Genomic DNA, 57,671 nt, shown 5'->3' with positions numbered 1-57,671 from the left:
TTGTTTTGATGGGGAAACCTTGGAAGCGACGATTGTTGCGCCAAATGTAGGGCCATTTTTTGAAGAACTTGTTCAAGAACTCGAAAAGCAAGCAGCTTTGTGGGGAATGAAAGAAGTCTTTCTCGTGATGGACGACAAGCAATCTGTTGGCCTGAATTATTTTAATAGACAAGGAATTATGCCAGCTTTTTCAGAACAGTATCTGGTTTTTCAAGGAAAAACTTACTCACAGGAGTTGGCGAAGCTGACACTTCTCCGACCGCAAGTGGCTGATTTGGATTCCTTGGCTAGGTTACTCGAAGGTACGCCTTTGCCGGAGGACCTTCAACGAACACTTATTTATAAAGAAAACAATCAACTTTTAGCCACGCTACGTTTGGATCATTTTGAAAACGAATGGGGGATTTATGGCTTTGTTGTGACAAAAACGCAACGAGGTCGCGGTCTTGGCCGTCAAGTGTTACAGTCTGCGCTCCGAATGATTTTAGAAAAGTCAGCCTCAGCGACTATTTTTTTAGAAGTTGAAACAGAAAATCAAGCAGCGCTTCATCTCTATCAAACAGAAGGCTTTCAAGTGAGAAACCAGTACAACTATTATCAAATTTTGTAAAAATTCTTCATTATTTCGTTTGTTTTCCTGCAAATTGGCTAAAAAAATTGAAAAAAAGTAAAGGTGTCAAGAAAAAACTCTTTACAGGTTGTTGTTAATCTGTTAAACTAACTCTTGTGATTAAGTTAATGGAGGTGTATTTAATAATGGCAGTTAAAATTCGTTTAAAACGTATGGGTTCTAAAAAGAGTCCTTTTTACCGTATTGTAGTAGCTGATTCTCGTTCTCCTCGTGATGGACGTTTCATCGAAACTGTAGGTACTTACAACCCTTTGAAAGACCCTGCAGAAGTAGTTTTAAAAGAAGATTTAGTTTTAGATTGGTTATCTAAAGGTGCGCAACCTTCTGATACAGTTCGTAACATCCTTTCAAAAGAAGGCGTTATGAAAAAACATCATGAAGCTAAAAACGTTAAGAAATAAGGTGATTGAATATGGCAGATGTGAAAGAGTTAATTTTAACTATTGTCCGTCCGTTAGTCAGTCAACCTGAAGCAGTCTCATTAGAAATTGAGGAATCAACTGATTTCCTCGAGTATAATTTGACTGTGGCCAAAGAAGATATTGGACGTATCATTGGTAAACAAGGGCGTGTTGCAAAAGCAATTCGGACAATTGTTTATAGTGTACGTATCGATGGTCCGAAAAAGGTCCGTTTAAATATTCTTGATGGTAAATAAGCATTAACAAGGAGGTAGCCTAGCTATCTTCTTTTTTTATACATAACCAAAAAGTTTTCATTGCTAGAGACAGGCCTTTCTTGCTAAAATAGATGTATCCAGAATAAAGGAGCGATTTGTATGGCAAAACGAATTATCATTATGAACTTTGATATTGAAAGTAAATCGTACCAAGCATTTTCCGAAATAAAAAAGATGCAGGCAGAAAGACAGCTTAAAGGTGAGCAAATGGCGGTTGTTACGCATGTTAATGATGGCCAGCATCAATTTAAAATCAATGATTTTATCGATTTTACAGGCAACAATCATACATCAAAAGATAGCATGATTGGAATGCTAGTAGGCATATTAGGTGGTCCTCTGGGCATTCTTTTTGGCTGGTTTGCTGGAAGTATGTATGGTGCAAGCAAAGACGCCAAAGAAATTCAAGAAGCACAAACGGTTTTTGAACATGTGATTCAAAAGATTGATGAAGGACAAACGGGATTGTTATTAATTGCAGAAGAAGAAGACAACCGTCCACTCAACCAGTTGGTTATGTTTGACTTAGGTGGCGAAATCACGCGGCTTGATTTAGAGGAAGTCCAACAAGAAATTAACGATGCGAACGAAGTTGCAAATGAAGCGAAACAATCGTGGCAAGCAAAAAAAGAACAACATAAAGAAGCGACATCGAAAGAAGAATAAGGATCAAAGACTGTTTTCTGAATAAAGGGAAACAGTCTTTTAAAATACTAAGAAATCACGGTTTTTTATGGTAGTTTGCTAATTTTTTGTTATTTTATCGTAAAATACGGTAAAATAAGAAGAAAACTTTGAGAAAATAGATAAATTATTATTTGCTAAAGGAGCAAACTTCTTCTAAAATAAAAAGGAAGTTTAAAAGAAAGTATGGTAGCAGATGGAAATACAATTTTTAGGAACAGGCGCTGGTGTGCCAGCAAAACATCGCAATGTCACAGGAATTGCGTTGAAATTATTAGATGAACGAAATGCAGTTTGGCTCTTCGATTGTGGGGAAGGGACTCAATTGCAAATTTTAAAAAGTAGTATTCGCCCAAGAAAAATTGAAAAGATTTTTATTACACATTTACATGGCGATCATATTTTTGGTTTACCTGGTTTGTTAAGTAGTCGTTCTTTTCAGGGCGGGACAGAACCTTTAGAAATCTATGGACCAGTTGGGATTGCTGACTTTGTCAAGACTTCTTTACGGGTCTCGCAATCGCGGTTGTCCTATCCACTGAAATTTATTGAATTAACGAAAGAGAATGACGTTATTTTTAAAGATAAACAATTCACTGTTCGCTGTAATATCTTGGACCATGGCATCACGAGCTTTGGCTATCGAATTGAGGAAGCAGCGCATGAAGGAGAATTACAAGTAGAGAAACTTCAAGCTTTAGGGATTCCTTCTGGGCCGTTGTATGGCAAACTCAAACGTGGTGAAACGATTGTTTTTGATGGACAGGAAATTAATGGACAAGCGTTTGTGGGAGAGCGTAAACCTGGACGAATCGTGACGATTTTAGGAGACACTCGCAAAACTAAAAATAGTGTAACCTTAGCACGACGAGCGGATGTTTTAGTCCATGAAAGTACGTTTAATAAACACGAAGCAAAAATGGCAAAAGCCTACTTCCACTCAACCAGTCAACAAGCAGCTGAAGTTGCAAAAGAAGCGCAAGTAAAACAACTTATCTTAACGCATATTAGTGCTCGTTATTTAACCAAAGAGGCCTATCAGCTTCAAGAAGAAGCCCAAGAAATTTTCCCCAATACAAAAATCGTGAAAGATATGGATATCATTGAGATTCCATTTGCCAATGAAGGAGGAGCTTAGATGGATTTAACAAATAAAGTCGTTGTCGTAACTGGAGGTTCAGCTGGTTTAGGTGAACAAATTTGTTATGAAGCAGCTAAACAAGGAGCGGTCGTCGTTGTCTGCGCCCGCAGAATTAATTTGATTGGTAAAGTTCGCGAGCAGTGTGCCACTTTAAGCGGACGAGAAGCATTTTCTTATCAATTAGATATTGCCGATCCAGAAAGTGTTGAACGTGTGGTTGAAGCTATTTCAGCAGAAGTTGGTCCTATAGATGTTTTAGTCAACAATGCTGGTTTTGGCTTGTTTGAAAATTTTGTTGAAATTGACTTGGCTGTTGCACGCCAAATGTTTGATGTCAACGTTCTAGGAATGATGACGTTTACTCAAAAAGTAGCTATTAAAATGATTGAAGCTGGGCAAGGACATATTATCAACGTTGCTTCAATGGCTGGGAAGATGGCTACAGCTAAATCAACCGTTTATTCTGCAACGAAATTTGCTGTGTTAGGTTTTTCAAATGCTTTACGTTTAGAATTGAAACCGTTGGGTGTAGCAGTAACGACTGTCAATCCAGGACCAATCCAAACAGAATTCTTTGATAAAGCGGACCCGACAGGCACTTATCTAGCTGCGGTGGATAAAATTGTTTTGGACCCTACGAAATTAGCGAAAGAAGTGGTTGGGAGTATGGGGACTTCTCGACGTGAGATTAATCGTCCGTTTGTCATGGAAGCAGCTGCCCGCTTTTATACATTGTTTCCACATTTAGGAGATTTCATAGCGGGAAATATTTTAAATAAAAAATAAAGGAGTCGATCAAGTCATGAAAAATCAATGGCGTGTTATTTTGGGCCTTGTGTTGGTCTTAATTGTTGTTATTTTTGCTGTTTTAAATAATCAAGCTGTTCCAGTAAACTTTGGTTTTACTAAAATTAGTGGACCGTTAATCTTAATTATTTTAGGTTCTGCAATTATTGGCGCACTAGTTGGATTACTAACCTCCACAACCACCATTTGGAACCAACGTAAGGAATTAAAAGCTGTACAAAAAGAGTTGGATATTTATAAAAATGATATGGATAAATTAGTCAAAGAAGAAACGGAAAAAGTTCAACGTTCTTTTGATAATCAATTGGCTGATTTGCAAGCCAAACAAGCGGCAGCACCACAAGTCTCAGAACCAGTGGTCAACGAACAAACATCAAACACAGAAGTAGACGCAACGCCTGTGTCAGGTAGTCGTATTGATCGTTATGTGAAACCTCGTGTGAATGAAGAGGAACAAAAATAAGGAAGAGACTTTATCGCTAAGTTTCTTTTAAAATAAAACTGTGATATCTGCTATTTATCTAACAGATATCACAGTTTTTTTCTCAGATTTAAAAAAATGCTTTCTTTAGTTTTTGGAAAAATTTTGCTATAATTACTTGGTTAGGAGTGACGTCGTGAAAAAATCAAACTATCAATGGCAGTTACAGACAAAGACAGAATTACCTGTAGAATTTATAGAACAATTAAAAAAAGAAGAAATTAATCCATTAATTGGCCAACTTTTATGGCACCGCAATATCCGGACAGAAGAAGCATTACGTAAGTTTCTACATCCGACTATCGAAGATATTTATGATCCGTTCTTAATGCATGATATGGAGAAAGCGGTAGCCCGTATCCAGCAAGCCGTCGAAGCGGGTGAACAAATCCTTGTCTATGGGGATTATGATGCAGATGGCATCACTAGTACCACGGTTATGAAAGAAGCAATCGAATTAGTCGGTGGCATGGTTCAGTACTTTCTACCGAATCGTTTTGTTCATGGATATGGACCTAATAAAGACGTATTTGCTGAACAAATTGAACAAGGAGTCCAATTAATTGTAACCGTTGATAATGGTGTAGCCGGACATGAAGCAATTAGCTACGCTATGGCTCAAGGGGTAGATGTAATCGTTACTGACCATCATGAATTGCCTGAACAATTACCAGAAGCCTTTGCGATTGTCCACCCTAGACATCCGCAAGGTGACTATCCTTTTGGAGATTTAGCTGGTGTTGGTGTGGCTTTCAAAGTCGCTACTGCGTTACTTGGTGAATTGCCAATTGAGTTATTAGATTTGGTAGCAATTGGGACAATTGCTGACTTGGTTTCATTAACCGATGAAAATAGAACGTTTGTCAAAATGGGCCTTCAAATGATTCAAACTGGTGATCGAATTGGTTTAGACGTTTTATTACAAGAAGCGGGTGTGAAAAAGGAAGCTGTTTCAGAAGAATCAATTGGCTTTACCATTGGACCTCGTTTAAACGCATTAGGTCGATTAGGGGAAGCCGCACCAGGTGTTGAATTGATGACTACATTTGATGAAGAACAAGCGCTGGAAATCGCTAAATATATCGATCAACAAAACAATGAACGAAAAGACATTGTAACGACGATTGCCAAAGAAGCGCTGGATTTAATCGACCCGAATGCGCCGGTCCATATTTTAGCGAAACAAGGCTGGCATGAAGGCGTCTTAGGGATTGTCGCGGGCCGCATTATGCAAGAAACGGGGAAACCAACCATTATTTTAGCAATAGATGAATCTGGTACGACCGCTAAAGGCTCTGGACGTAGCATTAGCGCATTGAATCTCTATGAGGCGTTGAACGAAGTGCGTGAGCAATTCACTCATTTTGGTGGGCATCATATGGCAGCGGGAATGACTTTACCTGTTGAAAATATTCCTTTTGTTCAAGAACATTTGGCACACTTTATTGAAAAAAATCAAATTGATATGGCTAATGGACAAGAGTTACTTATTAGTGAGAGCTTAGCGGTTTCGCAGGCAACGACTGCTTTTATTGATCAATTGCGTATTTTGGCGCCTTTTGGGACCGATAATACTGTGCCAACTTTTGTATTTAAGGAAATCACGCCTACGCAAATTCGGCAAATTGGTGCAGATAATACACATCTGAAATTTCAAATGAATCAAGAAGGGGCACAATTGGATGCAATTGCTTTTCAAATGGGGCCTCAAGCGGATGAACTAGCACAAGGAACCGCCGATGTGGCAGGCCAACTTTCCATCAATGAATGGAATGGTCGTAAGAAACCACAATTAATGGTGACTGATTTTGCTGTATCTGGAAGACAATTATTTGATTTTCGTGGCAAAAATAATCAAACGAAACCAATTCCTTCAGAAGCAACAGCTTATCTTTTGTTTGATGAAAAAAATCAAAAATTCATTTCAGATCCAACCGCTAATATTATTGTTTGGTCAAACCAAGAAGAATTGGTGGAAGCTGTTTCTCAAAATCAAATCGAACAACTGGTTTTTGTCGACTGTCCTGTGGAATCAATCACGGTTAAAGAAATTGTTGAAGCAACTGAGATACAACGTATATACATGATGTTTATTTCACCAGAAGAAGCTTATTTAAACGGTATGGCTTCACGTGAACAATTTGCAACATTGTATAAATTTATTTTGCAGCAAAAAGAAGTAAATCTACGTTCTCAGCTATCGAAGGTGGCAAATTACTTAAATATCCAAGAAAAATTATTAATTTTCATGATACAGGTGTTTTTTGACTTAGGATTTGTTACAATAGAAAGCGGTGTTTTAAACAGTATTGAGAAACCCGACAATCGACCATTGACTGAAAGTCAAGTGTACCAACAACGATTGAAAAAAATAAAAACAGAAGAATTTCTACTTTACAGTGATTGTCAAACAATACAACAATGGCTGTGGAATGAGGAGGACAAATAAAAATGGATTTAAGAGATTACATTGCAAGCATTCCAGATTATCCTGAGAAAGGGATCGTGTTCCGTGACATTTCTCCATTAATGGCTAATGGGGATGCCTATCGTGAAGCAACGAAACAAATCGTGGATTACGCGAAAGAAAAAAGAATTGATATGGTTGTAGGACCGGAAGCTCGTGGCTTTATTGTCGGCTGTCCAGTGGCTTATGAATTAGGGGTTGGCTTTGCTCCGGTTCGCAAAAAAGGAAAACTTCCTCGTGAAACCATCGAAGTGACTTATGACTTAGAATATGGTTCAGATACATTAACGTTGCACAAAGATGCCATCACACCAGGTCAACGTGTTTTGATTTGTGATGACTTGCTAGCAACTGGTGGTACAATTAAAGCAACCATCGAATTAGTCGAACAATTAGGTGGTATTGTGGTTGGTTGTGCGTTCCTAATTGAATTAATGGATTTACATGGCCGCGATAAAATTGATGGCTACGATATTGTTACCTTAATGGAATACTAATCTAATTTAATTAGAAAGAGCGAAGGAATTTAATCCTTCGCTCTTTCTTTGACATATTTATAAAAACGGAGCATAGCTTGGGGGGAACACACCGTTTTATTATTTATTAAGGGAACTTACGATAAACGTATCTTGCTTGCTGTTGTTTACGTGTACGTGTATAACGCTTCTCATCCCATGACATAAACCAAAGAATAAATAACGGCGTCACGATCATAAAAGCAAGACGTAATCCTAATGTTCCCAAAAAAATACCTATAACCAATACAAAAAATAAAAATCCAACACGACGAATTGCTTCCATGTGTATCACCTCTTCATTTGATTCGAACGAGTGTTCGTATTGTTATTATACGAATGTATGTTCGTTTTGTAAAGTCTTTTCTACTAATTTATGTTAAAATAATTCGAAAAGAAGAATAATCCTTTATAATAAAGAGATTTAGGGCAATAAAAGAACACGATGCTTTGAGCATCGTGTTCTTATTGTGCTGTGATTACGTATAAAAGAGAACAGAAAAATACATGAGAATCGCTGCAAGCATGACGAACAAGTGCCAAACCACATGCATAAACCGCACATTTTTCAATGAATAGAAGGCGGCACCTAATGTGTAAGACACACCCCCTGCGACCAATAACGCTGTTCCTGTAAATCCAAGAGATTCATATAACGGACGAGCAGCGATGATACAGAGCCAACCTAAAACAATATAAATAATCGTTGAAATGTTTTTCACTGTTTCTTGTTTATGCAACGTGAGGGATTTATAGACAATACCGACAATGGCGATTAACCAGACTAAACTGAACAAGGTCCAACCTAACCAACCGCCAATACTAATTAAGCAAAACGGCGTATAGCTGCCAGCAATCAATAAGAAAATAGAACTATGATCGAAGACCTGAAAGACCTTTTTGGCTCTAGTAAAAATTAAACTATGAAATAACGTTGAAGATAAAAAAAGTAGAATCAACATGGAGCCATAAATAGCATAAGATACCACGTGAATTGGTGAGCCTAAACGAGCCCCTTTAACAAGTAAAATGACTAAACCAGCAATACTTAAACCTGCGCCTATGCCATGTGTAACTGCATTCAAGACTTCGTTCACGATTAGGTATTTTTTTGAGAAATGCGTTTTTTCCAATAAATTCACTTCCTTTATTTTAATTTGATGAAAAATTCGGCAGTGTCTGTTATACTATAACTAGATAATTAACCGTTTAATGGTATTCTACCATGAAAACAGGTTCCTTTTAAAGAAAGAGTGATAAATTTATGACAAACGTTAAAATCGTAACGGATTCTTCATGTACGATGGAAAAAAGTCTTAGAGATGAATTAAATATCCATATGATGCCTTTATCAATTATGGTTGATGGCGTTGTTTATCCAGATGATGATCATTTGCCAGGCGAAAAATTTATGGACATGATGGCTAATGCGAAGGCCTTACCCAAAACGAGTCAACCACCAATTGGTGAATTTGTAGAATTATATGATCGCTTAGGTGAAGATGGCAGTGAAGTAATTTCGATTCACATGACAAAAGGCTTAAGTGGAACGGTTGAAGCGGCCCGTCAAGCTAGCAACTTATCATCAAGTAAAGTAACGGTGATTGATAGCGATTTTACAGACCAAGGTTTGTCTTTCCAAGTCATTCAAGCAGCAAAATTGGCACAAGCGGGAGCGGGTGTTCCAGAAATTTTAGCTGAAATTGAACGCGTCAAACAAAATACCAAATTATACATTGGCATTTCAACATTGGATAATTTGGTTAAAGGTGGACGAATCAGCCGTACAACAGGATTATTATCAAACATTTTTAATATGAAAGTTGTCATGGACTTTGAAAATACGGAATTGATTCCTGTAGCGAAAGGCCGAGGCGTTAAAACGTTTAATAAATGGTTTGACGAATTGAAATCAGAATTAAGTAAGATTCCAAATGTTCGACAAATTGGCATTTCTCATGCGGATGGGCTAGAACTAGCAAATGGATTCAAAGAAGGATTACAAGCAATCTTTAAAGACATGGATATTCCCGTATTACATACGAATCCAGTCATTGCAACACATACAGGAAAAAATGCCTTTGCTATTATGTACTATACAGACTAAGAAATAACGAGGTTGGGTCTCGCTCTTAAATGAGTAGACGCAACCTCTTTCTAACAAGAAAAGGAAAATTTCTTGTTGGTTTATTTAAAAGGAAGTGACGAAGATGAAAAAACAAACACAGCATATTTTGCTGACCGTCTTAACACCTATCCTCATTGCGCTAGGTGTTTTTACATTGTTAAGTGTGGCCATCCCCAAAGCAAAGCCACTATTAAAGCAAGAGAAAGTGGCCACAACTGCTCAAAAAAATCAAAAAGAAGTCATTCATTATACAGCTATCGGTGATTCTTTAACTGAAGGAATTGGCGATTTGACGAATAGTGGAGGTTTTGTTCCTATTGTGGCAGATGATTTAAAAGAACACTACAACTTGAACGGTGTTCAAACAGACAATTTTGGGAAAAATGGGGATCGTAGTGATCAAATTTTAAAACGAATCAAAGAGAAACCTGAAATTCAAAAGGGCCTTGCCTCTGCGGACGTGATTACGCTAACGGTTGGTGGAAATGACTTAATGAAAGTAATTAGTAGTAATATTTTCGACTTGAAAGTCAGCTCGTTCAATCGTCCACAAAAAGCCTATCAACGCCGAGTAAGACGACTACTTGAAGAAATCCGAGAGTACAACGAGAAGGCCCCTATTTATGTCTTAGGAATTTACAATCCCTTCTACTTAAACTTTTCCGAAATTACAGAAATGCAAGAAATCGTTGATAACTGGAATCAAGCAACCGAAGAAATGGTTCAAGAGCAAAAACGAGCCTATTTCATTCCTATCAATGATTTACTCTATAAAGGTCGTGGCGATGAAGTTGGCGTAACTGGTGGTGACTCAGAAACTACAGGAAGTAGTGCTAGCAAAGAGGATTTAAACAATTTGTTATATGAAGAAGATCGCTTCCATCCGAATAATCTTGGCTACCAAATTATGGCCGGAGCTGTCCGGGATGAAATGGTCAAGACAGAAAAAGAATGGATAACCAAATCAGAAGGTAGTGAATAAAATGAATGAAGAAAAGCCAAAAACAAGTAAATCAATTAAAAAGACACAACCAACCAATCCTAAACGAAATCCCTGGAAAATCGCTTTTCTTGTTCTAGTGGGTTTAGTCATTGGTAGTGTAGCTTTCGTGACATTTCGAGCAACACAAGTTCGCGAACCAGATTTAAAGAAAATACCAGCAATTGTTGAAAAAGAAGGCGAGCCAGTCGTCACCATTCAGTCAAAAAAACAACAGGTGAACAAACTGATTGACTTTTATTTAGCCGACTTTCAAAAAGGTTCGGAGATCAAATATAAATTTTATTTAGAAAATGATGCTTTATTAAATGGAACATTTCAGGTGTTAGGGCATGACATTCCTTTTTACTTATATTTTGATCCTTACGTGATGGCGAATGGTAATGTACAATTAAAAGCAAAAAGTTTATCTATAGGAACGTTAGGCTTGCCAATTAAAGAAGTATTGAAATTTGCTAAACGTTCTTACAAACTACCTAAATGGGTTGAAATCAATCCAGATGATCAAACTGTTTTATTACGTTTAGATCAGTTTAGAATGCAAAATGGTCTATTTGTTCGAGCAGAAAAGATTAATTTAGTTGACGATGACATTCGGATGAATATATACTTGCCAAAAGAGAAATAAAAAAGGAGTGTTAGAGATGGAAGAAAAAGCAATTTTTGCAGGCGGCTGTTTCTGGTGTATGGTGCAGCCTTTTGATACACAACCAGGGATTATCTCAGTTGTTTCGGGTTATACAGGTGGGCACGTGCCTAATCCAACATATGAACAGGTTCTAACACACACAACAGGCCATACGGAAGCAGTAGAAATCACCTTTGATCCAGCGATTATTTCTTACGAACAATTAGTGGACATTTATTGGCAACAAACGGATCCTACTGATGCTTTCGGTCAGTTTCAAGACCGCGGCGATAATTATCGGCCAGTTATTTTTTATCGTTCTCAAGAACAAAAAGAAATTGCTGAGAAAAGTAAAGAACGTCTAGCTAATAGCGGCCGTTTTACAGAACCAATTGTTACCACCATCGAACCAGCAGCACCATTTTATCCTGCTGAAGAATACCATCAAGACTTTTATAAAAAAGACGCTTTGCGTTATGGATTGTCCCATCAACGTAGAAGTGAATTTATCGAAGAAAAATGGAGTGATTAATTTACATGAGACGAAGCTTTTACCATTACTTAATGACATTAAAAGGTCCGGCTAAAGATTCTGAAACTGATTTTGCCAATGAAGCGGCCAAAGATATTCAGTTTCCAAAACAAACCGAGGATTATCATGAACTTTCTTCTTATTTAGAAATGAATGCTGACTATTTAAGCAACATGGACATCTTTGATGAGTTATGGGAAAAGTACCTTGAAAACAATAAATAAATCCAGAGGAAAAGCAAACAAAGCTTTTCCTCTTTTTTCATTCATGTTATAGTAAACAAAAGTAGTGACGAATTTGTTAGAAATGAGATGAAATATATGAAGAACAAACGAACTGTTCCTTTTTATCAATATATTATTTCGCTCCTCTGTGTCGCATTTTTAGCTGGAGGAAGTAGTTATATTTATTTTGATCATCGTGTTAAAAAGATGAGTCAAGAAGGGGCAATTACCAATGCTGATTTAAGCAAAGTGCAGGATTTATATAATGAAATTAGTACCAATTATGTAGGTGAAGTAGATAAAAATGAATTAGTTGAAGGCGCCTTAAAAGGCATGTCTGAAGCCATTGGAGACCCATACTCAACTTATCTAAATGAATCTGCTGCCAATGATTTAAACGAAAGCTTATCTGGCGATTTTGAAGGAATTGGTGCCACTATGACAATGAAAGATGGCGAACCAGTTGTAGCAGAGGCACCTGTAGCAGATTCCCCAGCTGAAAAAGCGGGAATCAAAGAAGGCGATATTATTGAAAAAGTTGATGGTACAGCTACAAAAGGGATGAAACTAGCAGAAGTCGTGTCAAAAGTCCGAGGTAAAAAAGGAACTTCCGTTGAATTGACTATCCAAAGAGAGGGAGAAACTAAAAATATCTCAATCAAACGTGGGAAAATTCCCGTTAAAACAGTGACAGGTGAGTTAGACAAAAAAGATGCACAAATTGGCTCGATTAAAATTACGTCCTTTGGTAAAAAAACATATCAGGAATTGAAAGAAACAATCACGAATTTACGAGACAAAGGAGCTAAATCCTTTGTAATTGATGTACGCCAAAATCCTGGTGGACTGCTAGATCAAGCAGAGCGAATGGCCAGTATGTTTTTAAAAAATGGCGAAACAATTGTTCAATTTGAAGACAAAAAAGGACGTACGATGAAAGAAGTTGCTTCCAAAGAATTAGACGACGGCTTTAAAGTAAAAGAACCTGTTGCAGTTATCATTGATGGCAATAGTGCCAGTGCATCCGAAATTTTTGCTGCAGCACTGCATGAATCTGCGAATGTCCCATTAATTGGAACGAAAACATTTGGCAAAGGAACGGTCCAAACGGTGAAGGATTTAAATGACCAAACCGAAATAAAATTGACTGTTTTAAAATGGTTAACACCAAAAGGCGAATGGATCAACGAAAAAGGAATTGAACCAACCATCAAAGCTGATTACCCCGAGTATGCCTATTTAAAATTGATTCCTCGCGATAAAACGCTAAAAGAAGGAGATCAATCTGAAGATATTCAGAACTTAAATGCTATTTTAGCTGTATTAGCGTATCCTGTTGATGAAAACAATGCAAACTACACCGCAGAAACAAAAGCAGCGGTTAGCGATCTTCAACAGAAAAATGGCTTGCCTGTAACTGGAGAAATCGACAATGAAACAGCCACAAAAATTGAAGCCACTTTAGGTAAATTAATTCTTGAAAATGACGCTGCCTACGATACAGCAGTCAAAGAAATTCAAAAAAACTAGAAAAAAGGTGGCACGAAGTTGAAGAAGAAACGTGATTATGTTGGGTATTTAATGTACTTTCTGAAAATTTTAGTACCAGCAATCGTAGCCGTGTTTATTTTAAGAGGATTTTTCCTGATTCCTGTTCGGGTGGATGGCCATTCCATGCAAAAAACCTTGAATCAAGGAGATATGATTGTGATGGAAAAATTCTCCGCCATTAAACGGTTTGATGTGGTGGTCTTTAAAACAGACACAGGATCGATTCTGATTAAACGTGTGATTGGTTTACCAGGAGAAGCTGTGCGTTACGAAAACGATCAATTATATGTCAATAATCAGCCAATCGCTGAATCATATTTAACTAAAAACAGAAAAAAAGATCATGAAACGATGCCTTACACTACGAATTTTGATTCAAAAGAATTGTTAATGCAAGAAAAATTACCTAAAGATAGCTATTTTGTACTTGGTGATAATCGCCGTATGTCCAAAGACAGCCGTTCTTTTGGTGCAATACATGCAGATCAAATCTTAGGGAAAGCACAATTTGTTTATTACCCACTCACTCATATGAAGATCATTCCTAAATAAGTAAGACCACTAGTTCGTTTATTTAAATAACGACTAGTGGTCTTTTCTAATCTGAAAAATTGTTCTCTTAGCTGAAAAATGTTAAGGTTAAAGTAATGATAGATGTAGGAGGTCATGCAAATGATTAGAAAAACTATTTTAGCAAGTTCTATCTTAGGTGTTGGGTTACTGATTGGTGCATGTGGAAACCAAACCCAAATGAATTCAACTAATACCAGTGAATCATCACAGCCTAAAGTAACCGAATCAAGTCGCAAGTCATCTGAAAGTGCGTCTAATAACGAAGGTGTATCAAGCGATTCTAATAAACCCACAAGTTCCACTACAGAATCAGAAATCTTAAAAGGTCTGGCGGAAGAAAAAACGCTAAAAGAAAAAATCCCGTCCTTAAATCAAACAACGATTAAGAAAGTCACTGATAATGAGTATAAACGCATTCTTGTGATGGAAGAAAAGACTACAGGAACGACCTATAAAAGTATTTTGATAAAAAAACAAAATCGCTTAAAAATTGTCAACGAAACAACCGATGAATTGTTATACAATGGAACCCTATAAGAACGAAACCATTCAATAAACTCAAAAGTATAGCCATTGTTTTCAAAGAAAAATTTCTTTGGAAACAATGGTTTTTTGTTGACAAAAGAATTTCTAAGATATATAGTTAGTTGCATAAGTAGTTAACCATTTAAGCGAGGTGTAAAAATGGAATTTAATTTTTCGGGGGAAAAGCCTTTATTTCAGCAAGTAGCCGATCAGATTGCCGAAGGAATTTTTAATGGCGCTTACTTAGAAGGCGAACAAATTCCCTCAACCACAGAAATATCAAAAAGTTACCAAATCAATCCAGCCACCGTTTTAAAAGGAATGAATTTATTAGTAGAACGACAGCTGATTGAAAAGAAACGGGGGATTGGCATGTTTGTTTTACCAGGCGCTCAAGAGAGAGTAAGAAGTGCTCGGAAAGAAGAATTTTTAAATAAAGAAGTCTTAGAAGTTGTCGCAGAAGCTAAAAAATTAGGGATTACAGCTGAACAATTAAAACAACTAATTGAAAGAGGGTATGAAGCATGAGTTTGCGGGTGGAATCAGTAAGTAAAAAATATCATCAAAAAAAAGCACTAGATAATATTTCAATTACTTTTGAAAAAGAAACGATTTATGGGCTCTTAGGCAGAAACGGGGCTGGTAAAAGTACGTTATTAAATATCATAAATAATCGAAGTTTTGCCACTTCAGGTTCCGTTCAATTGGCGGGAGAAACAGTGACCGATAATGAGACTGCTTTGAATCATATTTACTTAATGAGTGAAGATAATTTGTTTCCTCCTCAGTTAAAAATTAAAGATATTTTTAAAACGACTGAAGGTTTTTATGGATCCTTTGACTGGTCTTTAGCCGAACAAATGTTAAGCGATTTTGATTTAGATGGTAAAAAGACATTCAAAAAATTATCAACTGGTTATCGGAGTATTGCTAAACTAATAGTGGCGCTATCCGTCCCCTGTGAGTATATTTTTTTAGATGAGCCAGTCTTAGGTTTAGACGCCAATCATCGGGAATTATTTTATACTTATTTAATTGAGACATACCAAGAACGTCCCCGTACGTTTGTGATTTCTACCCATTTGATTGAAGAAATTGCGAATTTATTAGAAGATATTATCATCATTGATCAAGGAAAATTGATTCGCGCAGAATCTATTGAAACAATTTTGAAAAACGGTCGCATTGTTTCTGGGCCGAAAGAACAAGTAGAGCGCTATACTCAGTCATTGGAAATCTTAGGCATGGACACTTTAGGTGGAGCAGTTACGGCTTACGTGTACGGCGACTTGCCGACTGAAAAAGCAGAGGTTCAAATTGCGCCGCTAAATTTACAAACATATTTTGTGCAATTAACCAATAGAAAGAAGGAAAAGTAAAATGAAATTTAAAACAGCTTTGCGGTATCGTGTTATTTATCAAGTCCGTTCCTTAGCAATTTATTTTGGCTTTTATGCTTTGTTCGGCATTCTTTTTCCTCTTATTGGGTTGCTCTTTTCTAACGACGTGAATACTGTCAGCTCTGATGCAGTAATTCCTTGTCTGGTTTTTATGGGGATACTATCATTTTTGGGGGTGAACACAGATTTTAAACTGTTTATTCAAAACGGGCTTTCCCGCTGGACGATTTTTTTGGTGAATTTTGTAAGTAATGCTATTTTATCTTTGGTTGGATCCTTGGCTGTACTTGTACTGATTAAAGTATTTAGCGGCAATTTCATTTCTCATTTTCAATTATCAATGAAATTAATTGATGTCTATGCGCAAGGAAACTTTTTCATGTCGTGGTTGCTCTTTTTTATCTTACTAATGCTTAGCGGCTCACTTGGCTTGTTAGCAGGTGTCTTTAATGATCGGATAGATGGCGTAAAAAAACTCATTGTTTTATTGCTGTTATTAATGATTCCTATTTTACTGGGCACGATTGCACAATTAGGTGGGACACCAATGCGCCTGAGAATGCTCCACGTCTTGCAAGCAATGGTTGGTTATCAATCCACTGGTTTTACTGTCCTACCACTTCTTCTGACAATCAGTTGCTTTGTTGGCATTAATCTTGGTTTGGCCTATTTATTGAATAAACATCGTGAAATTAAACGCGTAAATGCATAACTAATTAAATTAAAACAGATCGAGATTAATAATGAATACACTTTCTCTCAATTTAACTAAAGCATATTCTTATATAAAAAGAAGGCAATAGGCGTATACTAAAAGTGTGAAAAATGAAACAAATGAGAGGAAGTTGGTTTATGAAAGCTGTTGTGATTAATCAGTACGGAAGTAAAGAGGTACTTGAAGAAGCAGAAGTAACACTGCCAGAATTATCGGAACATCAAGTGTTGGTAAAAGAATACGCGACATCAATTAATCCGATTGATTGGAAATTGCGTGAAGGATATTTAAAACAGATGTTTGATTGGTCCTTTCCGATTATTCTTGGTTGGGATGTCGCTGGTGTGATTACAGAGGTGGGGAGTCAAGTAACGGATTGGCAAGTTGGCGATAAAGTTTTTGCTCGTCCTGAAACTACTCGTTTTGGCACCTATGCAGAAGTAACGATTGTGGATGATCATTTATTAGCAAAAATCCCTGAAACAATTAGCTTTGAAGAAGCTGCTGCCGTTCCGTTGGCTGGTTTAACCGCTTGGCAAGCATTGTTTGATCATGGTCACCTTAAAGAAGGAGAAACTGTTTTAATTCATGCTGGTGCAGGTGGGGTCGGTACTTATGCGATTCAACTAGCAAAAGAAGCGGGCGCACATGTCATCACGACCGCTAGCGCAAAAAATCATGCCTTACTGAAAAAAATTGGTGCAGATGAAGTGATTGATTATCATACAACGAATTTTGCAGAGGTATTAGCTGATGTTGATTTGGTCTTTGATACAATGGGTGGTGAGGTTCAAAAAAATAGTTTTGACGTCTTAAAACCAAACACCGGTCGTCTTGTTTCAATTGTGGGCATTGAAGATAAACAATTGGCAGCCGAAAAAAATATTTCTGCTGAAAGTATTTGGCTTCAACCAAATGGAGAACAATTACAAAAAATTGCTGATTTGATGGCAGCTGGAAAAGTGAAATCAATTATTGGTGAAGTTTTCCCTTTTTCTAGACAAGGGATTTATGATGCACATGCACTCAGTGAAACGCACCATGCAGTTGGCAAAATAGTTGTTCAAATGGCAAAATAAAAGAAGCTCAGACAGTGAATTATCTTAAAATAGAAAAAGTGAGCCTGGGACAAAAATCCAAAAAGATTTTTGTCCCAGGCTCAAAACCTGATAAACGGCGGGAACAGAACCAACTCCTTCGGAAATAAGCCGAAATTCTCCAAAAATTAAAGAGCAATTTTCGGAAATTTCTTCTTATTTCTCGGAGCTAAACGGTTCTGTCCCGACCTCACTTTTTTGTTAAGAGGACAGATGTGCCAACCAAGTTTGTGTTTCCTTAATTTCTTGATAAGTTAATTGATGACTTTGTGTCCAAACCTCTTGTACGGTTGCTCCATGATTCTGAAATAGTTGAATCACACGCATACTCTCAGGAAGTGGAACAATCGGGTCATGCTCTCCTAGAGATAATAAAACAGAAGTGTCGGTCAAGTCTGGTTGATTGGTCAATTCAACAGGAAACATGGGATGATAGAGGACAGCTTGATGGTAACTATCGGGATGAGTAAGCAATAATTGAATAGCGATATTGGCCCCATTTGAATAGCCAATAAAAATAATTTTATCCAATGAAAATTGATGCTCGTTAGCGGCTTGTTGAATAAACTTATGAAGCGCCTCGCCGCGTTTTTCTAGATCTTCTAAGTCATAATGACCTTCCGCTAGGCGCTTAAAATAACGATTCATTCCATTTTCTGAAACATCACCACGAATACTTAGCACAGTAGCTTGTTTATTTAGTTCTTGGGCAATTGGTAGGAGAGATGTTTCATCACCACCTGTACCGTGAAGTAGCACAAAGACAGGTGCTTCAGGATGTCCTTTTTTAAAAATTGAATGCATGTTTTTTCCTCCTTAGGCTCGTTTTGTATTGAAAGGCTTGATAACACTCTCAATATACTCACGACGGTTTTCTAAAAATGGCGCAAGAGATAACTTTTCTCCTAATGTTTCGTAAGGTTCATCCCCCATAAATCCTGGTTCATCGGTGGCTAATTCGACTAAAATATGCCCAATACGAACATACAATGATTCAAAGTAATAACGATCGACATAGCCAGAGTTTTGTAAGCCTAAATGATCAAAGAGCGCTTGCCAAGTCCCAAGTGATTTACGATCCGCTAGGCGGAATGCAACGTGATGTACTTCACCATATCCTTGTTGCGCTTGTGAGCTAGTATCATCGTCTACCAAAATGACTTGGGCACCATTGCCACCTTGGCCAACTTCTAGTAAATAGCGATTGCCTTCTTGTGCCACTACGTGAAAGCCTAGAATTTCTTCAAAGACTTCTTTGAATTCATGAAAATAGGAAATAGCTATTTCGACAGGTCCTAAGCCATAAATCGCAAATTCTGTAGGGACAGGTCCTTTTTTCCAAGGGGTGCCCGCTGCAACGCCCTGATTTAATTCATCAGAGATTAATTGATACGCTTGATCATCAAAATCCCAGAAGCGAAGGACTTTTTTGCCAAATTCTTCAGAAATACCTGTGTGTTTGACAGCAAATTCATTGAAGCGATTTTCATAATAAGTCAAAGCTGCATCTGAAGGAACCCGGAACCCTGTTCTTGAAATTGTATTGGTTCCTTTTAATCCTTTAGGGTTATTGGGAAAATCGAAAAAGGTCATGGTTGTACCTGGTGTACCCAAATCATCGGCAAAATAGGTGTGGTAAGTATAGATATCATCTTGATTCACTGTTTTTTTGACTAAACGCATCCCTAAAACGTCTGTAAAGAAGTGATAGTTTTTTTCTGCATCACTTGTCATAGCTGTAACGTGGTGGATTCCTAATAATTGATCTTCTTTTTTCATCATTATTTCCTCATTTCGTTTCATTTGTTATTTTTCGTAAAGTTTTTTGAAGAAGTGTTAATTCTTCGGAAGAGAGTTGTTCAAATGCTTCTGCAATTCGCTTTGCATGCATCGGAAAAATTTCTTCAATTAATGTTTTTCCAGCTTCTGTTAATTCGACGTAAGTAATGCGTCGGTCTTTTTCACTGGGGGTGCGCGTTACATAGCCTTTTTTATGTAATTGGTCAATAACATAAGTGGTGCTACTGCTAGCAATTAAAATTTTCTCCTTAATTTTTTGGATGGTCTGAGGACCTTTATGGAGTAACAGCTCTAACACTGAAAATTCTGTAATGTTTAAGTCATAACAAGTGACATCTTGCTTGGCAAGTTGCTCTAGTTGATGGCTGGTTCTTAATAAACCGATATAGGCTTTTAAAGCTTCTTGCTGTTGGGTCATTGTTTCACCTCTTTTTATTTCGAATTCGAGATAAATATAACTTACTTTTGGTAAGTAATCAATTAATATGCTTAAAAAGACAGCCAGCAAAAAATGTGAATTTTTGCTGGCTGTCTTTTTTGTTTATTTTAGAAGATTGTTGGAACTAAGCCGCCATCGATTCTTAAGGCTTCTCCTGAGAAAGAAGAAGAATCTGGGCTGGCCACAAAGGTAACAAAACGACCAATTTCTTCTGGTCGAATGAGCCGTTGGATTTGTGAACGAGAACGATGATTTTTCATGAAATCTTTTTCCCAATCCTCTTTGGGAATGTCTGAATCAGCGTACATATCTTCCAACATTTTTTCTACACCTTCGGTAAGGGTTGAGCCAGGCATAACCGTGTTAACGGTGACATGTGTGCCAACAGTTAAGTTAGATAAACTTTTAGCTAAGGAAAGATTCATCGTTTTTGTCATGCTATATTGGGGCATTTCGCCAGAAGGCATCACCGCTTCTTCGCTAGCAATGAAAATAATGCGACCAAAATCTTGTGCAAGCATTTTAGGTAGATAAGCTTTTGCTAATGCATTGCCTGACAACACGTTCACAGTAAAAAATTTTTCCCAAGTGGCGTCATCGATGTCCCAGTATTCCATTGGCTCAAAAATCCCCATATTGTTCACTAAAATGTCGACTTTAGGGAATTTTTCAAGTAAAGTAGTTCGTTGACTTTCAATGGAAATATCGGCAGTTCCTGCTTGAGGATGAGTGTCTGGAAACATTGTTTGTATTTCTTCAACAACTTTGATTACTTCGGCTTCATTGCGCCCATTGATAATGACATCGGTCCCTTCACGAGCCATTTCAATCGCAATTGCTTTGCCAATTCCTTTGGTTGAACCAGTAATTAATGCTAATTTATTCGTTAAGTGTAAATCCATTTAAATCCCTCCAACGTTTGTCTATATGTCTATATCTAGTGTAGGTCTTTTTCTGGACTTTTAAAAGGAAAAAGTTTTTTCGGCCCGCGAGAAACAAGCCCCAATAATTACTTAACAGCTGAGTTTTCACTTTTTGGGCGTAAAACGAGTAATTATTGTCAGTAAAAAAGCGTCACTTTTTTGATAGAATAACTAGAGACGAAATTGGCTAAGACCAATTTTGTAAAATTGTACATAAAAAAGAAGAGTGGGAATGCTATGAAGAAACAATATTACTGGAATATACCCGATAACTTATTAAACTCGTTAAAACAGCGGAAAAAGTTATACAGCTTTTATAAAAATGAACAAAATAAGGCAAGAGAATTAGTAGAGAATTGTCAGTCGGTTCTTTTTCCTGAATTAGTCGCTTCGCTGAATAAAATAGATGAGCGGATTAAATTATTGATATTCTATCAAAATTTAGAAGATTGTGAGCTTTCAGAAGAAGAAATTATTACTGTGATTGAGCGAGAATATTTTGTGACTTTTTATGAAACAATTGAAGAACCGACCACTGAAATTATTAGTAGTCATTCTATGTATTATTTATTGCAACAGCCGACTAAAGAAATGCTTTGGGATTTAGACTTTAGTAACATGTTAAAACAAGGTCAGTTAGTTGATTTAATGGATTATCAAAAATTGACCAAATGTTATCAAAAGCTGCAGAATCAAGCTAAAAATTTGATTGAAAAATTAAATAAAGAAACATTTTACACATTCTATAGTCAACTTTTATTGATTGATTGCCAATGCAAATTATTAATAGAAGAGGCGCTTCTGAAAGAAGAATCATTGATGACGGTCGATGAATGCTTAACAGCCATTAAGCAAGAAATTCGAAAAATTCATTTTGAACAATTTAAATACCAACATTATTTATTTGAAGATTTATCTTTGCGGTACCAAGTTTAACGGAAGTGACAAAAAGAATGGTTGAATCTAACAAGAATGTTCGTTGTTTTCTGTTATATAAAAAGATATGATAGTTTCTGTAGAAAAAATAAAGGAGACGATTCATGAACGCAAATCGCTTAAAGTTATTGATGATGGGGTTAATGGTTCTTGACCATATTAGTTATTTTGTTCCGCCAGAATGGGCACTGATTTTTCATGTAATTACTCGTTGTGTCGGTGTATTTTTTGGTTACATGGCTGTAGAAGGGTTCAACTATACACGGAATGTTTATCGTTACAATGGTCGTTTGTATATTTGGGCAGCAATCATGTTTGTTGGAAATACGTTTCTAAATCATTTAGTGAATAATCCAGCTGTTGCTGTTCACAACAATATTTTCTTCACCTTAGCCCTGGGTGTCAGTATGTTAATTGTGACAAAAGCGATGCTAGAGATGCCAAAAATCAGTTTAAAAATTGTTTTATTGATTAGTATATTAGCAATTTTAGGAATAGGAGCAATGTTTGCTGAAGGTGGCATTGTGATGTTACCTTTTATGTTGATTACGTATTTAGCCAGAAAGAGACTTGTCTTACGGAACTGTTTATATGGTGCATTAGCGCTCTTTTTCTTAGTTACAAGTTTTCAATGGTTGGGAGATTGGCCAACGACAATTGAAATGTTAGCTTATAATTCTGATTTTATGTTTATCACTGTGTTACCATTTATATCGCTTTACAATGGTGAGAGAGGAAGCAAAGCACCATTTTTCAAATATTTATTTTATGGATTCTATCCGCTTCATTTATGGCTGATTGCATTGATAGCCAATTACGTTCATTAAACCTTTTTATATTAAAAGAATAAAAACAGCGACTCACAAAAATGTGAGTCGCTGTTTTTTTAGATGGGTAAGATACTGATTCCTAAAAGAAGAGTGACAAGTAGAAAAACAAAAAGCACAATTCGCTTATCATGAACCAGTAAGGCAATGTATTCTCGGATTAGAGCAGTTGGTAAAAAATATAAGGCAGTTGGCGCCCCGACACCTTCAGCTTTTAAGCCGACACGATGGGCATACATAGCTCCTCGTAAGACATGATAGTTATTTGTTGAAAAAATAACAGAGGGTTGTTTAGAATCAGACGGCATCTTTTGCCAATCTGCCTGAATTATTGCTTTAGAAAACAACATATTTTCATAAGTGGTTGTGGATTGGTCCTCCATCAAAATTGCTTCTGCAGGAATATTTTGTGAAAGCAAATATTTTTTCATTGCAAAAGCTTCGGCCACAGGTTCGTCAGGACCTTGACCACCGCTGACTACAAATTTAGCGGTGGGATTTTTTTCATAATATTCAATCCCTTTATCTAACCGACTCTTCAAAAGTGGAGGTACTTCCTCGCTACGAATTCCCGAACCTAAAACAATGATATAATCAACCGCTTTTTTTAAAGGAATCATTTGGTACATCCATGAATACAAGACGTAAGCAGCAAATAGAAAGGTCAGCAAAAGATCCATTAACAATAGAAAAAGTAAGAACAGAAAAAGCACATAAGGTATTTGCGCTGTGCCAACTGATAATAAATATAGAAAGGCGGGTAAAGCAATTAATAAGTTCAGCCCTAGGCCAGCAGACAATTTAGCCGTGACACTTTTGCCTTCTTTCGTTTGCATCGTACGTGAGTTAAAAATAAAGTAAAGGCAAATGCCGATAAACACAGCGGGAATTAATAGATAAGCAATGGCCAAAGTAATTAGGTCGCCATTCTTAAAATGTAAATAAATTTTGTCTAGTCCGATAAATAGTAAGGTGACTAATGACAATAAGGTGCCAGAAGCCAGAGTGATACCGCCGAGGATACTGCGGTTATTAATTTTTAATATACCAAATCCTAGTAGGGCGATAAACAAAAAGAATAGTAGTAGTGCCATTTAATTCCTCCTAAAAATAAGTATCTAAAGTATAACATGCTTTAGGATCTGACATAAATAAACAGTTGTGCCGAAGCATAAGTTTTCCTTTCATTCTTAGAAAAGAAGTTTTTTCATGAAAAGTAAATTAGATAACAATTGTTTAGAGAAAGAAAAGCTTGATTTACTAAGCTTTTCTTTCTCTATAAAAAATATTAATAAGGACATAAAAATTAACAATTTGTATGCGCTTACATACTAAGGTAGATTTAAAGTGTAAAGAAGAAAAAATGAGGTGAGAAAATGATCACTGTTTCAATTGCAGGAGGTTCACAACCAGAGATTTTACAGTTAGTTAAAAAAGCACTAAAAGAAGCCGAGCAACCGTTGCAGTTTATTGTATTTGATACAAACGAAAATCTTGATACTGAAAATCTCTGGAAATATGTTCATTGCTCAGATGAGGCCGCGGTAGCACGGGAAGCTGTCAGTCTAGTTGCAACTGGTCAAGCACAAATTTTATTGAAAGGAATTATTCAGACCCACACATTACTAAAAGAAATGTTGAAAAGTGAGCATCAATTAAAAAATAAACCGATTCTTTCCCATGTAGCAATGGTGGAGCTGCCTGCAGGAAAAACCTTCTTGTTAACCGATTGTGCGATGAATATCGCTCCCACTCAAGCGACCCTCATTGAAATTGTTGAAAATGCTAAAGAAGTCGCCCAAAAATTGGGACTGCATCACCCGAAAATTGCTTTGTTAAGCGCAGCGGAAAATTTCAATCCTAAAATGCCTTCGTCTGTTTTAGCAAAAGAAGTCACGGCACATTTTAATGATCAACAAGAGGCTACGGTTTTTGGGCCACTTTCGCTTGATTTAGCGACCTCTGAAGAAGCGGTTGCGCATAAACGTTACAGCGGTCCTATCATGGGGGATGCAGATATTTTAGTGGTCCCAACTATTGATGTTGGAAATTGTTTATACAAATCATTAACCTTGTTTGGGCACGCCAAGGTGGGAGGAACGATTGTTGGCACAAAAGTCCCAGTCGTTTTAACATCTAGAAGCGATTCGACAGAAAGCAAATTCCATTCATTAAGATTTGCCATGAGACAAGTTTAAAAAAAGGAGCAGAAAACAATGGAAACAGTATTGGTTATTAATCCTGGCTCGACCTCCACTAAGTTAGCGCTTTTTGCTAATCATGATTGCTTGGCGGAAGAAACGCTTAGACATAGCGTCCAAGAATTGGCACCTTTTGAAAATGTTGTCAGTCAAACACCATTTCGAAAACAAATGATCGCGGAATTTTTAGAAACACATAACATCACACAATTAGCCGCTGTCGTGGGGCGTGGTGGTTTGCTTAAGCCTATTCCTGGCGGTACGTATCTTGTCAATCAACAAATGCTAGAAGACTTGCGGACAGAACGCTTTAATACCCATGCTTCAAATTTAGGGGCGATTTTAGCTAATGAGTTTGCAGAAAAATATCACGTGCCAGCCTTTATTGTCGATCCTGTTGTTGTAGATGAGCTACAGCCATTAGCCAGGATTTCTGGATTAAAAGGCATTCAGCGGCGTAGCGTTGGTCACGCCTTAAATCAAAAAGCGGTCGCTCGAAAAATCGCTGAGGATTTAGGGAAAACATATGAGCAAAGCAATTTTATCGTTGTTCATTTAGGTGGGGGCATTAGCTTGGGGGCGCATCAAAAAGGCCGCATGGTGGATGTGGTAAATGGGCTTGATGGTGAAGGTCCTTATACGCCAGAACGCAGTGGTGCCTTACCGCTCGTTGAATTTGCGCAATGGATACTTGAACAGGAGTTAACGATTAGCCAAGTGAAAAAGCTAATTGCGGGTAATAGCGGCCTTAAATCATACCTAGGTGAAACAGATTTACGGCATATCCAAGCACAAATAGCTGCAGGTGATCAAACAGCAAATTACTATTTAAAAGGAATGTGTTACCAAATCGCAAAAAGTATTGGCGAGATGGCCGTGGTTCTTGAAGGCACAATTGATGCAATTATTTTAACAGGGGGCGCAGCCTATTCGCAAACCGTTGTTCAAGAAATTAGTCAAAAAGTCACTTGGATTGCACCAATTAAGGTTTACCCAGGTGAAATGGAGATGGCTGCTTTATATGAAGGCGTCAATCGAGTATTAACAGGGGAAGAACAAGCTTTAAATTATAGTGAAGCAAAAATTGAGCAGGAGTGATCAAAATGGCGGAACAAACAGATTTACTGATTTTAGGTGGCGGAACAGGAGGCTATGTAGCAGCAATTCGAGCCGCACAAAAAGGGCTAAACGTCACAATTGTTGAAAAATACAAATTAGGTGGCACTTGTTTGCACAAAGGCTGTATCCCTACAAAAGCTTTATTAAGAAGCGCAGAGGTTTTTGATACCTTAAAACAAGCGGCTTCTTTTGGGATTGAAACAGAGGCAGCGTCCATTGATTTTTCTAAAATACAACAACGGAAAGAAGGAATTATTGAGCAGTTACACAAAGGTGTTGAAGGCTTATGCAAGAAAAATAAAATCAAAATTTTAGCAGGCGAAGGTGCGATTTTAGGTCCTTCCATTTTTTCACCAGTCTCTGGCGCAGTGGCAGTTACGTTTAATGATCCAACACGAGAAGAAGAAATTATCGTTCCTAAAAATGTCATTATTGCGACAGGCTCTAGTCCTAAAACGTTACCTAATTTGCCACTGGATGAAGAATTTATCTTATCTTCTGATGGGATGCTTGAATTAGAAGAGCTACCAGAATCAATTGCAATTATTGGTGGTGGCGTTATTGGTGTCGAGTGGGCTTCTTTATTAAATAGTTTAGGTGTCAACGTAACTATCATTGAATTTTTGGATCGGTTACTTATAAATGAAAGTGCAACAATTTCTAAAGAATTAAAGAAACGTTTAGAGCAACGAGGAATTAACATTTTATTAGGTAGCAAAGTCCAAGAAGCGAAAGTTACTGGACAAAAGGTTCAAGTAGAAGTTGCAGGACAAGAAAGCCTCACTGTTGACAAAGTCATGGTAGCAATTGGTCGTCAACCCAATATCAATAAGTTAGGGTTACAGAATACCTCAGTGAAATATACTGACAAAGGCATTGAAGTAAATGAATTTTATCAAACCACAGAAGGACATATTTATGCGATTGGTGATTGTATCGATACACTTCAACTAGCCCATGTGGCTATGAAAGAAGGAGAGTTAGCTGTTCAGCATCTTTTAGGCGAGACAGTGGAACCTTTAAATTATACAAACGTGCCTCGAGGTGTTTATACAAATCCTGAAATAGCAAGTGTCGGCTATACTAGAGAAACTTTACCAGAAGATAAAGAAGTAGTGATTGGCACCTTTAATTTTAATGGTAATGGTAAATCACTTGTTTATGGAGAAACAGATGGCTTTATAGAAGTAATTCGTGACAAGAAGACCGATGATTTATTAGGGGTTTCTATGATTGGGCCACATGTCACGGATTTAATTGCCGAAGCAAGTACTGCCATGTATTTAGATGCCTCGCCCATTGAAATTGGTGAAGCAATCCACGCGCATCCAACAATGACAGAAGTATTGCAAGAAGCAGCCTTAGATACTTATGGCTTAGCGATTCACAAATAGAGAAAGGTTGATGAAAATGAAAACGCTTAAAAAATCGGGTTTATCAAAAGAAGAATTGATTCAGGCATATCGTCAAGTACTACGAGGACGTCGTTTAGACGAACGGTTGTGGCAATTAACAAGGATTGGTAAGACCTCTTTCAATATTTCTGGTCAAGGGGCAGAAGTTGCACAAGTAGCGATGGCGATGGCTTTTGATCCTCAAAAAGATTATTTTTTACCGTATTATCGTGATATGACCGCGTGCTTGGTTTGGGGCATGACCTCCAAAGATATTTTAATGGGTTCTTTTGGAAAAGAAGCGGATCCTTCTTCCCATGGTCGTCAAATGCCGAATCATTATGGTTCAAAAGAGCATAATATTGTTTCCTTCTCTTCAACAGTAAGTACACAAATGCCATTAGCGACAGGTGTTGGTTATGCAGCGCAACTTCAAAAAGCTGATTTTGTTGCATTGACCACCACTGGGGAAGGCTCTGCCAATCAAGGAGAAGTCCAAGAAGCTATGAACTTTGCAGGCGTAAAAAAATTACCAGTCATTTTTGTGGTTGAAAATAATGAATATGCGATTTCTGTCCCAATTGAAGAACAGTATGCCAATAAACGAATGGCCGATCGCGCGAAAGCTTATGGCTTTGAAGGTGTAACCGTTGATGGTAGTGATTTTACTGAAGTCTATCTAGCATTTAAAGAAGCAGTAAAAGCGGCTCGCGAGAAAAAAGGACCAAAATTGATTGAATTAATGGTTTCTCGCTTGACTTCTCATTCCGCTGACGATGATCAATCTGTTTATCGTTCAAAAGAAGAAATTGAAGAGATGAAAAAGAACGATGCAGTGAAGCTTTTTGAAAAACAATTATTAGAAGAGGGCTATTTAACAGACGAAGACATTTCCAAAATTGATGAAGAAATTCGTGCAGAAATCAATCAAGCAACGGATGAAGCAGAAGCAATGCCAGATCCTGTACCGACATCAATTTTAGAAGAAGTGTATGCAAAATAAGAGAAGAGGAGAAGAAATATAATGGCTGAGATGACTTATTTAGAAGCAATTAACTTAGGAATTTCTGAAGAAATGGCTCGTGATGAAAAAGTAGTTATTTTTGGAGAAGATGTCGGCGGCGACAAAGGCGGCGTGTTCGGTGTAACAAAGGGCTTGGCTGCTAAATACGGTGACGAGCGTTGTTTTAATACACCGTTAACAGAAGGCTTAATTGGTGGTTTAGCTGTCGGCTTAGGTTTAATGGGCTATCGCGCAATTGGTGAATTTCAATTTGCGGATTACATTTTGCCTGCAACCAATCAATTGTTATCAGAGGCTCGGACAATGCGCTATAGAACAAAAGGCGATTGGACTGCGCCAATCGTTTATCGGACACCTTATGGCGGCGGTGTTCGTGGTGGGCTGTATCATTCTCAGTCTACAGAAAAAGTTTTTTGTGGACAACCAGGATTAAGAGTGGTGACCCCCTCTAATCCTTATGATGCAAAAGGGATGATTAAAGCAGCGATTCGTTCCGATGATCCAGTCATTTTTTACGAACATAAGCGTTTATATCGTTTACTAAAAGATGAAGTGCCTGCAGATGATTATATCGTACCAATTGACAAAGCCAATGTCGTTAGAACGGGTAGTGATTTAACCGTGATTAGTTACGGCATGACCTTGCAATTAGCTTTAGCTGCGGCGGAAAAACTAGCCGCTGAAGGAATTGATGCCGAAATCGTCGATGTTCGCTCATTATATCCTTTAGATCGCGAAACATTAGTAGCTGCAGCTAAGAAAACAGGGAAGGTCTTACTCGTAACAGAAGACAATAAAGAAGGCAGCGTGATGAGTGAAATTGCGGCAATGATTTCAGAAGATGCTCTCTTTGATTTAGATGCACCGATTCAACGACTTGCAGGACCTGATTGTCCAAGCATGCCTTATGCATTACCTTTAGAAAGAGAATTTTTAATCAATGAAGAGCAAGTATTAGCAGCAATGAAAGAATTAGCAGAATTTTAATTGAAGCAAGGAGGAAAAAATAAATGGCCACAAAAGAAATCAAAATGCCTCATCTAGGCGAAAGTGTCACAGAGGCAGCCATTGTCCAATGGTTAGTTAAACCAGGAGATTCAGTGAAACGCTATGATCCCTTAATGGAAGTCGTTTCTGATAAAGTCACCACGGAAGTCCCATCAGATTTTGATGGTGTAGTAAAAGAATTTCTGATTTCTCTAGATACAGATGTGCCCATCGGAACAGCGGTGATGACGTTAGAGACAGAAGAAACAACCGAAAAAACAGAAGAAGCTACTTTAGCACCAGTGAAAGAAGCAAGTGCGGAACAAGCACAAGAACATGAAACGGTTGAAACAACAAGCACTGCGACGTCCCATCAAAAAAATAATGGTCGTTATTCCCCAGCAGTCCTTAAAATTGCCCAAGAAAAAAAGATTGATTTAACACAAGTTACAGGGACAGGTCGTGATGGTCGGATTACTAGAAAAGATGTCACAAACTTTACACCAACACAGGCAAGAACACCTGAGAAAACAGTGAGTCCAGGAACTAGCCCTTCAATTTCAGAGGAGCCAGTTGCTTCGCAAAATGAAAGCGCCGCAACAGCTAGTCCAACTGAAACAACCACAGATAAAATTGTCTCTGCAGATCCTGTACGTAAAGCAATTGCTAAAAAAATGGTCCAAAGTGTCAACGAAATCCCTCACGCTTGGTTAATGGTGGAAGCGGATGTGACCAACTTAGTCCAACTTAGAAATTCATTAAAAGATGAATTTAAACAACAAGAAGGCCTGTCTCTAAGCTTCTTCCCATTTTTTGCCAAAGCAGTCATTCAAGCGTTAAAGAAAAATCCAAAAATCAATACATCTTGGGATGATGGCTCAATTATTTATCATAAAGATGTTAATTTATCCATAGCTGTAACGACAGACGAGCATCTTTACGTGCCAGTGATTCAACAAGCGGATAACTATTCGATTGCAGGGCTAGCTAAAGAAATCAATCGCTTGGCACAAGAAGTCCGACAAGGAACGCTAGCAAGCAAAGAAATGCAAGGAGGGACCTTTACTCTTAATAATACTGGAACACTAGGTTCCGTCCAATCGATGGGAATTATTAACCATCCACAAGCTGCGATATTACAAGTAGAGTCAATTAATAAACGCCTTGTGCCAACCGCAGATGGAGGCTTTAAAGTGGCAGATATGGTTAATTTATGTCTTTCTATTGATCATCGAATTTTAGATGGACAACAAGCAGGTAAGTTCTTGCGAGATGTTAAAGATAATTTAGCGAAATATAATGCGGATACGGATGTATATTAAAAATCGTTCCTTGCTTTAGTTAAATAAAAAGCGCCTCAAAGAAATAAGCGCTCTTCTTTGAGGCTGCTCTTTATCTAATAGAAAGTTCAATCATTCTCAAACTTGTTTAAAAAAAACAAAAATAATCAATAGGAGTGTTGAAAATGCCCACTGATAAACTGGATGCTCAATTAACCCCAAGAATATTTTTTAACAAAGTGTTAGCTGGAACAGCTTCCGGCACCATTATCGCCTTAATTCCCAATGCTGTATTAGGAGCCATTTTAAAATATTTTGCAGAATACAAGATTATCGAAATGATTATTCATGCGGCGCAAATTTTCCAACTAGCCACCCCTTTAATTATTGGTGGACTGATTGCTTTTCAATTTGGCTTAACGCCACAGAAAATGATGATTGCTGGCGGTGCAGCATTTGCTGGCTCTGGCGTGATTAAATTTAATTCAGAAGTGAAAGGCTTTATTGGTGCAGGCACTGGTGACATCATTAATATTATGATTACCGCTTCTGTTGCAGTCTTACTTTTATTAGTCATCGATAAAAAATTCGGTTCAGTGGAAATCATTGCTTTACCGATCGTTGTTGGAGTAGGTGCAGGCTTGTTTGGCATGTTGATTTACCCATATGTGACACAGATCACGGTCGCCATTGGTAAAGTGATTAACAATTTTACTGATTTCCAGCCAATTATCATGAGTATTTTAATTGCTTGTTCATTTGCTGCACTGATTATTTCACCAATCACTACTGTGGCAATCGGTTTGGCGATTCAGTTGAATGGCTTGTCTGCAGGTGCTGCCGCAATGGGAATTGCAGCCACAACTGTTGTTCTTGTGATTAATTCTTGGAATGTCAACCAATCGGGAGTGACACTGGCTGTCTCTTTGGGCGGTATGAAAATGATGATGCCTAACTTATTTAAATACCCAATTATTTTAATTCCTTGTTTATTTACAGCGACTATTTCAGCAATTCCTGTGGTTCTATTCAACATTTCAGGAACCCCACAATCGGCTGGATTTGGCTTGGTTGGACTCGTGGGGCCACTTGCTTCATTGGATGCGGGCTTAGGGATCTTACCTTTACTCTTTTCTTGGTTTGTTGTTCCAATTGTCGCGGGTTTATTCTCAAAATTCTTATTTGAAAAAGTGTTGAAACTTTATGATAGTAAAGTCGTCTTTGCTTATCAAGGCTAGGCTATCCATTAATTTTTTTTAATGATTTGGATAAAATCTCTAACATCTTCTGTCAGACTAAAATCGCGGCGCAAAGCAATGCCGATGGGGAAATAGTCAAACTTATCTTTTAAAGGAATCCATTTCAGTCCCTGACTTTTTCCCACTTCATAATATTCAATCGGTAGCAAACAAATCGAATTATTTTTTTGTAAACTATAAAGAAGTACTTGTAAATCATCGTTATGCAAAATGATATTCGGCTCATAACCGAAGCTCCGAGTCCGATCTAGTAGTAGGCGACCAATCATAAAATTATCACTTAACGATGAAAATCGTTGATCTTTCAAATCTTTAAAAGTTAATTTTTCATGTTGAGAGAGAGGATTTGATTCTGGTACCACGACATAAACATGGTAGCCTTTGGTAGTCGTTTCTAAAGGTTCAATATGAATAATTTCAGGTAAGGTATTTGGGAAAGAAATTAGCCCCATATCAATTTCTTTATTTGCTAACATCGTTTGTAATTTTGGCGAGCCATCTTGCTGTAATATTAAATTCACATGTGGATGGGTTGTTAAAAATCGTGAAATTTCTTTCATAAATTGTACAGCAAATAAAGTAGTTAAGCCTAAACGCAATTGCTTTTTAACTGGTTTCTGGTTCATTTCACGAATATCTGTTACCAATTGATCGAATTGAAAAACAACTTCTTGGCCATGTTCATATAAATAAAGACCTGTATCGGTTAATTGAAACGGTTGATCAGAATGATCAAACAACGCTGTGCCTAACTCAGATTCCATTTTTTTCAATGCTAAAGAAAGTGTTGGTTGGGTGACAAATAAATTGCGAGCGGCCGCCGATAAACTGCGGGTATTAACAATTTCAATGAAGTACTTTAAAAGCTGAATATTCATCAGAAACTCCCTTTCTTTTTAAAAGCGCTTACACAAATGTGCTTGGATAAAAAATAACAAATAGATCACTTATAATATAACATATGTTTTGCCTTTTTATTGCTATAAAAGTAAGAGATAGAGATTTTCTTAGCAGATTTTTACCTAAAAATAAAAAATTGAACGGAGGAAAAGAAATGAAGATTATTATCGCAGGTGCTGGCGCTATGGGCAGTCGTTTTGGACTAATGTTACATCAAGCAGGAAATGACGTTATTTTTGTTGATGGTTGGCCAGAACATATTGAAGCAATAAGAAAAAACGGGTTAGTTGCTGATTTTAATGGCGAAGTGGTGACCGCTAAAATTCCTATCTATCCTCAGACAGAAGTAGCAAGCATCGATTTTACAGCAGACTTAGTTATTCTATTTACAAAAGCAATGCAACTGGAAGGAATGCTTGAAGCATTAGAACATTTCCTTAATAAAAATACGAAAGTTTTATGCTTGTTAAATGGAATTGGGCACGAAGATATTATCAAAAAATACGTGCCATACGAAAATATTTTATTAGGAAACACAATGTGGACCGCTGGGTTAGAAGGACCGGGCAAAGTAAAATTATTTGGCAATGGTTCGATTGATTTACAAAATTTAGGAGCGCAAAGTGAACAAGCAGCAGAAGCAGTCATTAAGGTATTAAATAACGCTGGCTTAAATGCACGTTATTCTGAGAATATTTTATCATCCATTTATAAGAAGGCCTGTGTAAATGGAACAATGAATGGTTTATGTACTTTGTTGGATTGTAATATGGCAGACTTTGGCGAAACAGAGCAAGCAGATCAAATTGTTCAACAAATAGTTAATGAATTTTTAGCAGTCGCTGAAGCGGAACAAGTTACGTTAGATAAACAAGCAGTTCTTCAACAAATCCGCTCGTGTTATAATCGAGAAACAATTGGTTTGCACCATCCATCGATGTATCAGGACTTAATAACCAATCATCGTTTAACCGAAATTGATTATATCAATGGAGCAATTGTTCGCAAAGGGAAAGCTTATGGGATTGCTACACCGTACTGTCAGTTTTTAACAGAGTTAATTCATTGTAAAGAAAATTTACTTCATGCTAAATAACAAGTAAAAACAGAAATACTCTTGAGTCGGTCTTGAGAAGAGCTTGACCTACTTCTTTCTATACTTTGCCAGTGTACAAGGCTGAGACAAAATCCAAAGTGAGTTTGTCTCAGCTTTTTTGTTTTTTAAAGAACACTACAGAAAATAAATCAAATCCGTGAAAAATATGTTAAACTAGAGAAGGTGTTTTTTCGCAAGAATCTACGCGGAACACAGGACTCGTTGAAGAATTGAATCAAAGAAACAATGTGTTAAAGAAGGGATTTGAACAGATTATGACCATTCAATGGTTTCCCGGCCATATGGCCAAAGCAAGAAGAGAAGTTTCTGAAAAAATCAAATATGTCGATATTGTATTTGAACTAGTTGATGCGCGGTTACCGCTTTCTTCCCGTAACCCAATGATGGACCAAATTGTCCAACAAAAACCACGATTAGTCCTTTTAAATAAAGGGGACTTAGCAGATAACGACCAAAATAAAAAATGGCAACATTACTTTCAAAAGAAAGGGTACCAAACCCTAGTTATCAATGCCCAACAAAATAAAGGAATCAATAAAATTGTGCCAGCAGCCAAGGAAGCGTTAAAAGAAAAATTGGCTCGTGAACAGGCGAAAGGTTTGAAACCGCGTGCGATTCGCGCAATGTGTATTGGGATCCCGAATGTTGGTAAGTCAACCTTAATGAACCGTTTAGTCGGAAAAAAAATTGCGCAAACTGGGAACAAGCCAGGCGTGACAAAAGGACAACAATGGTTACGCTCTGGTTCCCAATTGGAATTACTGGATACACCAGGGATTCTCTGGCCAAAATTTGAAGATGAAGAAATTGGAAAAAAATTAGCTTTAACTGGCGCTATAAAAGATCAATTATTGCATCTAGATGATTTGGCGATTTATGGATTAGAATTTTTTGCACGTTTTTATCCGCAACGTTTGACGGAACGATATGGTTTAACAGAGGAAGAGCTATTTTTACCTGCCCCAGAACAGTTGATGTTAATTAGCCAAAAACGTGGTTTTAGAGATGATTATAATCGAGCCAGCGAAATGATTATTTTAGAAATTCGCAGTGGAAAATTAGGTACGTATACTTTGGACCGCTGGGAAGAACTAGGAGACGAATAACATGGCAAAAGAGTCGATTCAGGCAATCAAAGAAGCGCTGTTAACTGTCACTGATGCAACCGATGAACGATTAGCAAGCTGGCGAGAAGATGAACGTTCAGGAGTGCAACAAGCGATCAAACAATGGGAACGTCGCCAGTTAGCCAAAGAAAAAGAATGGCAACTTTTTAAAGAAATGAGTCAATTTGAGGAAGCGGCCTATAAAAAAGGCCATCGTTTAATTGCAGGAATTGATGAAGTAGGCCGCGGACCATTAGCTGGTCCTGTTGTGACAGCTGCAGTTATTTTGCCGAAAGATTGTCAATTATTAGGCTTAAATGATTCAAAAAAACTATCTGCTAAAAAACGGGAAACGTTATATAACCAGATTCAAGAACAGGCTGTCGCTATCGGGTTAGGTATCGCTGATCAAGGAGTCATTGATCAAATTAATATTTATCAAGCAACTAAACAAGCGATGAAAATGGCAATTGACGATTTAGCTTTTACACCAGATTATTTATTAATTGATGCAATGCAGTTAGACGTTCCCCAACCACAAGAAAGTTTGATTAAAGGGGATGCACGCTCCATTTCAATTGCAGCAGCCAGTATTATTGCAAAAGTAACAAGAGATCGATTAATGGAAGAATATGATGAATTATATCCTGGATATGGATTTAAAAACAATGCAGGCTATGGAACAAAAGAACATCTTCTCGGGTTAGAAAAATACGGTGTAACACCCATTCATCGACGTACGTTTGCGCCAATAAAAGATATGATTTAAAAATAAAACACTTTTTTTACGTATTCTTATTTTAAGAAGATGTGAAAGAGGTGTTTTTTGTTGGAAATTTTACAACGACAATTATTATTTAAATTAGCGGTATGCCAAGGAATTGGCAATTTAGGTATCTTAAAAGTGTTACAAGAAGCTATCGTACAAAAGCGTGTTGATTTTTCCAGTACAGAAATTATTAGAATTGCTGAAATCAAGAAATATCGTGAATTATTTGAACAATCTTGGTTACACCATACGATTCATAGTGAAGCGTTATATATACGACAATGCCAACACCAATTTATGACAATTTTAGATGCCGTCTATCCTAAATTATTACGAGAAATTTATAATCCACCAGCAATTCTTTTTTATAGAGGAAATTTACAATTGTTAAGCAGAAGGAAAATTGGCATCGTCGGCGCTCGCTATGCCACTTCATATGGGTTAAGAGTGACTGAAGCTCTGGTTCCTAAAATAGTCAAAGAAGGATTCACAATCGTCAGCGGTCTTGCCAAAGGTATCGATAGTCGTAGCCATGAGATGGCCATCCAGAGCGGGGGTCAGACAATTGGAATTTTAGGCACTGGGTTAGATGTATATTATCCGTATGAAAAGAAAGAATTACAGCAAACTATGAAGCAGAATCAGCTTGTTTTAACAGAATATGTGAATGGGAGTGGGCCGAAAAAATATCATTTTCCTGCACGTAATCGCATTATTGCTGGATTATCTTTAGGGGTCTGCGTGATGGAAGCTCGTAAGAATAGTGGCTCTTTAATTACTGCACAAGCGGCGATGGATTACGGGCGCGAGGTATTTGCCGTACCGGGAAGTATTTTCCAGTCTTTTTCAACAGGCTGCCATGAATTAATTCAGGACGGCGCTAAATGTGTTCAGACAATTGATGATATTTGTGAAGAATTGTGACTTTTACTAATTGTGAATTGACAACCTACGTTCACTTCGGTACTATTTAATCAGATTTTAATCTTTTGGTTGGTAGTTAGGAGTGTCTAAATGGAAACGGTTGTTAGAAAAAGATGGTTGTTTGGTATGCAGCTACTGGGCTTTTTGATTTTGGATCAAATTCCTTTGATGATGGTCTCAGTTGTTCAAGTTTCTACAGAAAATTTTTGGTTTCGCTTTGTTAGTGGATTAGTGGCTGTTGGACTTGGTGCCTATTTCGTCTATCTATTTGTTGCTTTTTTGAAAAAGAAAAAGCTCATAACTTGGACTTTTTTAGGAATCAAAGAAACCTTGCCAGTGGTCTTGTTAGGTTTGGTGATAATCTTTTGTGTGGGAATATTTGGTGATTTCTTATTACGTCTGGAAGGATTAGAGACGACCTCTAACCAACAAAGTGTTGAAGAAATTGTCCAAGCCATTCCTAAAGGGCTTATACTTATTTTTGCAGGTGTGATTGGGCCAATTTTCGAAGAGGGAATTTTTCGTGTCGGGATTCAAGCGTTTTTCAAGCCAGCTTCAAAAATAGGCATACTCGTTTCTTCTATTTTATTTGCACTTGTGCACACGCCCACAGATATAGGTAGTTTTGTTATTTATTGGGGCATGGGTTTAGCGTTAAGTTGGGTCTATCTACGCACGGGTCGCTTTGAAGCTGCTCTCTTGACTCATTTTATTTGGAATGTTTTGGGTATTTTAATGCTTTAGGATAAAATCTATAAATCATAGGCATTTTTTATTTATAAATTCGGACAGTCAAACAGAAATGACAGAAATGTTAGAAAGCCTAGTCTTGACAAACCTATTCTATATAGCATATGATGTATTACGATTTGTGCGTTTTTTACATATATTATATAGTAGGAAAGCGAACGCGAAAGGAGCTAATTGAATGGCCTATAAGTATCTCGTGATTGTAGAATCACCTGCCAAAGCCAAAACAATTGAAAAATATCTAGGAAGAAACTACAAGGTGGTTGCCAGTGTTGGTCACATTCGCGATTTACCAAAAAGTAAAATGGGGATTGATATTGAAAATAATTATGAACCTCATTATATTTCGATTCGCGGAAAAGGCGATGTCATCAAAAGTTTAAAAGCGGCTGCAAAAAAAGCTGAAAAAGTCTATCTCGCAGCCGATCCGGACCGAGAAGGTGAAGCAATTGCTTGGCATTTAGCTTATCTTCTTGGCCTTGATTTAAAAGATAAAAACCGTGTGGTATTCAATGAGATCACTAAAGAAGCAGTAAAAGCGGCATTTAAAGAACCTAGAACCATCAACGTTGATTTAGTTGATGCACAACAAGCACGGCGCATTTTAGACCGTTTAGTTGGATACTCGATTAGTCCTATTTTATGGCGTAAAGTCAAAAAAGGTTTGAGTGCTGGTCGTGTACAATCTGTTGCTTTAAAAATGATTATTGATCGAGAAAATGAAATTCGAGAATTTAAACCTGAAGAATATTGGAGCATTGATGGGAATTTCCAAAAAGGTCGCAAGAAATTCAAAGCAAATTTCTGGGGCGTAGATGGTAAAAAGAAAAAATTACCAAATGCAGAAGCGGTGAAAGAAATCACTTCTCGAATTGACGGTAAAGATTACGATGTTACAAAAGTTGAGAAAAAAGAACGGAAACGTAATCCTGCGTTACCTTTTACAACCAGTAGTTTACAACAAGAAGCGGCACGTAAATTAAATTTCCGTACCCGTAAAACCATGATGGTTGCGCAACAATTGTATGAGGGAATTGCTTTAGGGAAACAAGGCACTGTGGGGCTGATTACCTACATGCGTACAGACTCAACCAGAATTGCCGATTCCGCCAAAGCAGAAGCTGCTGAATTCATTGAAAAGACCTACGGAGATGAGTTCTCAGCACATGGCGGCCGCAAAGCAAAAAATACGCAAGGTGCACAAGATGCCCATGAAGCGGTTCGTCCGTCAAGCGTTTTAAGAACACCCGATGAAATGAAGAAGTATTTAGATAAAGATCAATTAAAATTATATACTCTTATTTGGTCGCGCTTTGTTGCTAGTCAAATGACACCAGCGATTTTAGATACCATGAAGGTCACGCTTCAACAAAACGGCGTAACGTTTATTGCCAATGGTTCCAAAGTGAAATTTAAAGGGTTTATGCAAGTATATGTTGAAGGACGCGATGATGGTAAAGAGGACAAGGAAAATATTTTACCTGAATTAGCGGAAGGTGACGTTGTTAAATCGGTCGATATCGAACCGAAACAACACTTTACTCAACCACCGGCTCGTTTTAGTGAAGCCACGTTAATCCGGACTTTAGAAGAAAATGGTGTGGGCCGACCATCAACATATGCGCCAACATTAGAAACCATTCAACGGCGTTATTACGTGAAGCTAACCAATAAACGGTTTGAACCAACGGAATTAGGTGAAATTGTGAATTCCCTAGTTTCAGAGTTTTTCCCACAAATTGTCGATACACATTTTACAGCGACAATGGAAACGGACTTAGATAAAGTCGGTGAAGGTCAAGAAAAATGGGTTGAAGTTGTCGATCGTTTCTACAAGCCCTTCGAAAAAGAATTAACAAATGCCGAAGAAAAGATTGAAAAAATCCAAATTAAAGATGAACCAGCAGGTTTTGACTGCGAACTATGTGGACATCCAATGGTGATTAAGCTGGGTCGCTACGGGAAATTTTATGCATGTAGTAATTTCCCAGATTGTCGGAATACAAAAGCGATTGTCAAAGAAATTGGCGTGACGTGTCCTGTGTGTCACGAAGGACAAGTTATCGAACGCAAATCAAAGAAAAATCGGATTTTCTATGGCTGTAGTCGGTACCCAGAGTGTGACTTCACTTCTTGGGACAAACCAGTAGGCCGACCATGTCCAAAATGTGGGCAATATTTAGTAGAGAAAAAAGTTAAAGGCGGCAAACAAGTCGTTTGTATCAATGGCGATTATGAAGAAAACGTCCAAAAATAAGAAAAATTGAGACCGAAGAATTTACTTCGGTCTTCTCTTTTAGTAAAATGAATTGAGTTTGTAAGAGACAGCTCTTAACTTCTTGACATAGAAAGGAATTTTTATACATGACAAAAAAAGTCACAATTATTGGTGCCGGTTTAGCCGGAAGTGAAGCGGCATGGCAAGTGGCCAATGCTGGTGTACCAGTTGATTTATATGAAATGCGCCCTGTCAAAAAGACACCAGCGCATCAAACAGAAAATTTTGCAGAGTTAGTTTGTTCTAATTCATTACGTGGAAATAGTTTAACCAATGCGGTAGGTGTTTTGAAAGAAGAAATGCGCCGTTTAAATTCAATCATTATTGGTAGTGCAGATCAAACCGCTGTACCAGCTGGCGGCGCCTTAGCAGTTGACCGTGATTCTTTTTCTGAAACAATCACTGAAAAAATTAAAAGTCATCCATTAATTACAATCAAAAATGAAGAGATCACTGATATTCCGGAAGGGATTGTAATTATTGCAACGGGGCCCTTAACCTCTGAAAGCTTATCTCAAAAAATTCAAGAATTTAATGGTTCTGAAGGCTTTTATTTTTACGATGCAGCAGCACCAATTATTGATAAATCAACAATTGACATGGATAAAGTTTATTTAAAATCTCGTTATAACAAAGGGGAAGCGGCTTACTTAAATTGTCCGATGACTGAAGAAGAGTTCAATGCTTTTCATGAAGCGCTAGTCAATGCAGAAGTGGTTCCTTTACGCACGTTTGAAAAAGAGAAGTTTTTCGAAGGCTGTATGCCCATCGAAGTAATGGCGCAACGTGGCATTAAAACCATGTTGTTTGGCCCAATGAAACCTGTCGGACTAGAAGACCCTAAAACAGGTAAACGCCCTTATGCTGTAATTCAATTACGTCAAGACAATGCTGCAGCTTCTTTATACAATATTGTTGGTTTCCAAACGCATTTAAAATGGGGTGAACAAAAACGAGTATTCCGTATGATTCCGGGATTAGAAAATGCTGAATTTGTTCGCTATGGCGTCATGCACCGTAATAGTTTTATGAATTCTCCAGAGTTGCTAAAACCAACCTACCAATCAAAAAAACGTGACGATCTGTTTTTTGCTGGACAAATGACTGGTGTTGAAGGATATGTTGAAAGCGCGGCAAGTGGTTTACTCGCAGGTATTAATGCAGCTCGTCTTGCCAAAGGAGAAGAGCCGATTGAATTCCCTCGCGAAACGACTTTAGGAAGTATGGCTTATTATATTACACATGCAGAAGGCAAACATTTCCAACCAATGAATGCAAACTTTGGGCTTTTCCCAGAGTTACCTGAACGAATTCGTGACAAAAAAGAACGCTATGAAGCAATTGCTAATCGGGCCTTAGATGTCCAAGCTCAAGTTATCCAATCTTTAGACTAAATTAGAAAAAATATGAGAAAAGACCGAGCATCATTGCTAAGAAATGCGATGATACTCAGTCTTTTAATTTTTAGAAAAAAATAACAAAAGCTAAAGAATAGTTAAAATTGTGAACATATTTAGAAATATTGATTAAATTCTGACAACTTAATTGTCTTTTGAAAAAGGTTATGCTAAAGTTACTTTGTAATCGAATGAGGAGGGCTATCACATGGAAGAAAAGAATTGGCCTGAGTTATTTGCTCGTTATCTTATTGTCGAAAGAGGCTATTCAGAAAAAACAAAAAAAGCATATCAAGAAGATATACAACATTTTTTTTCGTTTTTAAAGACTTCAGGTAATGACAATTATTTGACTGTAGAACATTTGGATGTTCGGGCTTATTTGAGCGAATTATATGATCAGGAATATAGCCGCAATTCGATTAGTCGAAAAATTGCCAGTTTGCGTTCTTTTTATCAATTCTTATTAAAAAATGAAGCAATCCAAGAAAATCCTTTTTCCTATGTTCATATGAAAAAGAAACAGTTACGGTTGCCCCGTTTTTTTTATGAAAAAGAAATGGATGCATTATTTGAGAGCGCACAAGGGGAGCAACCGCTTGATTTGAGAAATCAAGCGTTGCTAGAAGTTCTTTATGGGACTGGCATTCGGGTCAGTGAATGTGCGAACTTAACGGTGGACGCAGTTGACTTTCAAGCTTCTGTTTTATTGGTTCACGGAAAAGGAAATAAAGATCGCTATGTGCCTTTTGGTTCATTTGCACAAGACGCCTTAAAGGATTACTTAGAGAATGGCCGCGCGCTATTAATGACAAAATATCAAAAAAAGCATCCGTATGTCTTTGTTAATCATCATGGTGAACAAATCACGCCAACAGGGATTGAATATGTCTTAAACCAACTAATTAAAAAAAGTTCATTAAATGCGGAAATTCATCCCCACATGTTACGCCATACATTTGCGACACACTTATTAAATAATGGCGCCGATATGCGGACAGTTCAAGAATTATTAGGACATGCTAATTTATCAACAACTCAGATATATGCGCATGTGACAAAAGAAAGTTTACAAAAAAATTATCGAACGTTTCATCCTCGTGCATAATGGAGGTAAACGTCTAGGAGGAACAATAATGGTTGAATCACAATTTCACTCTACAACAATTTGTGCAGTCGAAAAAGATGGAAAATTTGCAATGGCTGGTGACGGCCAAGTAACAATGGGCGAATCTGTCGTTATGAAAGGTACAGCCAAAAAAGTGCGCCGTATTTACAATGATGAAGTCGTTGTCGGTTTTGCAGGAAGTGTGGCAGATGCCTTTACATTAGAAGAAAAGTTTGAAGGAAAATTAAATGAATACAACGGAAACTTAACGAGAGCTGCGGTTGAGTTAGCCCAAGAGTGGCGGACACAACAGTCTATGCAAAAATTAGAAGCTATGCTGATTGTGATGAATAAGGAAGAAATGCTCTTAGTTTCAGGAACTGGGGAAGTCATCACACCAGACGATGGTATTTTAGCAATTGGTTCTGGCGGTAATTTTGCTTTGTCCGCTGCAAGAGCCATGAAAAACTTTGGTGATAAAGAAATGCCAGCGAAAGAGATTGCTAAAAATGCCTTAAATATTGCTGCAGATATCTGTGTATTTACGAATCATAATATCATTGTAGAAGAATTATAAGCGAGGGAAAATCCATGAATGAATTAAACAAAACACCAAAAGAAATAGTCAAAGAACTAGATCAATATATTGTTGGACAGCAAGCTGCCAAAAAATCAGTGGCGGTAGCTTTACGTAACCGCTATCGTCGCTTGCAATTAGAAGAAAATATGCAACAAGATATTACGCCTAAAAACTTACTAATGATTGGACCAACAGGTGTTGGTAAAACTGAGATTGCTCGTCGTCTCGCAAAAATTGTCAATGCGCCTTTTGTAAAAGTTGAAGCAACCAAATTTACAGAAGTAGGCTATGTCGGTCGGGATGTAGAATCAATGGTGCGGGATTTAGTAGAAAATGCGATCCAAATTGTTGAAAAACAACAATACAGTCGCGTGTATGCGCAAGCGTTAAAAAAGGCCAATCAACGTTTAGTCAAAGTATTAGTGCCTGGAATTAAAAAAGAACAAAAACAGGCTGGCGGTAATCAATTTGAACAAATGATGAACATGTTTAACATGGCTCAGCAACAGCAAGAAGCACAAGAAGAAGTAACGGAAGATATTCGAGCGAATCGCCGAACAATTTTGGAACAGCTGGAAAAAGGTCTATTAGATAATCGTGAAGTAACAATTGAAATTGAAGAACCGAAGAAAACGATGCCAGCTATGAACAATGGCCTAGAACAAATGGGCATCGACTTAAATGAAACGTTAGGCGCTCTGTCACCGAAGAAAAAAATCGAACGTACTGTAACGGTGAAAGAAGCACAAGACTTATTAGTGAAAGAAGAATCAGCAAAAATTGTCAATGATGCTGATATTCATAGTGAAGCGATTCGTTTAGCTGAATCAAGCGGAATTATTTTTATCGATGAGATTGATAAAATCACCTCTAAAAGCCAACAAAATTCGGGCGAAGTCTCTCGTGAAGGAGTACAAAGAGACATTTTGCCGATTGTTGAAGGCTCCCAAGTTAACACGAAGTATGGTCCTTTACAAACAGATCACATTTTATTTATCGCTTCAGGTGCTTTCCACTTGTCAAAACCAAGTGACTTGATTCCAGAATTACAAGGCCGCTTCCCAATTCGAGTTGAATTAGATGATTTAACGGCTGATGATTTCGTAAGTATCTTGACTGAGCCAAACAATGCTTTAATTAAACAATATGTAGCATTAATCGGTACAGAAAATGTTTCAGTCATCTTTACAAAAGAAGCAATTGAACGGTTAGCACACATCGCTTATGATGTAAACCGTGATACAGATAATATTGGGGCGCGTCGTTTACACACAATTTTAGAACGTTTATTAGAAGATTTATTATATGAAGCACCAGATATGCAAATGGGTGAAATTACGATTACCGAAGCATATGTCAATGAAAAATTGAATGACATTGTTCAAAATGAAGATTTAAGTCGTTACATCTTATAAAAAAGGCTGGAGGAGAAAAGATGGCTACATTATTAGAAAAAACACGTCAAGTGAACGAGCTTTTGCAAAAAAACAATCTGTTTGACGTACAAGCAGAACTTCCGTACAACAAAATGGCAATGATTTTAGGGGATATTTTAGAAAGTAATGCGTATATTATTAGCAGTTCAGGGGATTTGTTGGGGTATACTGAAAAATTAGATGTTAATAATGCCCGTATCAAAAATATGTTTAAAGAGAAAAAATTTCCTCAAGGATACACCGAGGCCGTGGATATGCTCAAAGTAACCGAAGCCAATATTCCAATAGACAGTGATTTAACTGCATTTCCTTTTGAATCACGAGAGCTGTATCCGTTTGGGTTAACCACTATTGTGCCTTTGTACGGTGCTGGCAAACGCTTGGGTACGATTATTTTAGCGCGTGTTGAAAAATCCTTTAACGAGGATGATTTAGTGTTAGCTGAATATAGTGCGACCGTTGTCGGCATGCAAATTTTGTATCATCAATCCAGAACAATTGAAGCAGAAGTTCGCAGTGCGACTGCCGTGCAAATGGCCATCAACACTCTTTCCTATAGTGAATTAAAAGCCGTCCATGCCATTTTTGAAGCCTTAGATGGCGAAGAAGGTCGTTTAACTGCTTCAAGTATTGCAGATGAAATAGGCATTACTCGTTCCGTAATTGTGAATGCCTTAAGAAAATTAGAATCAGCTGGAATTATTGAATCACGTTCTCTTGGTATGAAAGGGACTTATTTAAAAGTGTTAAATCAACAATTTATTAAAGAGTTGGAAAAATAAGCAATTGCTCGTATCAACTAGGAGGACAACGCAATGACTGTACAAATTGAAAATGAATTTCTAATCGCAACATTTGCTGAAGAAGGAGCAGAATTAGTAAGTTTACAATCAAAAGAAACCGGCATTGAATATATTTGGCAAGGAAATCCTGAATTTTGGGCCCGCCATGCGCCCGTACTTTTTCCGATTGTCGGTCGTCTAAAAGAAGATACGTATATGTACCAAAATCAAGCGTATCATTTAACTCAACATGGTTTTGCTCGTGATCAAGTATTTGATGTGATTGAAAAAGGTGGAGAAGAAGTTTCTTTTTCACTAAAATCAACAAAAGAAACCAAGAAGAAGTATCCTTTTGATTTTGAACTAGTGATTACTTATACATTAGAACATCAAGAATTGACTGTAAACTACCAAGTAGAAAACACAGGGAAAGAAGAGATGTATTTTGGGATTGGTGGTCATCCAGCCTTTAATGTACCTTTAGAATCTTCACTAACGTTTGAAGATTATTATCTAAGTTTTTCACCTAAAAAATCACGGACACAAATTCCCTTAGCAGGCCCGTTTATTGATTTAGCGAATAAAACGCTAGCCCAAACGAATACCAGCTTTGACTTAACGCATCAATTATTTGAAAATGATGCAATGATTTTTGAAACAAAAGGTCAAACAGCAATTACGATTGCCACAGACGAAAGTGACCATCAAGTCACTTTGAGTTATCCAGAAATGCCTTTTGTGGGGATTTGGTCACCGACACCGAAAGAAGCGCCTTTTGTCTGTATCGAACCTTGGTGCGGGATTGCTGATGCTGTCGACGCAACTGGCCAACTTGCTGAAAAATTTGGCATCAATAAGTTACCAGCTAACGAACTATTTAAAACACAGTATATGATTAGTGTAAAATAAAGAAAAAGGCTGTGAACATTATTTGCTCACAGCCTTTTTCTTTATTTTTTTGCACGTAAGCCAAAAGAAAGGCGACTTTCTGTTCCATTTTTAATTCGCTGAATGTTTTCACGATGACGGACAAAGATAAAAGTAGTCAAAGCAATCGCAATCACGGTTAATAACCAGTTAAATGTTGGTAAAATAGCTGGGACAGTGAAAGGCAAAATAATAGTAGAAAGTGTAATTAGTACAGCGCTAATCATACTTGTTAAACTCACCATACTGGTTAGATACAGACAAATCACAAAAATAAGAGCAGAATAAATAAAAAATGTGGGGCTGTATGCTAATAACATGCCAGCGCTAGTGGCTACGGCTTTACCACCTTTGAAATTGGCAAAAATAGGGAAGGTATGCCCTAAAACAGCTGCTACCCCAAAGAAGAGTGGGTTCACGCCTTGTAAACCAAACAAATAGGGTAATGAAGTGGCTAACGTTCCTTTCAAGATATCCATTAATAATACCGTGATTCCGGCAGGTTTCCCTAAGACACGAAATGTATTGGTTGTTCCTGTATTCCCACTCCCAAATTGGCGTATATCTTTTTTAAAGAAAAGTTTACCAATCCAAACACCTGAGGGAATCGAACCTAATAAATAGGCAACAAGTAACAAAATGACGATTTTCATCAAGTTAACCTCTTTCTTATTCAAACTAGGATTTATTTTATCATGAATAGAAAAACGGAACAACGTCTAATAACTAAAACAAGAAAAGTTTTTCTTTTGCTTGAGGAAGCGTTGACAAATGGTTGATAACCGTTATAATAAATGTGTGTCATTAGACAAAGACGTCTAATCACTGGTTTGAAAATTAGTTATCAACGAAGATACAATATATATGTACTTATGAAGTGTCAGGGAAAGAGGTGCGAATCCTCTACAGACCTACCTACTGTATGGTGGATGAAACCAATAAGACCACAGATTATTCTGGAAGGATTGGGAGTAAGAAGAAGCTAAGTCAGGATACCGGCTTGATAAGTCTAATCATTCTTTTGTAGGAAAAAGAAGGGGCTTTGAAGATAACTGGCTGAGTATATCATTAGCATAGTTAAGTGACTGCTTTTTTTCTATTGGAGAAAAAAGTGGTTTTTTTGTATTGTTTTGACGTTGAGACAAAGGAGGTTCATTTCAGAAAATTTTCCCCAAAATAAAATAGACGAATGCGAGGATGAAAAAATGAAAAAATTTACTTTAACAATGATGACTTTAGGTTTAGTAGCAACACTTGGCTTAGCAGGGTGTGGCAAACAGGAAAAGAAAGCAACTACCTCTTCTGAAAAAACAGAAGTAACGTTACCAACCAAAGACCGTAGCGGCAAAGAAATTACTTTACCCAAAGAAGCAACCAAAATTATTTCCCTAGTACCATCAACAACAGAAGTGATTGAAGACTTAGGTAAAACCGACCAATTAATCGCAGTTGATACTCAAAGTAGTACAATGATGACTGATTTAAAAAAATTACCACAAATGGATATGATGGCTGTCGATGCCGAAAAATTGATTGCCTTGAAACCACAAATTGTTTATGTGAATGACATCAATTTAGCTAGCTCAGAAAGTGTTTGGAAACAAGTGGAAGATGCTGGAATTACAGTCGTTAATATCCCCACTAGTACAAGTATCAAAGCAATCAAAGAAGACGTCCAATTCATCGCGGATAGCTTATCTGAACATGAAAAAGGACAAAAGTTAATCAAAACAATGGATCAAGAAATCGACGAAGTAGCCAAAATTGGTAAAACCATTAAAAAACCAAAAACTGTTTTGTTTGAAGTAGCTGCCTTACCAGACATTTATAGCTTTGGTAATGGGACATTTTTAAATGAAATGATTGAAACAATTGGGGCAAAAAATGTTTTGGCAAATGAAAAAGGCTGGTTACCAGTGACAGAAGAAGCGGCCATTGCTGCAAAACCAGAAGTCATTTTAACCAATGTTAACTATATAAAAGATCCCGCCAAAGAAATTTTAGCTCGTAAAAACTGGGAAAGCGTTCCTGCAGTTCAAAACAAAGAAGTTTTCGAAATCGATAACAAGTCTAGCTCTTTACCAAATAACCACATTACCAAAGCATTAAAACAAATGGCAAAAGCTGTTTATCCAGAGGAATATAAGGATTTAAAAGATGAGTAAAAAAACGTGTCTCATACTGATGCTCTTGATCAGTATGAGCATGCTCTTTTTGGGTATTAAAATTGGAAGTGTTCAGATTTCGTTAACGGATTTGCTTCAAATTTTAGTGAAAAAGACGGTTTCAGAAGACGGGATTTTAGAAGGAATCATCTGGAATGTTCGGTTACCGCGTGTCGTGATGGCCTATCTCGTGGGCGCAGGCTTAGCAGTAAGTGGCACGGTGATGCAATCACTCTTAGGTAATCCTTTAGCTTCTTCGTATACTTTGGGCGTATCAGCGGGAGCATCCTTAGGTGCTGCGTTAATCATGGTAACTGGAGTAACTGCTTCGATCTTAGGGGCATTTTTATTGCCTTTAACTGGTTTTATCTTTGGCTTAGCAACGGTCTTTTTAGTTTTGTTATTTACGCAAACAATGGATAGTCAAATGTCCAATCAAACAGTTGTTTTAGTAGGAATGATTATGACCTTGTTTGTCGGTGCTATTTTGACGTTGATTACAGCACTTTTCCAAGATTATTTGAAACAATTAGTCTTTTGGCAAATGGGTAGTTTTTCTGGCAGTAATTGGCAAAAAATTGCTATTTATTGTCCAATCTTGCTTGTCAGCAGTCTGTTTCTTTGGTTTGATGCCAACGCATTGGATGTTCTCGGTTTAGGAGAAGAACATGCGATGTTAGCGGGAGTAGAAGTCAAAACAGCAAAACTACGCATTATTCTTTTGGCTAGTTTACTAGCAGGAAGTGCGGTTTCATTTGTCGGTGTGATTGGTTTTGTTGATTTAATAGCACCACATATTGTCCGTCGCTATCTAGGGGCGACTCATCGCTGGCTGATTCCTGGTTCAGCAATCTTAGGTGGGACCATCATGGTAATAGGGGACACAATTGCCCGCACGATTTTATCACCAAGAGAAATTCCCATCGGGGCCGTAACAGCCTTGATTGGAGCGCCATTCTTCTTGTATATTTACTTTAAAAAAAGGGGCGTTGCTGCATGATTGAATTAAAAGAAACAGCTGTAACACTCCAACAAACCCCCATTTTAAAAGATATTTCCCTCGTTTTTCCGACAGGTAGTAAAACTTGTATTTTAGGCCCAAATGGTTGCGGTAAAACGACACTTTTAAAAACGATTGCCGGACTTGTCCCTTATAGTGGTTCTGTTTTAATTGATGGTCAAGAAGTTCATGGACAAAAGCGGAAGGAATTGGCAACGAAAGTAGCGATGATGAGTCAATTCACGACAGTTGCTTTTGATTATACGGTTTACGAAACAGTTTTGATGGGGGCGTATCGACAACAAGCACAACGTTTTTTACCTATTGTTTCTAAACAAGAAAAAGAACGAGTCCTTTATTATTTAGAACGCACGGGTTTATTGCCTTTAAAAGATAAAGTTGTCAATCAGCTTTCAGGAGGACAACAACAACGAGTATTTTTGGCTAAATTATTTGTACAAGATCCAGAAATTATTTTATTGGATGAACCCAATAATCATTTGGATATTCGGTATCAACAAGAATTGATTCAGCAGTTAAATGAGTGGAGTGCGCAAGAAGGGAAAACGTTAATCGGGGTGTTTCATGATATCCGTTTAGCGTTAACGCTAAGTGAAAAAATTGTGTTTATGAAGCAAGGGAAAGTGGCCGCGCAAGGTGATTTTCAAACGTTGGTTTCCAAAGAATTTTTACAAACAATTTTTGAAACAGATATTGTCTCATATTTTCAGAAACAACATAAAGTTTGGGAAACTATTCAATAATTTTGACAAGTTTTTTGGAAACAGGTAAGATGAAGGCAAAGAATCAGAAACACAATGGCGTGTTTTAACAAATCGGCAAAGGAGCCCAAGACTAAGTACGTGATGGTACTTGCTTTGGGCTCCTTTTTTATGGAGGTAGCGATGAAACGAATCATTCTAATGGGAGCTATCGGGTGTGGCAAAACCACGTTATGTCAAGCTCTGCAAGGCAAAGAATTAATTTATGATAAAACACAGGCGGTGGAATTTCATACAGAAATGATTGATACACCGGGCGAGTTTATTTTGCATCGACAATATTATAATGCGTTAAACGTCACAGCGGCAGAAGCAGATGTGATTGGTTTGGTTCAAAGTGCTGTAGAAACACAACAAGTTTTTTCACCAGGATTTGGTAGTATTTTCCCGAAAGAAATCATTGGTATTTTAACCAAGATTGATTTAGCACAAGATTCTCAGCAGTTAGAGATTGTTCGGCAACAATTAAAAAGTGCGGGTGCAACAAGAATTTTTGAAATTTCTTCTGTTGAAAAAATTGGCTTGCAAGAATTAGTAGATTATTTAGAGGAGGATGAAGCAGAATGAAAATTTATACAAAAACTGGCGATAAGGGAATGACGAAATTAGTCGGCAGCTCAACCGTCGCTAAGGATTCTGATCGAGTTGAAAGTTATGGAACGATTGATGAATTGAATTCTTGGGTCGGCTATATTATCAGCCAACTTCCACAAGAAAATCAAGAAATTAAAGAAGAACTGGAAGCTTTACAACATTTACTTTTTGATGCGGGAACAGATTTGTCAACACCGATTGAAGCACAACGACCATTTAAATTACAAAAGGCAAGTGTGCATTGGCTAGAACAGCGGATTGATTTCTACACTGCACAATCACCGGATATTGATCGTTTTATTTTACCTGGCGGAACCCCAGCAGCCAGTATGGTTCATGTGGCTCGGACGATTGCACGGCGCGCAGAACGCATCATTGTTCGTTTAAATTGGACAGCCAAAATTAACGAAGAGGTATTAATTTTTACCAATCGTTTATCAGATTATTTTTATGCGTTGGCTCGCTATTTAAATGTTCAAGCACAACGACCTGATGTTTTTTATGAACGAAGCGAAAAGGTTTTCCATAAAATTAAAGAAGATGGATTGTAAACAGTTGCTTTTCTAAAAAACTTATGGTAAATTTCAGATAGATTAAACGAATATTTTATGAAAAATATGAATGGAAGCCAGTGAGAATCTGGCACGGTCCCGCCACTGTGAAGAAGCAAGGTTGCTTTTAAGTCAGGTCTTTTCATTTTTTCATTATTGGGCATGCTGTTTCGAGGCAAAACAGGATGTTTCTTAACAACGCTTGTGTTGAAAATCCAGCCCAAGATATTTGTATTAATCCAATTAATGGCACGAGGAAGTGCTTTTGGGAATTTTGGGCTGGTCTTTCAATGTTGAAGGAGATTTCAGGTACAATGACGTACTGCTATATTCCCTTTTTTTATTGACAATTAATTAAAGGCGTTGTACTCTATGGATAAGGTTTCGTGTACAATGGCGTATACATAAGGAAGCAAAGACGCTTCAGACAGATGATTTTTCGTTTGTTTGAAGTGTCTTTTTGTATTTTATTAAGGAGGAATTGAGATGAAAACAATTCATTTCCCTACCGAACTATGGGTAGGAGAAGGCGCATTAGCCAATTTGGAAACACTTCATGATAAACGTGTTTTCATTGTCACAGATCCATTCATGGTTGACTCTGGATTTGTGAATGAAGTGACAAAGCATTTAACAAAAAGTGAATGGCAAATTTTTAGTGATATCATCCCCGATCCACCAATTGATAAGATTGCTGCGGGAATTAAGCAGTTAGCGACATTTCAAGGAGATACGATATTAGCTTTAGGTGGGGGATCCGCTATTGATGCGGCCAAAGCAATGAAATTTTTTGGCAAACGTACTTTGCAAACTCAGATTGCTGAGTTTATTGCGGTTCCTACAACTAGTGGGACTGGTTCAGAAGTTACGAATTTTTCAGTGATTACGATTGCTGAAACTGGCACCAAAATCCCGCTTGTAACGGATGAAATTCAACCAGAAATTGCGATTTTAGATACAAATTTAGTGATGAGTGTGCCACCAAAAATCACAGCGGATACAGGAATGGACGTCTTAACGCATGTTATTGAAGCGTATGTTTCAACAGAAGCAAATCCGATTTCAGATGCGTTGTGCGAAAAAGTCGTTCGCCTAGTATTCGACAATTTAGAAATAGTCTTTAATGAGGGTAGCAACCAACAAGCCCGTGAAAATATGCATTTAGCTTCATGTATGGCAGGGATGGCGTTTAATGTTACTTCATTAGGCTTGAATCACGGCATTGCTCATGCGGCCGGTGCGCGTTTACATGTGCCACATGGACGAATGAATGCGATGCTCTTACCGGAAGTCATTGCATATAACAGTGGCTTAGCGAATGGCAAAGTCACCAACGAACCAACAGCTAAACGTTATGCGCAGTTAGCAAATTGTCTAAATGATACACAGACAACTAATGCACGGATTGGTGTTCAACAATTTATTCGACAAATCAAGCAACTCCGTCAAAAATTAAACATGCCTGCCACTTTTAGTGACTATGGTTTACCAAAAGAAGAAGTCCAAGCTGCGATCCCAAAAATAGCTGAAGGCGCATTGATGGATGGCTGCACCAAAACAAATCCTGTCCAACCAACAGCAGCAGAAGTGACAAAAATTTTAAATTCTATCTTATAAGCGATTGACAGGATGAAATCGATAACATATAATGTGGGTAGCACAACGGCGTGCTTCAAAATTTAAGAGCAAAGAAGCTCCTTAGTAGAAAGCGAAAGTGGAACCTTTACGTTTTTTATTGAGGATTTTTTATTTGCTAAATTAAAGGAGCGAGTCTGGTTGGAAGAAAAACAACGAATGATTCAAGAATATGTTCCTGGGAAACAAGTAACGTTAGCGCACATCATTGCTAGTCCTAATAAAGAAATTTATACAAAATTAGGATTGCCAGAAGGCACCAGCAATGCACTAGGTATTTTGACAATCACTCCGAGCGAAGCGGCAATTATCGCTGTTGATATTGCGACTAAAAGCGGAGATATCCAAATCGGTTTTATTGATCGTTTTTCTGGATCGGTAGTCATTTCTGGTGACGTAAGCTCAGTGGAAGCAGCCTTACAAGCGGTGATTGAAGGTTTACAACAGATTTTAAACTTTTCTGTAACTTGTAAAATTACCAGAACATAGCGTTGAAAGGACAAGGGCGTGAAGAAAATGGATGGACGAATTGTAATAGTCGATGATGAACCTATTACGAGACTCGATATTCGTGATATTGTGATAGAAGCAGGGTACGAAGTAGTCGGTGAAGCGGCCGATGGTTTTGAAGCAATTGAAGTATGTAAAAAAACACAACCTGACTTAGTATTAATGGACATTCAAATGCCAATTTTAGATGGTCTAAAAGCAGGTAAAAAAATTGTTCAAGACCAACTAGCCAGTAGTATTGTCTTTTTATCTGCATACAGTGACGTACAAAATACGGACAAGGCTAAAAAATTAGGTGCACTGGGTTATTTAGTTAAACCTCTAGACGAAAAATCATTAATACCTACAATTGAAATGAGCATTGAACGAGGCAAACAAACGCAGCTGTTACTAAATCAAATCGATAAATTAAGTTTAAAATTAGAAGAACGTAAAATTATCGAAAAAGCCAAAGGTATTCTTGTAAAAGAAAATCATATATCGGAAGAAGAAGCCTACCAAATGTTGCGTACGTTAAGTATGAACAAACGCGCACGTATGAGTGAAATTGCAGAATTGATTGTAATGGATGATGAATAAATGAAACGATTAGAGCAATTATGTCACCAATATACCAATCTTTCAGAATCAGACATTAAAGAATTACAACGTACAGCACGTTATCTTTCTTCGACGACACTGTATCAAAGTGCAGATGTTTTTATTGATGTGTATAAGGAAATGTCACAGCAAGCACTAGTCGTTTATCATAAGCCGCCTGCGAAGACAACTTCTTTATATAGCGGAGATGTCGTCGGGATGGAAGCTTTATTAAAAAATGAACCTGGTGTTCTGCGTACCATGCAGACTAGCTTAAATAGCATTGGTTTGTTAGCAGTGACTCAGGAAAATCGTTTGATTAAGCAAAATATCTATCCCATTCGCAATGAACATCGAACGATTGGTGTCATTATTGTCGAGATTGCGGCAGATGAAGAGATTCAAGCGGACTTACAAAAAGAGGAGCTAAATAACTGCCAGTTAGCAAAAGTAGCGAAATCAACTAGTCAAGTCGACGCATTATTTATTGATCAATTGGCAGAAGCCGTTTTGATTTTTGATGCGGCGGGTCACTTATTAATTACCAATCACAATGCACAAGAGCTTTATCGCAAACTTGGTTATCGGGATAATATCATTGGAATGAGTTATGACAATTTGTCCATCGATTATACAACTTTTGAATATGTGTTGTATCAAATGAAATATAAAATGAGTAATCAACCAATTGAAAGCAAAACGACCTACCTTAATTATTATTTTAAGGTTCGGAAAGTGTGGTTGGCATCAGAGGAACAACTGATTATGATTATTCAAGACAATACAGAATTTAAAGAAAAAGAAGCGGAAATTATTTCCAAATCTGTTGCGATTCGTGAAATTCATCATCGTGTTAAAAATAACTTGCAATCGGTGGTTTCCTTATTGCGTATTCAAGAACGGCGAACGCAAAGCCCCGAAGCAAAGAAAGTCCTTCATGAAAGTGTCAATCGAATTATGGCGATTGCAGCCACCCATGAATTGCTGTCAAAACAAGTCAAAGATGACGTTGCTTTACGGCAAACATTGGAAGCAGTGATGTATAATTTTAGACATCTTTTTCAAGGCGCACAACCCATTGAGATGATGATGGATGTTGATCCAGCCATTATGGTTTCTAGCGAACAAATGGTCACCATTTCCCTTGTTGTCAACGAACTATTACAAAACATTTTTGATCATGCATTTGAGCCACAAACAAGTGGCGTTGTTAAACTTAGTGGAACATTAGATAATAAAATGATTACCATTACTGTTACAGATAATGGTAAAGGCTATGACGTTCATCAAAGTAACGAGACCAGTTTAGGTTTGATGATTGTCAAAAGCTACGTAAAAGATAAATTAAAAGGAAAAATTACAATTGAATCCAATAAACAGGGAACTAAAACCTGTTTCTATTTCGAACAGAACACCAGTGATGTTGTTCATTGATTAAGCAAAGGCGCTTAAAGAAAAGTAGAAAGAAATTTTCTAACGATTCTTTAAGTGCCTTTTTGTATGCAAAAGGAGGCGAGTCAGGCGATGTCGAAGGAAACACTTTTAACCGTAGGGATTGATTTAGGGACGTCTACAACCCAATTAGTCTTGTCAGAATTAACTGTTGAAAATTTTGCCTCTGCGTTTACAGTACCACGTATCAGCATTTCTGATAAAAAAGTCATTTACCGAAGTGACATTATCTTTACACCCTTACTTAACCAATCAGAAATTGATGCAGAACCTATCAAAGCGTTTGTAGCGGAGCAATATTGCCAAGCAGGCATTCATAAACAAGATATTCAAATGGGTGCGGTAATTATCACAGGTGAAACTGCTCGAAAAAGCAATGCCAACAATGTGCTACGAGCACTTAGTGGCTATGCAGGTGATTTTGTCGTTGCTACGGCTGGACCTGATTTAGAAAGTATCATTGCCGGAAAAGGCGCTGGGGCTCAAACTTATTCTGAAACGAAACGCAAACCAGTGGTTAATTTAGACATTGGTGGTGGAACGACAAATTTAGCTGTCTTTAAAGATGGCGAAGTGATTGACACGGCTTGTTTTGACATTGGCGGACGCTTAATTAAATTAGATCAACAACAAAAAATCACCTATATAGCTCCGAAAATTCAAGAAATTATAAATAAAAAAGGGCTAACCTTGCACCTTGGTGACCAAGCCACCGAACAAAACTTACTGCCAATTATTTCGGAATTAGTTGCCGTGTTAGAAAATAGCATTGGCTTGGGGACACAAAGTCCGTTCTACCAGTTATTAGTAACCAACCATCCACTACGAAAAGGTGAGGAATTACCAATTGTAACATTTTCTGGTGGTGTGGCTGATTGCTTAAATACGACAAGTACGAATCTCTTTAAATATGGGGACATCGGCTTACTTTTAGGGAAATACTTGAGAAAGTCACTGATTTTTTCGGAAAAAGAAGTCTTAGAAAGCGCAGAAACAATTCGAGCGACGGTCGTCGGAGCAGGTTCACATACTGCTGAAATTAGCGGAAGCACGATCGCTTATCGTGAGCAAATTTTGCCGGTAAAAAATATCCCAATTCTAAAATTAGCGCAAGAGGATGAAACCCTTACTGTGACAGAATTAGGCCAGCGAATCCAAGAAAAACTCAATTGGCATCGTATTGAAGAAACACCCCAGATTGCCCTAGCAATTAGAGGCATGAGCAATCCAACATTTGCTGATATTCAACGCTATGGTCAAGGGATTGTGGAAGGATTAGCTAGTTTAGTTGCTGAACAAATTCCCATTATTGTTATGGTGGATGAAGACATGGCGAAAGCTTTAGGGCATGCCTTAAGTGCCCATCTGCCAAAAGACTATCCGTTTATCTGTCTTGACTCGGTCAAAGTAGAAAACGGTGATTATGTAGATATCGGCTTACCAGTGGCAGAAGGGGCCGTCCTTCCAGTCATTGTTAAGACCTTAGTATTTAATTAAAAAGGAGCGACACAAAGATGATTTTAAAAACCAAACTATTTGGCAAAGTCTATCAATTTACATCCGTTAAAGAAGTCTTAGCCAAAGCCAATGAAGAAAAGTCTGGCGACAAGTTAGCTGGCGTAGCTGCTAATTCAGCCGAAGAACGCGTGGCAGCGAAAGTCGTTTTATCGGAATTGTCCTTAAATGACTTGTTTAACAATCCCGTTGTTGATTATGACGAAGACGAAGTGACACGCATTATTATTGACCAAGTCAATATGCGAATTTTTGAAAGTATTAAACATTGGACAGTTGCAGAATTACGCGAATTTATCTTATCTTCGGAAACAACCGATTTTGATATCAAACGAATTTCCCGTGGACTCACTTCTGAAATGATTGCTGCTGTCTGTAAATTAATGTCCAACATGGATCTAATTGTTGGCGCAAAAAAAATCAATATTGAAAAAACCGCCAACACAACAATTGGCCGTCCCGGAACTTTTTCAAATCGTTTACAGCCGAACCATCCAACCGATAATGTCGATGGCATTATGGCATCAGTTATGGAAGGTCTTTCTTATGGCGCCGGTGATGCCTTAATTGGTTTGAATCCTGTTGATGATTCTACAGAAAGTGTTAAACGGATCTTAAACAAATTTGAAGAGTTCCGTAGCGAATGGGAAATTCCAACACAAACTTGCGTGCTTGCTCACGTAACGACACAAATGGAAGCCATGCGTCAAGGCGCGCCAACTGGCTTAGTCTTTCAATCCATCGCTGGTTCAGAAAAAGGGAACACAGCATTTGGTTTAAATGCAGAAATTTTAGCTGAAGCACAAGATTTAGCGCTTCACAGTGGTCAAGCAGCTGGTCCTAATGT

At 37.6% G+C, this 57,671-nt stretch carries 61 protein-coding genes, 2 pseudogenes and 2 riboswitches (2 of these 65 cut by a window edge); of the genes and pseudogenes, 54 read left to right on the top strand and 9 right to left on the bottom strand.

Features of this window, described 5'->3' with window-relative positions; genetic code table 11:
* From IGL86_RS06790 to IGL86_RS06750, 9 genes are all read left to right on the top strand, one after another.
* On the top strand, positions 1–610 hold the 3' portion of the coding sequence (locus IGL86_RS06790; RefSeq protein ID WP_010707536.1) for a GNAT family N-acetyltransferase. Its footprint begins 194 nt before the window's first position; 610 of the gene's 804 nt are visible here — the last part of the coding sequence; its start codon lies beyond the left edge, outside the window; its stop codon occupies positions 608–610.
* 146 nt (positions 611–756) lie between these two features.
* The gene (gene rpsP, locus IGL86_RS06785) at positions 757–1,032 is read left to right on the top strand and encodes a 30S ribosomal protein S16 (protein ID WP_002357434.1); all 276 of its coding nucleotides are present in this window, start codon (positions 757–759) and stop codon (positions 1,030–1,032) included.
* A gap of 11 nt (positions 1,033–1,043) precedes the next feature.
* Positions 1,044–1,289, top strand: a complete 246-nt coding sequence (locus IGL86_RS06780; protein ID WP_002357435.1) for a KH domain-containing protein — start codon at positions 1,044–1,046, stop codon at positions 1,287–1,289.
* 120 nt (positions 1,290–1,409) lie between these two features.
* On the top strand, positions 1,410–1,976 hold the full coding sequence (locus tag IGL86_RS06775; protein ID WP_002357436.1) for a hypothetical protein: 567 nt from the start codon (positions 1,410–1,412) through the stop codon (positions 1,974–1,976).
* 214 nt (positions 1,977–2,190) lie between these two features.
* Positions 2,191–3,132 carry a ribonuclease Z gene (rnz, locus tag IGL86_RS06770; RefSeq protein ID WP_002360200.1) on the top strand — a complete coding sequence of 314 codons (942 nt, stop codon included), beginning with the start codon at positions 2,191–2,193 and terminating at the stop codon, positions 3,130–3,132.
* A complete protein-coding gene (locus IGL86_RS06765; protein WP_010823712.1) occupies positions 3,133–3,921 on the top strand; it encodes an SDR family NAD(P)-dependent oxidoreductase in 789 nt (262 codons plus the stop codon). It begins immediately after the preceding gene.
* 16 nt (positions 3,922–3,937) lie between these two features.
* Entirely contained in the window at positions 3,938–4,405 is a 468-nt protein-coding gene (locus IGL86_RS06760) for a LapA family protein (protein ID WP_010707540.1), read from the top strand.
* 154 nt (positions 4,406–4,559) lie between these two features.
* Entirely contained in the window at positions 4,560–6,872 is a 2,313-nt protein-coding gene (gene recJ, locus IGL86_RS06755; protein ID WP_010707541.1) for a single-stranded-DNA-specific exonuclease RecJ, read from the top strand.
* Positions 6,873–6,874: 2 nt separating this feature from the next.
* A complete protein-coding gene (locus tag IGL86_RS06750; RefSeq protein ID WP_002357441.1) occupies positions 6,875–7,387 on the top strand; it encodes an adenine phosphoribosyltransferase in 513 nt (170 codons plus the stop codon).
* A gap of 106 nt (positions 7,388–7,493) precedes the next feature.
* On the opposite strand, the gene IGL86_RS06745 is transcribed toward IGL86_RS06750, so the two are convergent.
* On the bottom strand, positions 7,494–7,691 hold the full coding sequence (locus IGL86_RS06745) for a hypothetical protein (protein ID WP_002360203.1): 198 nt from the start codon (positions 7,689–7,691) through the stop codon (positions 7,494–7,496).
* Positions 7,692–7,884: 193 nt separating this feature from the next.
* Positions 7,885–8,538, bottom strand: coding sequence for a PAQR family membrane homeostasis protein TrhA (gene trhA, locus IGL86_RS06740; protein WP_002357443.1), 654 nt, complete (start codon positions 8,536–8,538; stop codon positions 7,885–7,887).
* Positions 8,539–8,669: 131 nt separating this feature from the next.
* Here trhA and IGL86_RS06735 point away from each other — a divergent pair, with 131 nt between their 5' ends.
* The 12 genes from IGL86_RS06735 to IGL86_RS06680 all read left to right on the top strand — a co-directional run bounded on the left by IGL86_RS06735 (position 8,670) and on the right by IGL86_RS06680 (position 17,760).
* The gene (locus tag IGL86_RS06735; RefSeq protein ID WP_002357444.1) at positions 8,670–9,512 is read left to right on the top strand and encodes a DegV family protein; all 843 of its coding nucleotides are present in this window, start codon (positions 8,670–8,672) and stop codon (positions 9,510–9,512) included.
* Positions 9,513–9,615: 103 nt separating this feature from the next.
* A complete protein-coding gene (locus tag IGL86_RS06730; RefSeq protein WP_002365717.1) occupies positions 9,616–10,515 on the top strand; it encodes an SGNH/GDSL hydrolase family protein in 900 nt (299 codons plus the stop codon).
* A complete protein-coding gene (locus IGL86_RS06725) occupies positions 10,508–11,161 on the top strand; it encodes a YpmS family protein (protein ID WP_002377303.1) in 654 nt (217 codons plus the stop codon). Before IGL86_RS06730 ends, IGL86_RS06725 begins: the two co-directional genes overlap by 8 nt.
* Before the next feature lie 16 nt (positions 11,162–11,177).
* The gene (msrA, locus tag IGL86_RS06720; protein ID WP_002357448.1) at positions 11,178–11,693 is read left to right on the top strand and encodes a peptide-methionine (S)-S-oxide reductase MsrA; all 516 of its coding nucleotides are present in this window, start codon (positions 11,178–11,180) and stop codon (positions 11,691–11,693) included.
* Positions 11,694–11,698: 5 nt separating this feature from the next.
* Positions 11,699–11,917, top strand: coding sequence for a YozE family protein (locus IGL86_RS06715; protein ID WP_002364020.1), 219 nt, complete (start codon positions 11,699–11,701; stop codon positions 11,915–11,917).
* 87 nt (positions 11,918–12,004) lie between these two features.
* On the top strand, positions 12,005–13,447 hold the full coding sequence (locus IGL86_RS06710) for a S41 family peptidase (protein WP_025188834.1): 1,443 nt from the start codon (positions 12,005–12,007) through the stop codon (positions 13,445–13,447).
* A gap of 18 nt (positions 13,448–13,465) precedes the next feature.
* Positions 13,466–14,020 (top strand): signal peptidase I, encoded by a 555-nt coding sequence (lepB, locus tag IGL86_RS06705; protein WP_033625725.1) that lies wholly within the window; start codon positions 13,466–13,468, stop codon positions 14,018–14,020.
* A gap of 114 nt (positions 14,021–14,134) precedes the next feature.
* Entirely contained in the window at positions 14,135–14,578 is a 444-nt protein-coding gene (locus tag IGL86_RS06700) for a hypothetical protein (RefSeq protein ID WP_033625724.1), read from the top strand.
* A gap of 147 nt (positions 14,579–14,725) precedes the next feature.
* Positions 14,726–15,094, top strand: coding sequence for a GntR family transcriptional regulator (locus IGL86_RS06695; protein ID WP_002365712.1), 369 nt, complete (start codon positions 14,726–14,728; stop codon positions 15,092–15,094).
* Complete coding sequence (locus IGL86_RS06690; RefSeq protein WP_002371092.1) at positions 15,091–15,945, top strand: ATP-binding cassette domain-containing protein; 855 nt, start codon at positions 15,091–15,093, stop codon at positions 15,943–15,945. The genes IGL86_RS06695 and IGL86_RS06690 overlap by 4 nt, the downstream gene beginning before the upstream one ends.
* Position 15,946: 1 nt before the next feature.
* Positions 15,947–16,678 carry a hypothetical protein gene (locus tag IGL86_RS06685; protein ID WP_002410158.1) on the top strand — a complete coding sequence of 244 codons (732 nt, stop codon included), beginning with the start codon at positions 15,947–15,949 and terminating at the stop codon, positions 16,676–16,678.
* Between the two features lie 113 nt (positions 16,679–16,791).
* On the top strand, positions 16,792–17,760 hold the full coding sequence (locus IGL86_RS06680; RefSeq protein ID WP_174126601.1) for an NADP-dependent oxidoreductase: 969 nt from the start codon (positions 16,792–16,794) through the stop codon (positions 17,758–17,760).
* A 219-nt stretch (positions 17,761–17,979) separates the two neighbouring features.
* Here IGL86_RS06680 and IGL86_RS06675 read toward each other — a convergent pair whose 3' ends face one another.
* From IGL86_RS06675 to IGL86_RS06660, 4 genes are all read right to left on the bottom strand, one after another.
* Positions 17,980–18,582 (bottom strand): alpha/beta hydrolase, encoded by a 603-nt coding sequence (locus IGL86_RS06675; RefSeq protein ID WP_002361880.1) that lies wholly within the window; start codon positions 18,580–18,582, stop codon positions 17,980–17,982.
* A 12-nt stretch (positions 18,583–18,594) separates the two neighbouring features.
* Complete coding sequence (locus IGL86_RS06670; RefSeq protein ID WP_033596522.1) at positions 18,595–19,557, bottom strand: ring-cleaving dioxygenase; 963 nt, start codon at positions 19,555–19,557, stop codon at positions 18,595–18,597.
* A gap of 10 nt (positions 19,558–19,567) precedes the next feature.
* Positions 19,568–19,996 carry a MarR family winged helix-turn-helix transcriptional regulator gene (locus IGL86_RS06665; protein WP_002379481.1) on the bottom strand — a complete coding sequence of 143 codons (429 nt, stop codon included), beginning with the start codon at positions 19,994–19,996 and terminating at the stop codon, positions 19,568–19,570.
* Between the two features lie 128 nt (positions 19,997–20,124).
* Positions 20,125–20,919, bottom strand: coding sequence for an SDR family NAD(P)-dependent oxidoreductase (locus IGL86_RS06660; protein WP_002360217.1), 795 nt, complete (start codon positions 20,917–20,919; stop codon positions 20,125–20,127).
* A gap of 204 nt (positions 20,920–21,123) precedes the next feature.
* On the opposite strand from IGL86_RS06660, the gene IGL86_RS06655 reads away from it, so the two are divergent.
* A complete protein-coding gene (locus tag IGL86_RS06655; RefSeq protein ID WP_002384475.1) occupies positions 21,124–21,876 on the top strand; it encodes a DUF7006 family protein in 753 nt (250 codons plus the stop codon).
* Between the two features lie 104 nt (positions 21,877–21,980).
* A complete protein-coding gene (locus tag IGL86_RS06650; protein WP_033625998.1) occupies positions 21,981–22,703 on the top strand; it encodes a TraX family protein in 723 nt (240 codons plus the stop codon).
* Positions 22,704–22,762: 59 nt separating this feature from the next.
* Here IGL86_RS06650 and IGL86_RS06645 read toward each other — a convergent pair whose 3' ends face one another.
* The gene (locus IGL86_RS06645; protein WP_002382358.1) at positions 22,763–23,797 is read right to left on the bottom strand and encodes a YdcF family protein; all 1,035 of its coding nucleotides are present in this window, start codon (positions 23,795–23,797) and stop codon (positions 22,763–22,765) included.
* A 282-nt stretch (positions 23,798–24,079) separates the two neighbouring features.
* On the opposite strand from IGL86_RS06645, the gene ptb reads away from it, so the two are divergent.
* The 8 genes and pseudogenes from ptb (at position 24,080) to IGL86_RS06605 (ending at position 31,946) form a co-directional block, all read left to right on the top strand.
* Positions 24,080–24,901 (top strand): branched-chain phosphotransacylase, encoded by an 822-nt coding sequence (gene ptb / locus IGL86_RS06640; protein WP_010823706.1) that lies wholly within the window; start codon positions 24,080–24,082, stop codon positions 24,899–24,901.
* A gap of 18 nt (positions 24,902–24,919) precedes the next feature.
* Positions 24,920–26,002 (top strand): butyrate kinase, encoded by a 1,083-nt coding sequence (gene buk, locus IGL86_RS06635; protein ID WP_033625999.1) that lies wholly within the window; start codon positions 24,920–24,922, stop codon positions 26,000–26,002.
* Positions 26,003–26,007: 5 nt separating this feature from the next.
* A complete protein-coding gene (lpdA, locus tag IGL86_RS06630; protein ID WP_010775863.1) occupies positions 26,008–27,417 on the top strand; it encodes a dihydrolipoyl dehydrogenase in 1,410 nt (469 codons plus the stop codon).
* Positions 27,418–27,427: 10 nt separating this feature from the next.
* The gene (locus IGL86_RS06625) at positions 27,428–28,420 is read left to right on the top strand and encodes a thiamine pyrophosphate-dependent dehydrogenase E1 component subunit alpha (RefSeq protein ID WP_016618359.1); all 993 of its coding nucleotides are present in this window, start codon (positions 27,428–27,430) and stop codon (positions 28,418–28,420) included.
* 21 nt (positions 28,421–28,441) lie between these two features.
* The gene (locus IGL86_RS06620; RefSeq protein WP_002357475.1) at positions 28,442–29,428 is read left to right on the top strand and encodes an alpha-ketoacid dehydrogenase subunit beta; all 987 of its coding nucleotides are present in this window, start codon (positions 28,442–28,444) and stop codon (positions 29,426–29,428) included.
* Between the two features lie 23 nt (positions 29,429–29,451).
* Positions 29,452–29,622 (top strand): annotated as a pseudogene (locus IGL86_RS06615) (biotin/lipoyl-containing protein); the annotation flags it as partial.
* 192 nt (positions 29,623–29,814) lie between these two features.
* Positions 29,815–30,750 (top strand): annotated as a pseudogene (locus IGL86_RS06610) (dihydrolipoamide acetyltransferase family protein); the annotation flags it as partial.
* 143 nt (positions 30,751–30,893) lie between these two features.
* On the top strand, positions 30,894–31,946 hold the full coding sequence (locus IGL86_RS06605) for a PTS sugar transporter subunit IIC (protein WP_002384478.1): 1,053 nt from the start codon (positions 30,894–30,896) through the stop codon (positions 31,944–31,946).
* 8 nt (positions 31,947–31,954) lie between these two features.
* On the opposite strand, the gene IGL86_RS06600 is transcribed toward IGL86_RS06605, so the two are convergent.
* Positions 31,955–32,845 (bottom strand): LysR family transcriptional regulator, encoded by an 891-nt coding sequence (locus IGL86_RS06600; RefSeq protein WP_033626000.1) that lies wholly within the window; start codon positions 32,843–32,845, stop codon positions 31,955–31,957.
* A gap of 176 nt (positions 32,846–33,021) precedes the next feature.
* On the opposite strand from IGL86_RS06600, the gene IGL86_RS06595 reads away from it, so the two are divergent.
* From IGL86_RS06595 to IGL86_RS06540, 12 genes are all read left to right on the top strand, one after another.
* Positions 33,022–33,963, top strand: a complete 942-nt coding sequence (locus tag IGL86_RS06595; RefSeq protein ID WP_002374778.1) for a 2-dehydropantoate 2-reductase — start codon at positions 33,022–33,024, stop codon at positions 33,961–33,963.
* A gap of 275 nt (positions 33,964–34,238) precedes the next feature.
* Complete coding sequence (ylqF, locus tag IGL86_RS06590; RefSeq protein ID WP_002357480.1) at positions 34,239–35,090, top strand: ribosome biogenesis GTPase YlqF; 852 nt, start codon at positions 34,239–34,241, stop codon at positions 35,088–35,090.
* A gap of 1 nt (position 35,091) precedes the next feature.
* Complete coding sequence (locus tag IGL86_RS06585) at positions 35,092–35,859, top strand: ribonuclease HII (RefSeq protein WP_002369352.1); 768 nt, start codon at positions 35,092–35,094, stop codon at positions 35,857–35,859.
* A gap of 60 nt (positions 35,860–35,919) precedes the next feature.
* Positions 35,920–36,783 carry a DNA-processing protein DprA gene (gene dprA / locus IGL86_RS06580; protein WP_010713376.1) on the top strand — a complete coding sequence of 288 codons (864 nt, stop codon included), beginning with the start codon at positions 35,920–35,922 and terminating at the stop codon, positions 36,781–36,783.
* Between the two features lie 90 nt (positions 36,784–36,873).
* Complete coding sequence (locus tag IGL86_RS06575; RefSeq protein WP_010713377.1) at positions 36,874–37,527, top strand: CPBP family intramembrane glutamic endopeptidase; 654 nt, start codon at positions 36,874–36,876, stop codon at positions 37,525–37,527.
* Between the two features lie 184 nt (positions 37,528–37,711).
* A complete protein-coding gene (gene topA, locus IGL86_RS06570) occupies positions 37,712–39,790 on the top strand; it encodes a type I DNA topoisomerase (protein ID WP_010713378.1) in 2,079 nt (692 codons plus the stop codon).
* A 107-nt stretch (positions 39,791–39,897) separates the two neighbouring features.
* A complete protein-coding gene (trmFO, locus tag IGL86_RS06565) occupies positions 39,898–41,205 on the top strand; it encodes an FADH(2)-oxidizing methylenetetrahydrofolate--tRNA-(uracil(54)-C(5))-methyltransferase TrmFO (RefSeq protein WP_002357486.1) in 1,308 nt (435 codons plus the stop codon).
* Positions 41,206–41,416: 211 nt separating this feature from the next.
* Entirely contained in the window at positions 41,417–42,316 is a 900-nt protein-coding gene (xerC, locus tag IGL86_RS06560) for a tyrosine recombinase XerC (protein ID WP_002357488.1), read from the top strand.
* Positions 42,317–42,344: 28 nt separating this feature from the next.
* Positions 42,345–42,893 carry an HslVU peptidase proteolytic subunit gene (hslV, locus tag IGL86_RS06555; protein WP_002357489.1) on the top strand — a complete coding sequence of 183 codons (549 nt, stop codon included), beginning with the start codon at positions 42,345–42,347 and terminating at the stop codon, positions 42,891–42,893.
* A gap of 14 nt (positions 42,894–42,907) precedes the next feature.
* A complete protein-coding gene (hslU, locus tag IGL86_RS06550; RefSeq protein WP_002408464.1) occupies positions 42,908–44,311 on the top strand; it encodes an ATP-dependent protease ATPase subunit HslU in 1,404 nt (467 codons plus the stop codon).
* Between the two features lie 20 nt (positions 44,312–44,331).
* Positions 44,332–45,114 carry a GTP-sensing pleiotropic transcriptional regulator CodY gene (codY, locus tag IGL86_RS06545; protein ID WP_002357492.1) on the top strand — a complete coding sequence of 261 codons (783 nt, stop codon included), beginning with the start codon at positions 44,332–44,334 and terminating at the stop codon, positions 45,112–45,114.
* Between the two features lie 33 nt (positions 45,115–45,147).
* Complete coding sequence (locus IGL86_RS06540; RefSeq protein ID WP_002363997.1) at positions 45,148–46,023, top strand: aldose 1-epimerase family protein; 876 nt, start codon at positions 45,148–45,150, stop codon at positions 46,021–46,023.
* Between the two features lie 41 nt (positions 46,024–46,064).
* Here the strand turns inward: IGL86_RS06540 and plsY are convergent, their stop codons facing one another.
* A complete protein-coding gene (gene plsY / locus IGL86_RS06535) occupies positions 46,065–46,694 on the bottom strand; it encodes a glycerol-3-phosphate 1-O-acyltransferase PlsY (protein WP_002360243.1) in 630 nt (209 codons plus the stop codon).
* A 205-nt stretch (positions 46,695–46,899) separates the two neighbouring features.
* A riboswitch (cobalamin riboswitch) is annotated at positions 46,900–47,059 on the top strand.
* A gap of 118 nt (positions 47,060–47,177) precedes the next feature.
* Here plsY and IGL86_RS06530 point away from each other — a divergent pair.
* The 11 genes from IGL86_RS06530 to IGL86_RS06480 form a co-directional block, all read left to right on the top strand.
* Positions 47,178–48,206, top strand: coding sequence for an ABC transporter substrate-binding protein (locus IGL86_RS06530; protein WP_050443850.1), 1,029 nt, complete (start codon positions 47,178–47,180; stop codon positions 48,204–48,206).
* A complete protein-coding gene (locus IGL86_RS06525) occupies positions 48,199–49,206 on the top strand; it encodes a FecCD family ABC transporter permease (RefSeq protein ID WP_002361862.1) in 1,008 nt (335 codons plus the stop codon). Before IGL86_RS06530 ends, IGL86_RS06525 begins: the two co-directional genes overlap by 8 nt.
* A complete protein-coding gene (locus IGL86_RS06520) occupies positions 49,203–49,970 on the top strand; it encodes an ABC transporter ATP-binding protein (protein WP_033626002.1) in 768 nt (255 codons plus the stop codon). The genes IGL86_RS06525 and IGL86_RS06520 overlap by 4 nt, the downstream gene beginning before the upstream one ends.
* Positions 49,971–50,111: 141 nt before the next feature.
* On the top strand, positions 50,112–50,555 hold the full coding sequence (locus IGL86_RS06515) for a EutP/PduV family microcompartment system protein (protein ID WP_002363995.1): 444 nt from the start codon (positions 50,112–50,114) through the stop codon (positions 50,553–50,555).
* Entirely contained in the window at positions 50,552–51,133 is a 582-nt protein-coding gene (locus tag IGL86_RS06510; RefSeq protein ID WP_002365686.1) for a cob(I)yrinic acid a,c-diamide adenosyltransferase, read from the top strand. The genes IGL86_RS06515 and IGL86_RS06510 overlap by 4 nt, the downstream gene beginning before the upstream one ends.
* Positions 51,134–51,177: 44 nt before the next feature.
* Positions 51,178–51,327, top strand: a riboswitch (adenosylcobalamin (AdoCbl) riboswitch).
* A gap of 292 nt (positions 51,328–51,619) precedes the next feature.
* On the top strand, positions 51,620–52,750 hold the full coding sequence (locus IGL86_RS06505; RefSeq protein ID WP_033625900.1) for a 1-propanol dehydrogenase PduQ: 1,131 nt from the start codon (positions 51,620–51,622) through the stop codon (positions 52,748–52,750).
* A gap of 159 nt (positions 52,751–52,909) precedes the next feature.
* A complete protein-coding gene (gene eutS, locus IGL86_RS06500) occupies positions 52,910–53,257 on the top strand; it encodes an ethanolamine utilization microcompartment protein EutS (RefSeq protein ID WP_002345864.1) in 348 nt (115 codons plus the stop codon).
* A 27-nt stretch (positions 53,258–53,284) separates the two neighbouring features.
* Positions 53,285–53,857 (top strand): ANTAR domain-containing response regulator, encoded by a 573-nt coding sequence (locus IGL86_RS06495; protein WP_002357503.1) that lies wholly within the window; start codon positions 53,285–53,287, stop codon positions 53,855–53,857.
* The gene (locus IGL86_RS06490) at positions 53,858–55,291 is read left to right on the top strand and encodes a sensor histidine kinase (RefSeq protein ID WP_002357504.1); all 1,434 of its coding nucleotides are present in this window, start codon (positions 53,858–53,860) and stop codon (positions 55,289–55,291) included.
* 66 nt (positions 55,292–55,357) lie between these two features.
* Complete coding sequence (gene eutA / locus IGL86_RS06485) at positions 55,358–56,806, top strand: ethanolamine ammonia-lyase reactivating factor EutA (protein WP_050443844.1); 1,449 nt, start codon at positions 55,358–55,360, stop codon at positions 56,804–56,806.
* Between the two features lie 17 nt (positions 56,807–56,823).
* Positions 56,824–57,671: the 5' portion of an ethanolamine ammonia-lyase subunit EutB gene (locus tag IGL86_RS06480; RefSeq protein ID WP_002357506.1), read on the top strand. Its footprint extends 517 nt past the window's final position; the window shows 848 of its 1,365 coding nt (coding positions 1–848); the start codon lies at positions 56,824–56,826; its stop codon lies beyond the right edge, outside the window.

It is taken from the genome of Enterococcus sp. DIV0774, assembly GCF_050539095.1.
Lineage (GTDB): Bacteria > Bacillota > Bacilli > Lactobacillales > Enterococcaceae > Enterococcus > Enterococcus faecalis.
Note: the sequence above shows the minus strand (reverse complement) of the source record. Positions and strands in the feature narration are given on the sequence as shown.

Coding starts and splice junctions, on each gene's coding strand:
- topA (WP_010713378.1), top strand. CDS start 37,712: ATGGCCTATAAGTATCTCGTGATTGTAGAATCACCTGCCAAAGCCAAA.
- IGL86_RS06675 (WP_002361880.1), bottom strand. CDS start 18,582: ATGCATTCAATTTTTAAAAAAGGACATCCTGAAGCACCTGTCTTTGTG.
- IGL86_RS06780 (WP_002357435.1), top strand. CDS start 1,044: ATGGCAGATGTGAAAGAGTTAATTTTAACTATTGTCCGTCCGTTAGTC.
- IGL86_RS06525 (WP_002361862.1), top strand. CDS start 48,199: ATGAGTAAAAAAACGTGTCTCATACTGATGCTCTTGATCAGTATGAGC.
- IGL86_RS06730 (WP_002365717.1), top strand. CDS start 9,616: ATGAAAAAACAAACACAGCATATTTTGCTGACCGTCTTAACACCTATC.
- IGL86_RS06710 (WP_025188834.1), top strand. CDS start 12,005: ATGAAATATATGAAGAACAAACGAACTGTTCCTTTTTATCAATATATT.
- IGL86_RS06750 (WP_002357441.1), top strand. CDS start 6,875: ATGGATTTAAGAGATTACATTGCAAGCATTCCAGATTATCCTGAGAAA.
- ptb (WP_010823706.1), top strand. CDS start 24,080: ATGATCACTGTTTCAATTGCAGGAGGTTCACAACCAGAGATTTTACAG.
- msrA (WP_002357448.1), top strand. CDS start 11,178: ATGGAAGAAAAAGCAATTTTTGCAGGCGGCTGTTTCTGGTGTATGGTG.
- IGL86_RS06760 (WP_010707540.1), top strand. CDS start 3,938: ATGAAAAATCAATGGCGTGTTATTTTGGGCCTTGTGTTGGTCTTAATT.
- IGL86_RS06600 (WP_033626000.1), bottom strand. CDS start 32,845: ATGAATATTCAGCTTTTAAAGTACTTCATTGAAATTGTTAATACCCGC.
- IGL86_RS06620 (WP_002357475.1), top strand. CDS start 28,442: ATGGCTGAGATGACTTATTTAGAAGCAATTAACTTAGGAATTTCTGAA.
- IGL86_RS06575 (WP_010713377.1), top strand. CDS start 36,874: ATGGAAACGGTTGTTAGAAAAAGATGGTTGTTTGGTATGCAGCTACTG.
- IGL86_RS06700 (WP_033625724.1), top strand. CDS start 14,135: ATGCAAATGATTAGAAAAACTATTTTAGCAAGTTCTATCTTAGGTGTT.
- IGL86_RS06650 (WP_033625998.1), top strand. CDS start 21,981: ATGAACGCAAATCGCTTAAAGTTATTGATGATGGGGTTAATGGTTCTT.
- codY (WP_002357492.1), top strand. CDS start 44,332: ATGGCTACATTATTAGAAAAAACACGTCAAGTGAACGAGCTTTTGCAA.
- IGL86_RS06540 (WP_002363997.1), top strand. CDS start 45,148: ATGACTGTACAAATTGAAAATGAATTTCTAATCGCAACATTTGCTGAA.
- IGL86_RS06660 (WP_002360217.1), bottom strand. CDS start 20,919: ATGGATTTACACTTAACGAATAAATTAGCATTAATTACTGGTTCAACC.
- IGL86_RS06605 (WP_002384478.1), top strand. CDS start 30,894: ATGCCCACTGATAAACTGGATGCTCAATTAACCCCAAGAATATTTTTT.
- hslU (WP_002408464.1), top strand. CDS start 42,908: ATGAATGAATTAAACAAAACACCAAAAGAAATAGTCAAAGAACTAGAT.
- IGL86_RS06665 (WP_002379481.1), bottom strand. CDS start 19,996: ATGACCCAACAGCAAGAAGCTTTAAAAGCCTATATCGGTTTATTAAGA.
- IGL86_RS06735 (WP_002357444.1), top strand. CDS start 8,670: ATGACAAACGTTAAAATCGTAACGGATTCTTCATGTACGATGGAAAAA.
- IGL86_RS06715 (WP_002364020.1), top strand. CDS start 11,699: ATGAGACGAAGCTTTTACCATTACTTAATGACATTAAAAGGTCCGGCT.
- IGL86_RS06515 (WP_002363995.1), top strand. CDS start 50,112: ATGAAACGAATCATTCTAATGGGAGCTATCGGGTGTGGCAAAACCACG.
- IGL86_RS06645 (WP_002382358.1), bottom strand. CDS start 23,797: ATGGCACTACTACTATTCTTTTTGTTTATCGCCCTACTAGGATTTGGT.
- IGL86_RS06505 (WP_033625900.1), top strand. CDS start 51,620: ATGAAAACAATTCATTTCCCTACCGAACTATGGGTAGGAGAAGGCGCA.
- ylqF (WP_002357480.1), top strand. CDS start 34,239: ATGACCATTCAATGGTTTCCCGGCCATATGGCCAAAGCAAGAAGAGAA.
- rpsP (WP_002357434.1), top strand. CDS start 757: ATGGCAGTTAAAATTCGTTTAAAACGTATGGGTTCTAAAAAGAGTCCT.
- IGL86_RS06765 (WP_010823712.1), top strand. CDS start 3,133: ATGGATTTAACAAATAAAGTCGTTGTCGTAACTGGAGGTTCAGCTGGT.
- IGL86_RS06670 (WP_033596522.1), bottom strand. CDS start 19,557: ATGAAAAAAGAAGATCAATTATTAGGAATCCACCACGTTACAGCTATG.
- IGL86_RS06695 (WP_002365712.1), top strand. CDS start 14,726: ATGGAATTTAATTTTTCGGGGGAAAAGCCTTTATTTCAGCAAGTAGCC.
- IGL86_RS06520 (WP_033626002.1), top strand. CDS start 49,203: ATGATTGAATTAAAAGAAACAGCTGTAACACTCCAACAAACCCCCATT.
- rnz (WP_002360200.1), top strand. CDS start 2,191: ATGGAAATACAATTTTTAGGAACAGGCGCTGGTGTGCCAGCAAAACAT.
- eutA (WP_050443844.1), top strand. CDS start 55,358: ATGCAAAAGGAGGCGAGTCAGGCGATGTCGAAGGAAACACTTTTAACC.
- IGL86_RS06510 (WP_002365686.1), top strand. CDS start 50,552: ATGAAAATTTATACAAAAACTGGCGATAAGGGAATGACGAAATTAGTC.
- IGL86_RS06495 (WP_002357503.1), top strand. CDS start 53,285: ATGGATGGACGAATTGTAATAGTCGATGATGAACCTATTACGAGACTC.
- IGL86_RS06625 (WP_016618359.1), top strand. CDS start 27,428: ATGAAAATGAAAACGCTTAAAAAATCGGGTTTATCAAAAGAAGAATTG.
- IGL86_RS06680 (WP_174126601.1), top strand. CDS start 16,792: ATGAAACAAATGAGAGGAAGTTGGTTTATGAAAGCTGTTGTGATTAAT.
- trmFO (WP_002357486.1), top strand. CDS start 39,898: ATGACAAAAAAAGTCACAATTATTGGTGCCGGTTTAGCCGGAAGTGAA.
- IGL86_RS06775 (WP_002357436.1), top strand. CDS start 1,410: ATGGCAAAACGAATTATCATTATGAACTTTGATATTGAAAGTAAATCG.
- IGL86_RS06690 (WP_002371092.1), top strand. CDS start 15,091: ATGAGTTTGCGGGTGGAATCAGTAAGTAAAAAATATCATCAAAAAAAA.
- IGL86_RS06595 (WP_002374778.1), top strand. CDS start 33,022: ATGAAGATTATTATCGCAGGTGCTGGCGCTATGGGCAGTCGTTTTGGA.
- IGL86_RS06490 (WP_002357504.1), top strand. CDS start 53,858: ATGAAACGATTAGAGCAATTATGTCACCAATATACCAATCTTTCAGAA.
- IGL86_RS06685 (WP_002410158.1), top strand. CDS start 15,947: ATGAAATTTAAAACAGCTTTGCGGTATCGTGTTATTTATCAAGTCCGT.
- plsY (WP_002360243.1), bottom strand. CDS start 46,694: ATGAAAATCGTCATTTTGTTACTTGTTGCCTATTTATTAGGTTCGATT.
- lpdA (WP_010775863.1), top strand. CDS start 26,008: ATGGCGGAACAAACAGATTTACTGATTTTAGGTGGCGGAACAGGAGGC.
- IGL86_RS06745 (WP_002360203.1), bottom strand. CDS start 7,691: ATGGAAGCAATTCGTCGTGTTGGATTTTTATTTTTTGTATTGGTTATA.
- xerC (WP_002357488.1), top strand. CDS start 41,417: ATGGAAGAAAAGAATTGGCCTGAGTTATTTGCTCGTTATCTTATTGTC.
- IGL86_RS06585 (WP_002369352.1), top strand. CDS start 35,092: ATGGCAAAAGAGTCGATTCAGGCAATCAAAGAAGCGCTGTTAACTGTC.
- buk (WP_033625999.1), top strand. CDS start 24,920: ATGGAAACAGTATTGGTTATTAATCCTGGCTCGACCTCCACTAAGTTA.
- hslV (WP_002357489.1), top strand. CDS start 42,345: ATGGTTGAATCACAATTTCACTCTACAACAATTTGTGCAGTCGAAAAA.